The organism is Streptomyces sp. NPDC051738 (assembly GCF_044453205.1).
Lineage (GTDB): Bacteria > Actinomycetota > Actinomycetes > Streptomycetales > Streptomycetaceae > Streptomyces.
The window spans coordinates 111,768-169,438 of sequence record NZ_JBITCM010000023.1; the positions used below are offsets into that span (position 1 = coordinate 111,768).

The 57,671-nt window shown below is 69.5% G+C and carries 36 protein-coding genes and 5 pseudogenes (2 of these 41 cut by a window edge); 20 read left to right on the forward strand and 21 right to left on the reverse strand.

The window, feature by feature from the left end:
• Both ACIA8X_RS38965 and ACIA8X_RS38970 read left to right on the forward strand, forming a co-directional pair.
• A protein-coding gene (locus tag ACIA8X_RS38965) for a cytochrome ubiquinol oxidase subunit I (protein ID WP_399460288.1) crosses the window boundary here: on the forward strand, window positions 1-1,431 show its 3' portion. The gene continues 66 nt to the left of window position 1, outside the view; the window shows 1,431 of its 1,497 coding nt (coding positions 67-1,497); its start codon lies off the left edge, out of view; the stop codon is at window positions 1,429-1,431.
• Window positions 1,428-2,462, forward strand: coding sequence for a cytochrome d ubiquinol oxidase subunit II (locus ACIA8X_RS38970; RefSeq protein ID WP_399460289.1), 1,035 nt, complete (start codon window positions 1,428-1,430; stop codon window positions 2,460-2,462). Before ACIA8X_RS38965 ends, ACIA8X_RS38970 begins: the two co-directional genes overlap by 4 nt.
• A 35-nt stretch (window positions 2,463-2,497) precedes the next feature.
• Here ACIA8X_RS38970 and ACIA8X_RS38975 read toward each other — a convergent pair whose 3' ends face one another.
• The gene (locus ACIA8X_RS38975; protein ID WP_399460290.1) at window positions 2,498-4,336 is read right to left on the reverse strand and encodes a glycoside hydrolase family 15 protein; all 1,839 of its coding nucleotides are present in this window, start codon (window positions 4,334-4,336) and stop codon (window positions 2,498-2,500) included.
• Window positions 4,337-4,600: 264 nt separating this feature from the next.
• Here ACIA8X_RS38975 and ACIA8X_RS38980 point away from each other — a divergent pair, with 264 nt between their 5' ends.
• Entirely contained in the window at window positions 4,601-5,452 is an 852-nt protein-coding gene (locus tag ACIA8X_RS38980; RefSeq protein ID WP_393460029.1) for a YhjD/YihY/BrkB family envelope integrity protein, read from the forward strand.
• A gap of 645 nt (window positions 5,453-6,097) precedes the next feature.
• Window positions 6,098-7,849 (forward strand): cellulase family glycosylhydrolase, encoded by a 1,752-nt coding sequence (locus tag ACIA8X_RS38985; protein WP_399460291.1) that lies wholly within the window; start codon window positions 6,098-6,100, stop codon window positions 7,847-7,849.
• Between the two features lie 77 nt (window positions 7,850-7,926).
• Here ACIA8X_RS38985 and ACIA8X_RS38990 read toward each other — a convergent pair whose 3' ends face one another.
• Window positions 7,927-8,022, reverse strand: a complete 96-nt coding sequence (locus ACIA8X_RS38990) for a hypothetical protein (protein WP_393460035.1) — start codon at window positions 8,020-8,022, stop codon at window positions 7,927-7,929.
• Window positions 8,023-8,039: 17 nt separating this feature from the next.
• On the opposite strand from ACIA8X_RS38990, the pseudogene ACIA8X_RS38995 reads away from it, so the two are divergent.
• Window positions 8,040-8,252, forward strand: a pseudogene (locus tag ACIA8X_RS38995) (DUF418 domain-containing protein); the annotation flags it as partial.
• Window positions 8,253-8,320: 68 nt separating this feature from the next.
• Here the strand turns inward: ACIA8X_RS38995 and ACIA8X_RS39000 are convergent.
• The 3 genes and pseudogenes from ACIA8X_RS39000 to ACIA8X_RS39010 all read right to left on the reverse strand — a co-directional run bounded on the left by ACIA8X_RS39000 (window position 8,321) and on the right by ACIA8X_RS39010 (window position 9,946).
• Window positions 8,321-9,043 (reverse strand): FadR/GntR family transcriptional regulator, encoded by a 723-nt coding sequence (locus tag ACIA8X_RS39000; RefSeq protein ID WP_393460038.1) that lies wholly within the window; start codon window positions 9,041-9,043, stop codon window positions 8,321-8,323.
• Window positions 9,034-9,671: pseudogene (locus ACIA8X_RS39005) on the reverse strand (aldo/keto reductase); the annotation flags it as partial. The pseudogene ACIA8X_RS39005 and the gene ACIA8X_RS39000, both read right to left, overlap by 10 nt.
• Before the next feature lie 74 nt (window positions 9,672-9,745).
• Complete coding sequence (locus ACIA8X_RS39010; protein WP_393460041.1) at window positions 9,746-9,946, reverse strand: hypothetical protein; 201 nt, start codon at window positions 9,944-9,946, stop codon at window positions 9,746-9,748.
• Between the two features lie 269 nt (window positions 9,947-10,215).
• On the opposite strand from ACIA8X_RS39010, the gene ACIA8X_RS39015 reads away from it, so the two are divergent.
• Together ACIA8X_RS39015 and ACIA8X_RS39020 are read left to right on the forward strand one after the other, a co-directional pair.
• A complete protein-coding gene (locus ACIA8X_RS39015; RefSeq protein WP_399460292.1) occupies window positions 10,216-12,447 on the forward strand; it encodes an alpha-L-fucosidase in 2,232 nt (743 codons plus the stop codon).
• Window positions 12,426-12,656 (forward strand): RICIN domain-containing protein, encoded by a 231-nt coding sequence (locus ACIA8X_RS39020; protein WP_399460293.1) that lies wholly within the window; start codon window positions 12,426-12,428, stop codon window positions 12,654-12,656. The genes ACIA8X_RS39015 and ACIA8X_RS39020 overlap by 22 nt, the downstream gene beginning before the upstream one ends.
• Window positions 12,657-12,868: 212 nt before the next feature.
• On the opposite strand, the gene ACIA8X_RS39025 is transcribed toward ACIA8X_RS39020, so the two are convergent.
• Window positions 12,869-14,296, reverse strand: a complete 1,428-nt coding sequence (locus tag ACIA8X_RS39025) for a protein-arginine deiminase family protein (RefSeq protein ID WP_399460294.1) — start codon at window positions 14,294-14,296, stop codon at window positions 12,869-12,871.
• A 267-nt stretch (window positions 14,297-14,563) separates the two neighbouring features.
• Here ACIA8X_RS39025 and ACIA8X_RS39030 point away from each other — a divergent pair, with 267 nt between their 5' ends.
• Window positions 14,564-15,517, forward strand: coding sequence for an expansin EXLX1 family cellulose-binding protein (locus ACIA8X_RS39030; RefSeq protein ID WP_399460295.1), 954 nt, complete (start codon window positions 14,564-14,566; stop codon window positions 15,515-15,517).
• On the opposite strand, the pseudogene ACIA8X_RS39035 reads toward ACIA8X_RS39030, so the two are convergent.
• From ACIA8X_RS39035 to ACIA8X_RS39055, 5 genes and pseudogenes are all read right to left on the reverse strand, one after another.
• A pseudogene (locus ACIA8X_RS39035) lies at window positions 15,453-17,230 on the reverse strand (ABC transporter permease subunit). The gene ACIA8X_RS39030 and the pseudogene ACIA8X_RS39035 overlap by 65 nt on opposite strands.
• Before the next feature lie 292 nt (window positions 17,231-17,522).
• Window positions 17,523-18,977 carry a GH1 family beta-glucosidase gene (locus ACIA8X_RS39040; RefSeq protein WP_393460056.1) on the reverse strand — a complete coding sequence of 485 codons (1,455 nt, stop codon included), beginning with the start codon at window positions 18,975-18,977 and terminating at the stop codon, window positions 17,523-17,525.
• Window positions 18,978-19,029: 52 nt separating this feature from the next.
• Entirely contained in the window at window positions 19,030-20,004 is a 975-nt protein-coding gene (locus tag ACIA8X_RS39045; protein ID WP_399460296.1) for a carbohydrate ABC transporter permease, read from the reverse strand.
• A 16-nt stretch (window positions 20,005-20,020) separates the two neighbouring features.
• Window positions 20,021-20,989 (reverse strand): carbohydrate ABC transporter permease, encoded by a 969-nt coding sequence (locus ACIA8X_RS39050; protein ID WP_393460062.1) that lies wholly within the window; start codon window positions 20,987-20,989, stop codon window positions 20,021-20,023.
• A gap of 183 nt (window positions 20,990-21,172) precedes the next feature.
• Entirely contained in the window at window positions 21,173-22,486 is a 1,314-nt protein-coding gene (locus ACIA8X_RS39055) for an ABC transporter substrate-binding protein (RefSeq protein WP_393460067.1), read from the reverse strand.
• Window positions 22,487-22,768: 282 nt separating this feature from the next.
• Here ACIA8X_RS39055 and ACIA8X_RS39060 point away from each other — a divergent pair, with 282 nt between their 5' ends.
• From ACIA8X_RS39060 to ACIA8X_RS39085, 6 genes and pseudogenes are all read left to right on the forward strand, one after another.
• Window positions 22,769-23,785, forward strand: a complete 1,017-nt coding sequence (locus tag ACIA8X_RS39060; protein WP_393460074.1) for a LacI family DNA-binding transcriptional regulator — start codon at window positions 22,769-22,771, stop codon at window positions 23,783-23,785.
• A 607-nt stretch (window positions 23,786-24,392) separates the two neighbouring features.
• Window positions 24,393-24,806, forward strand: coding sequence for a hypothetical protein (locus ACIA8X_RS39065; protein ID WP_393460077.1), 414 nt, complete (start codon window positions 24,393-24,395; stop codon window positions 24,804-24,806).
• Window positions 24,803-26,788: a beta-galactosidase gene (locus ACIA8X_RS39070; RefSeq protein ID WP_399460297.1), complete on the forward strand. Its 1,986-nt coding sequence runs from the start codon at window positions 24,803-24,805 to the stop codon at window positions 26,786-26,788. Before ACIA8X_RS39065 ends, ACIA8X_RS39070 begins: the two co-directional genes overlap by 4 nt.
• Before the next feature lie 16 nt (window positions 26,789-26,804).
• Window positions 26,805-28,940 carry an alpha-galactosidase gene (locus ACIA8X_RS39075; protein WP_399460298.1) on the forward strand — a complete coding sequence of 712 codons (2,136 nt, stop codon included), beginning with the start codon at window positions 26,805-26,807 and terminating at the stop codon, window positions 28,938-28,940.
• Window positions 28,941-28,982: 42 nt separating this feature from the next.
• Window positions 28,983-30,494, forward strand: coding sequence for a glycoside hydrolase family 43 protein (locus ACIA8X_RS39080; RefSeq protein WP_399460299.1), 1,512 nt, complete (start codon window positions 28,983-28,985; stop codon window positions 30,492-30,494).
• A gap of 40 nt (window positions 30,495-30,534) precedes the next feature.
• Window positions 30,535-32,312, forward strand: a pseudogene (locus tag ACIA8X_RS39085) (cellulase family glycosylhydrolase).
• Window positions 32,313-32,391: 79 nt separating this feature from the next.
• Here ACIA8X_RS39085 and ACIA8X_RS39090 read toward each other — a convergent pair.
• Together ACIA8X_RS39090 and ACIA8X_RS39095 are read right to left on the reverse strand one after the other, a co-directional pair.
• Window positions 32,392-33,507 carry an alpha/beta hydrolase family esterase gene (locus ACIA8X_RS39090; RefSeq protein ID WP_393460092.1) on the reverse strand — a complete coding sequence of 372 codons (1,116 nt, stop codon included), beginning with the start codon at window positions 33,505-33,507 and terminating at the stop codon, window positions 32,392-32,394.
• 30 nt (window positions 33,508-33,537) lie between these two features.
• Window positions 33,538-35,184: a glycoside hydrolase family 27 protein gene (locus ACIA8X_RS39095; RefSeq protein WP_393460095.1), complete on the reverse strand. Its 1,647-nt coding sequence runs from the start codon at window positions 35,182-35,184 to the stop codon at window positions 33,538-33,540.
• 409 nt (window positions 35,185-35,593) lie between these two features.
• Here ACIA8X_RS39095 and ACIA8X_RS39100 point away from each other — a divergent pair, with 409 nt between their 5' ends.
• From ACIA8X_RS39100 to ACIA8X_RS39110, 3 genes are all read left to right on the forward strand, one after another.
• Window positions 35,594-37,210, forward strand: coding sequence for a glycoside hydrolase 43 family protein (locus tag ACIA8X_RS39100; RefSeq protein WP_399460308.1), 1,617 nt, complete (start codon window positions 35,594-35,596; stop codon window positions 37,208-37,210).
• A gap of 52 nt (window positions 37,211-37,262) precedes the next feature.
• On the forward strand, window positions 37,263-39,332 hold the full coding sequence (locus tag ACIA8X_RS39105; protein ID WP_399460300.1) for a non-reducing end alpha-L-arabinofuranosidase family hydrolase: 2,070 nt from the start codon (window positions 37,263-37,265) through the stop codon (window positions 39,330-39,332).
• A 102-nt stretch (window positions 39,333-39,434) separates the two neighbouring features.
• Complete coding sequence (locus tag ACIA8X_RS39110) at window positions 39,435-40,400, forward strand: glycoside hydrolase family 6 protein (protein WP_399460301.1); 966 nt, start codon at window positions 39,435-39,437, stop codon at window positions 40,398-40,400.
• A gap of 98 nt (window positions 40,401-40,498) precedes the next feature.
• Here ACIA8X_RS39110 and ACIA8X_RS39115 read toward each other — a convergent pair whose 3' ends face one another.
• From ACIA8X_RS39115 to ACIA8X_RS39145, 7 genes and pseudogenes are all read right to left on the reverse strand, one after another.
• Complete coding sequence (locus tag ACIA8X_RS39115) at window positions 40,499-41,215, reverse strand: hypothetical protein (RefSeq protein ID WP_399460302.1); 717 nt, start codon at window positions 41,213-41,215, stop codon at window positions 40,499-40,501.
• Between the two features lie 38 nt (window positions 41,216-41,253).
• Window positions 41,254-41,442, reverse strand: a complete 189-nt coding sequence (locus tag ACIA8X_RS39120) for a hypothetical protein (protein WP_399460303.1) — start codon at window positions 41,440-41,442, stop codon at window positions 41,254-41,256.
• A pseudogene (locus tag ACIA8X_RS39125) lies at window positions 41,442-43,656 on the reverse strand (1,4-beta-glucanase). The gene ACIA8X_RS39120 and the pseudogene ACIA8X_RS39125 overlap by 1 nt, the downstream one beginning before the upstream one ends.
• 157 nt (window positions 43,657-43,813) lie before the next feature.
• Window positions 43,814-44,740: a carbohydrate ABC transporter permease gene (locus tag ACIA8X_RS39130; protein ID WP_399460304.1), complete on the reverse strand. Its 927-nt coding sequence runs from the start codon at window positions 44,738-44,740 to the stop codon at window positions 43,814-43,816.
• The gene (locus ACIA8X_RS39135) at window positions 44,737-45,792 is read right to left on the reverse strand and encodes an ABC transporter permease (RefSeq protein WP_393460113.1); all 1,056 of its coding nucleotides are present in this window, start codon (window positions 45,790-45,792) and stop codon (window positions 44,737-44,739) included. The genes ACIA8X_RS39130 and ACIA8X_RS39135 overlap by 4 nt, the downstream gene beginning before the upstream one ends.
• Window positions 45,792-47,456, reverse strand: a complete 1,665-nt coding sequence (locus tag ACIA8X_RS39140; protein ID WP_399460305.1) for an extracellular solute-binding protein — start codon at window positions 47,454-47,456, stop codon at window positions 45,792-45,794. Before ACIA8X_RS39140 ends, ACIA8X_RS39135 begins: the two co-directional genes overlap by 1 nt.
• Before the next feature lie 602 nt (window positions 47,457-48,058).
• Complete coding sequence (locus ACIA8X_RS39145; protein WP_393460119.1) at window positions 48,059-50,200, reverse strand: beta-galactosidase; 2,142 nt, start codon at window positions 50,198-50,200, stop codon at window positions 48,059-48,061.
• A gap of 220 nt (window positions 50,201-50,420) precedes the next feature.
• On the opposite strand from ACIA8X_RS39145, the gene ACIA8X_RS39150 reads away from it, so the two are divergent.
• From ACIA8X_RS39150 to ACIA8X_RS39160, 3 genes are all read left to right on the forward strand, one after another.
• Window positions 50,421-51,812 carry a GH1 family beta-glucosidase gene (locus ACIA8X_RS39150; protein WP_393460121.1) on the forward strand — a complete coding sequence of 464 codons (1,392 nt, stop codon included), beginning with the start codon at window positions 50,421-50,423 and terminating at the stop codon, window positions 51,810-51,812.
• On the forward strand, window positions 51,809-54,091 hold the full coding sequence (yicI, locus tag ACIA8X_RS39155) for an alpha-xylosidase (RefSeq protein WP_393460124.1): 2,283 nt from the start codon (window positions 51,809-51,811) through the stop codon (window positions 54,089-54,091). The genes ACIA8X_RS39150 and yicI overlap by 4 nt, the downstream gene beginning before the upstream one ends.
• Window positions 54,092-54,910: 819 nt before the next feature.
• Window positions 54,911-57,349, forward strand: coding sequence for a SpoIIE family protein phosphatase (locus tag ACIA8X_RS39160; RefSeq protein ID WP_393460150.1), 2,439 nt, complete (start codon window positions 54,911-54,913; stop codon window positions 57,347-57,349).
• Window position 57,350: 1 nt separating this feature from the next.
• On the opposite strand, the gene ACIA8X_RS39165 is transcribed toward ACIA8X_RS39160, so the two are convergent.
• On the reverse strand, window positions 57,351-57,671 hold part of the coding region annotated (locus tag ACIA8X_RS39165) for a beta-L-arabinofuranosidase domain-containing protein (protein WP_393460127.1) (this coding region is incomplete at its 5' end). Its footprint extends 1,398 nt past the window's final position; 321 of 1,719 annotated nt are visible.

Here is a 57,671-nt window from a genome sequence, read left to right on the forward strand (position 1 = left end):
GCCTTCACCCTGGCGTCCCACATCATCCTGGTGCCCCTGGGTGTGGCGCTGCCGCTGATCACGCTCATCCTGCACGGCTACGGGCTGCGCCGCGGGGACCGTACGGCTCTGCTGCTGGCGCGCCGCTGGTCGGCGGTCATGGCGGTCCAGTTCGCGATCGGGGTGGTCACCGGCACCGTGCTGTCCTTCGAGTTCGGGCTGCTCTGGCCGGGGCTGATGGGCAGGTGGGGCGATGTCTTCGGAATCGGGTTCGGCGTCGAGGCATGGGCCTTCTTCCTGGAGGCCGTCCTGATCGCCATCTACCTGTACGGCTGGCGACGGCTGCCCGCCCGTACCCATTTCCTGCTCGGACTGCCCCTGCCCGTCACGGCACTGCTCGGCGCCTTCGGGATCCTGGCGGCCAACTCCTGGATGAACACCCCGCGCGGCTTCAGCCTCGACTCCGCGGGCAATCCCGTCGACGTGAACATCTGGAAGGCGATCTTCACACCGATGTTCGGCCCGCAGTACTGGCACTTCGTGGTGGCGATGCTCGTGACGGCTGGCTATGTGGTGGCCGGCGTCTACGCCGTCGGTTGGCTGCGCGGCCGCCGGGACCGCTACCACCGGCTCGGTTTCACGATCCCCTTCACGGTCGCCGCGGTGTTCACGCCGGTGCAGTTCGTGCTGGGCGACTCCATCGCCCGGCGGGTCTTCCACGAGCAGCCGGTGAAGTTCGCCGCCATGGAGATCGTCTGGAAGACCGACACCCATGTGCCGGAGTACCTGTTCGGCCGGCTGCATACGGACGGGAGCGTCTCCGGCGGTATCAAGATCCCGCAACTCGACTCCATCCTCGCGGGTTTCAGCCCGGACACCAGGGTGACCGGGCTGACCTCGGTCCCCGCGGACCAGCGTCCGAACGCCGCCCAGGCGACCATCGCCCACTGGGCCTTCGACATCATGGTCGGCATCGGCAGCCTGCTCGGGGTGCTCGCCCTGTGGTACGGCCTGGTCTGGCTGCGACGGCGCCGGCTGCCCGCCTCCCCGTGGTTCTACCGGTGCGCCGCCGTGGCCGGGGTCGCCTCCGTCGTCGCGGTGGAATGCGGCTGGATCACCACCGAGGTGGGCCGCCAGCCGTGGATCGTCTACGAGAACATGCGGGTCGCCGAAGCCGTCACCTCGACCCGGGCCGCCAGTCTGTGGATCATGTTCGGCCTGGTCGTCGCGGTCTACGTGTTCGTCTTCGGTTCGTTCCTCGCGATCCTGCTGCGGATGCGCACCCGTTGGCGGCTCGCCGACGAGGAGGACGGACGGGCGGCCGGGGCCGGGACAGCGGTGGAGCCACCCGAGACGGACACACCCTACGGACCGCGCCCCACGGTGCCGTCCGGCGCGGCGCGGCGGTCCGGCGGCGACGCACCGTCCACGTCCGCCGAGGACCGGCCGTGATCGCCGACGTCATCGCCGTCGTCCTGCTGCTCGCGATCGCCGCCTACGCCTGCGCCGGCGGCACCGACTACGGCGCCGGCTTCTGGGATCTGACCGCAGGCGGGGCGGAGCGCGGCAAGCGGCCCCGGTGGCTGATCGACCACGCGATGGCTCCCGTGTGGGAGGTCAACAACGTCTGGCTGATCTTCGTACTCGTCATCATGTGGACGGGCTTTCCCGTCCTCTTCCAGCAGCTGTTCCAGTCGATGTGGCTTCCGCTCACGCTGGCCGCCGTGGGCACCATGCTGCGCGGCGCGGGCTTCGCGCTGCGCAAGCCCGCCCGTCGGCTGGCCGGACGGCGCCTGTACGGCGCGGTGTTCGCCGTCTCCTCCCTGCTGACGCCGTTCTTCCTCGGCGCCGCGGCCGGCGGAGTGGCGTCGGGCCGTGTGACCGCTGACACGAAGCCCTCGGACCACGCCTGGGCGCACCCCACCCCCGTGCTGTTCGGTCTGCTCGCCGTGGCGACCACCGCCCTGCTGGGCGCGGTGTTCCTCGCCGCGGACGCCCGGCGCTTCGGGGCACCGGATCTGGACGGCTACTTCCGGCGGCGGGCACTGGCCGCCCTGGGCACCGTCGCCGCTCTCGCCGTGATCACGCTGGTCGTCGCCCACGACGACGCGGCGCACGTGTGGCACGGGCTCACGCACGGAGTGGGACTCGTCTTCGTGGTCGTGGCGGCCGCGAGCACCCTCGCCACCGCCTGGCTGCTGCTACGTCCCTCCGGCTGGTCCCGGGTCACGGCGGTCGGCGTGGTCGCGTCCGCCGTCATCGCCTGGGGCATGGCACAGCGCCCGTATCTCGTCCCGACCTCGCTGACCGTCGCCGAGGGTGCGGGCGCCGACACCACCCTGCGTTGGCTGGGCCTGGTCACCCTCGTCGCCGTCGTGCTCGTCCTGCCCGCGGTCGTCCTGCTCTACTGGTTGGACACGCACGGTGAGCTGGAGGGCCTCACCGACGCCGATCTGCGGCGGGGTGCCGGTGACGAGGGCTGAGTCCCGCGGCGGGCGGCCGATCGGGCCCGGGTGCCTCAGGTTCGGTCGAGGGCCTCGTTCAGGGTGACGGCCGCGTCGATGAGGGCGAGATGGGTGAAGGCCTGCGGGAAATTGCCCAGCTGACGGCCTGTCGGGGCGATCTCCTCCGAGTACAGGCCCAGATGGTTGGCGTACCCCATCATCTTCTCGAACACCAGCCGCGCCCTGTCGGTGCGTCCCGCGCGCGCCAGGGCGTCGACGTACATGAAGGTGCACAGGGAGAAGGTGCCTTCCGAGCCGAGCAGGCCGTCGGGGGACGCCTCGGGGTTGTAGCGGTAGACCAGGCTGTCACTGACCAGTTCCTGTTCCATGCCGGCGAGAGTCGCCTGCCACATCGGGTCCTCGGGGGTGATGAACCCGACCGTCGACATGCGCAGCAGCGAGGAGTCGAGGACATCGCTGCCGTAGTGCTGGACGAAGGCCTGCCGTCCCTCGCTCCAGCCCTCGGCCATGACCTGCGCGTAGCAGTCGTCGCGGGCCTTGCGCCAGCGTTCGGCGGCAGCGGGCCTGCCGTTCGCTTCGGAGAGTCGCAGGGCGCGGTCGAAGGCCACCCAGGACATGACGCGGCCGTAGGTGAAGTCCTGGCGTCCGCCTCGGGTCTCCCACAGGCCCTCCTCCGCCTGGTCCCAGTGGTCGACCAGCCAGTCGAGGTTGGTCAGCAGCGCGTTCCAGCCGTGGTGCCCCATCTGGAGCCCGTGCCGGTGCGCGAAGTAGATGCTGTCGAGCGCCTCGCCGTAGATGTCCAGCTGGAGTTGCGAGGCCGCGCCGTTGCCGATGCGTACCGGGGCGGAACCCGCATAGCCCGCCCAGTGGTCGAGGGTCTCCTCGTCCAGGTCGGAGGAGCCGTCCACCTTGTACATGATGTTCAGCGGGCCTGTGTCGCCGTGTCGTCCGGCCCGCTCCTTGACCCGGTCGGCGAGCCACTGGATGAACGCCCTGGCTTCGTCGGTGAAGCCCAGCCCCACCAGGGCGTACACCGAGAAGGACGCGTCGCGTATCCAGGTGTACCGGTAGTCCCAGTTGCGCTCACCGCCCAGTTGTTCCGGGAGCGCGGCCGTCGGAGCGGCCACCACGGCGCCGGTGGGCGCGAAGGTCATGAGTTTCAGCGTGATCGCGGAGCGCTCCACGGTTTCGCGCCAGCGGCCCGTGTACCGCGACTGGTGCAGCCAGGTACGCCAGAACTGCACCGTCCCGTCGAAGAGTTGCTGGTACTCGGCCAGTCGCAGCTCCCTTGGCGGCCCGTTTGCCGCCCACTCCAGGGCCAGCCCGCGCTCCTGGCCCGCCTCCAGCGTCAGCGTGAAGTGCAGGTCGTCGCGGCGGTCGGTCAGCAGGTCGAGCAACCGCTCGTCCTGCGGTTCACGGATGGCGTGGACGGTGAGCTCCGAGCCGTCCTGCGCGGCGAACACCGCCCCGTGCTGGGTGATGTGCAACCGGTGCGCCTGCCGCCCGTAGTCGAACCGCGGCGCTATGTCCCCCTCGAACGTCATCCTGCCGCGCACGCAGCGGACCATGCGCACCAGGCGGTGGCTCTCGGCGACGTTCTTGCCGGTCACCGGCATGAAGTCGATCACCTCTCCGGCGCCCGCCTCGGTCATGAAGCGGGTGACGAGGATCGCCGTGTCGGGGAGGTACAACTGCTTGGTCGCGTAGGCATGGTGTCGCGGGCGGACCGTGCAGTGTCCGCCCTTGTCCTTGTCGAGCAGCGCGCCGAACACACTGGGCGAATCGAATCTCGGGACGCAGAGCCAGTCAACGCAGCCATCGGACGTCACCAGCGCCGCCGTCTGCAGATCGCCCAGGAGGCCGTGGTTCTCGATCAGTGGGTAGTCGTCCATCGGGGCCGCCCTTTCGGTGTGCGATTCACCCGAATGCCCCACGCATCACCCTAAGCCGAGGGCCCGGGATCGGCGCGCGGAGACGAGGGCCACGCCCGGCCGCGGCCGCGCAGCGGAGTGCCGTAGCCCGTTTCGTCGCGCACTCTGGAGGTGGGAAGGAGCGTCGATGGGGACTTGCTCAGGGGTACCGTCGAGCGGCCGAGTCGGCCCGGCGGGGTGAGGCGCGAAGCCGGCGGCCGGCGGCGGATCCGTGCCCTGCTGCGCGTGTCATGGTGGCGTGGCCGGATCAGGGAACTGACTGCCTGGCTGAAAGGCTTCCACGCGCGGGTGGAGACCCGCTTCCCGGTGGTCACAGGGCTCGTGGACCGCATGGTGTCGGTGAACATCTTCGACTCCGCCACCCGCATCGCGGCGCAGTGCTTCCTGACCGCCGTTCCGTTGCTGTTCGTGGTGGCTGCGTACGCGCCGACCGCGGTACGGGACCAGGTCTCCGCATCGGTCGGTGCCGTCTTCGGTCTGACCGGGCAGGCGAAGGACGAGATGAAGCAGGCGTTCGAGCCCCCCACCGACGATCTGCGCCAGGCGACCGGCCTGGTCGGCCTGCTCATGGTGCTGCTGTCGGCCACCGCGGTGAGTCGCGCCGTGCAACGGCTGTGCAGACGGGCCTGGCTCCTGCCCCGGACGGGGTCGAGAGTCGCTCCGTGGAGGTGGCTGGCGTGGATCGTCCTGTGGTTCGGCGCACTGGTCGTGCAAGGGCTGCTGCACAACGGGTTCGGTCAAGGGGTGGCGCTGGGAGTTCCGGTCATCCTGGTCATGCAGGCGGCCATGTGGTGGTGGACCCAGCACCTCCTGCTGGCCGGCGCCGTCCGCTGGGGGCCCCTCCTGCCCGGCGCCGTCATCACGGCGATCGCGGTCAGCGCCCTGTCCGTGACCGCGCACTTCTACATGCCCCGGGCACTCAACCGGGCCCTGGCCGACTACGGTTCCGCGGGCTCGGTCTTCGTCCTGCTGTCCTGGCTGATCATCGTGTGCGTGGCCGTCGCCGTCGGCCTCAGCGCGGGCGCGGTACTGTCCCAGGAGCCCTTTTTGAAGCGCCGCCTGGGATCCCCTGGGTGACCGCGCGCCGGCCCAGTGCACATCTGGTGCGTACTGGGCCGGGAACTGCGGGTCAGGCCAAGGAGGTCACCGGCACGAACGAACTGTCCTGCCGGGAACGTCTCTCTACCTCCACACACGCCCCCTGACCTGCGCGGCGATACCGCCTTACAGGACCGCGTGCACATCGCGTGCACGCTGACGACGACCGACCTCGATGCGGTGGCCTCGTGCGAGGTGACTTCGTGGATCACGACTTCCTCCGTCACTTCTGAGCAATGACGGCTGAGCCCGGCACACGCTCAAGAGTCTCGGCTCCTCGGTCCCCGCCGCACTGAAGCTGAGGAAGCGGCTCAAGCGCTTCGCACTGGACAACGAACTCGACCACCTGCCCGTCGGCGCCATCGTCTCGGTCGCGCTGGACGAGTGGCTCACCGCCCGCGGGTTCTGACCCGGACCGCAGGGCGCGGGGCGCCCACCCCCACACACGCAGGGGGCGGCCGCCCCTCCAGCCGACTATTCCATCGGTCCCGTGAGGCGAGCAGCCGGTTCTCCTGCAGAGGGCGACGGCCGTGTCTGTGCATTGCCTGTGAATGACGGCAACCTCCTGCCCGTCGGCGGCCACTAAGGGGCGACACCGGCTCGATCTTCCAGAACGGATGAGCAATGAAGAAGCAGCAGGCCCCACAGCACCGCCGACGCCGGCTTCGGCTCGCAGTGGGTACACCGCTGGCACTGATCGCTGCGGGCGTCCTCGCCTACGGCACGGTCTTCGGGACGTTCGGCGACGATGCCAAGCCCGAGGCGTCCGCTGCGACGGCCCCGGTTCCCGGCAACGCGATGGCAGCCGTGGCCGCGATGCAGCCGGGATGGAACCTGGGCAACAGCCTGGACGCCATCCCCAACGAGACCAACTGGGGCCAACCCCGCACCACCAAGGCGCTGCTGAACTCGGTCCGCGCCCAGGGCTTCAAGAGCATCCGCATCCCCGTGACCTGGAGCGACCACCAGGGAGCTGCTCCGAACCACACCATCGACCCGGCGTACCTGAGCCGGGTCAAAGAGGTCGTCGACTGGGCGATCGCCGACGGCTTCTACGTGATCCTCGACGTCCATCACGACTCCTGGCAGTGGACCAGCAAGATGGCCACCGACCACGACAAGGTCCTGACCCGCTTCAGCGCGACCTGGGCCCAGATCGCCACCGCGTTCCGGAACGAGCCCGCCAAGCTGGTCTTCGAGAGCATCAACGAGCCCCAGTTCGACAACGCCGACAACGCTCGCAAGGCCGACCTGCTCAACGAGCTGAACGCGTCCTTCCACAAGGTCGTGCGCGCATCGGGAGGCAACAACGCCAAGCGCCTGCTCATGCTGCCCACCCAGGTCTGCACCCCCGATCAGCGGCTGATGGACAACCTGGCCACCACGATCAAGTCGCTGCACGACCCCCGGTTGATCGCCACCGTGCACTACTACGGCTACTACCCGTTCAGCGTGAACGTCGCCGGCTCCACCCGCTTCGACGCGCAGGCCCGGGGAGACCTGGACAAGACGTTCGAACGGATGCGCGACACCTTCGTCGCCCAGGGCATCCCCGTCGTCCTCGGCGAATACGGCCTGCTCGGCTACGACCACGGTCCCGGCGCCGTGGAACGCGGCGAGATGCTGAAGTACTTCGAGGCGCTCGGCCACGCCGCCCGCACCAACAAGGTCACCACCGTGCTGTGGGACAACGGCTCCTTCTACGACCGCAGCAGGCTCCAGTGGAAGGATGCGGGGCTCTTCCGCCAGATCAAGTCGAGTTGGACGACGCGCTCGGCAACCGCCTCCTCGGACAACGTCTTTGTGCCGAAGTCCGGTCCCGTCAAGGACCGTACGCTCACGCTGAACCTGAACGGAACCACCCTCAAGGCTCTCAAGCAGGGCCCCACCAAGCTGGTCAACGGCAGGGACTACACCCTCTCCGGCAACCGGCTCACCCTGAAGGCGGCCACACTCTCCCGGCTCGTCGGCGACCGTTCCTACGGGGTCAACGCGACGCTCCAAGCCGAGTTCTCCCGAGGAGTCCCCTGGCGGATCCAGGTGATCACCCGCGACACCCCCGTGCAGTCGAACATGACAGGAACAACTGGTTCGTTCCGCATCCCCACGCAGTTCCGGGGTGACGTGCTGGCGACGATGAAGGCCGAGTACGCCGACGGCGGCAACGCCGGCCCGACCAGCTGGACCCCGTACCAGCAGTTCAACACCGCCTTCGCGCCGGACTACGCCAAGAAGGCCATCCGCCTCACGCCTGCCTTCCTCGACGCGGTCAAGGACAACGCGCGCGTGAAGCTCACCTTCCATTTCTGGAGCGGCGCCACCGTGACGTATTACGTGACCAAGTCGGGAAGCACGGTGACCGGCACGACGTCCTGAACTGAGGCCGGTGCCCGCCCGGGGAGGCTCCGGGCGGGCACCGGCCTCAGCCGCGGGCGAAGTCGCCGGCGCCCCGTTCACCGGACGTGGCGCGCGATGCCGGTCGCCTTCGCCATCAGCCACTCCAGAGGGCCGCGTGCGACATACCGCGACCAGAGCATCGCGAACGCCATGACACCCACCATGAAGCACCATGTCCCTGACGGCCTACGTCGGCCACTTCGTCGCCCAGTCCGTGCTCTCCGTGCCCGCCGGGACCGGCACCCAGCAGTCCTGGGTGCCGCTGCTCATGTTCATCCTCGGCGCGATCATGTTCGCCGCGATCTGGTCCCGCTTCTTCCGCCGCGGACCCTGGGAGTATCTGCTCAACGCCGCCGCCAAGCCGGCGAAGCACATCCGATGAGACCAGGTCGGGGTGGCTCGCCGCCCCGCCCACCCCTCGAGGGTGTCAGGCCAGGCGGCGCCCGCCCGTCACTTCCCCGCTGCTGTCGCGAAGGTGAGGGGTTCGCCGGAGCGCAGGTGTTCCCTCAGCCACTGCTCGGTGTTGCTCACGTGGAGCAGCGCGGCGGCCTGGCTGAGGGCGGCGTCACGGGTGGACAGGGCGTTGAAGATCGCCTCGTGCTCGGCGAGTGTGCGGCCCCCGGCCTTGTCGTCGACCAGACCGCGCCAGATGCGGGCGCGCAGGGTGCGGCCGGAGATCCCTTCCAGGAGGGTGAGGAGGGTCTCGTTGCCTGTGGCCGAGACGACGGCGCGGTGGAAGGCGGCGTCGTGGGCGTTGAGCCGTTCGACGTCGTCGCGGGCCTCGCGCATGGCGTCCAGATGCCGCTTGACCTCGGCCAGTTGGGCGTCGGAGATGCGGGTGGCGGCAAGAGCCGTGGCCATCGGTTCGAGGAGCCGCCGTACCTCCATGAGGTCCTGCAGGGCGACCGAGTCGCCTTGCAGCAGCTCCACCGCACCACCGAGCCCCTCCAGGAGCAGACTCGGCTGCAGGCTGGTCACATACGTACCGTCACCTCGCCGGACCTCCAGGACCCGCGCGACGGCCAGCGCCTTGACCGCTTCCCGGGCGAGGTTGCGGGACAGACCCAGCTGGGCGGCCAGGTCCTGCTCCGGTGGGAGCTTCGCCCCCGGAGGCAGCGCACCGGTCCGGATCAGCTCACGGATCTGCTCGATGGCCTTGTCCGTCAGAGACACCGCGTATCCCTCCCCCCACCGTGCCCCGTGAGCACGTCCGACCTGGTCAGCCCCTGAGTGCGGAGATCGTCCCAGAGACCGTCCGGGACGCGCTGATCATGGAGTTCCACGTTTCGTCCGACTGTTCCGGAGCCCGCATGCCGAGGGTGACGTTGATGATACTGGGATGCATGTGCGGGAGGGCGATCGCGGCGGCGGGCAGGGTGGTCCCGTGCGCCTCGCAGACCTCGGCGATCGCCCGAGCCCGGACGGCCAGAGCCGGCGGGGCGCCCCGGTAGTCGTACCTTCATGCCCTCGGCGGGCCGGTCACGGGAGAGCAGTCCCGAGGTGAACACGGATACCGCCACGACGCCCCTGCCGAGTTCCCGCGCGGCGGGCAGGACCTCGTCCAGCGCCGACTGGTCCAGGAGCGTGTAGCGCCCGGCCGGCATCACCGCCTCGATGGAGCGGAGCACGCCGTCCCGGCTGAAGTCCACCACAGCCGGCGCGGGCCGTCCCGTACGACGAAGCCCTCGGTGTCGACGCCGTGTGGCTCCTCGTTGGGCACGAGCAGCTTGCCCACCTTGGAGGAGGCGACGTACTCGGCACGCGGGCGGCCTCGCAGGGCGGTGCCCAGGCGGCGCTCGGAGAAGCAGACGGACGTGTTCTGGATCTTCCGCTGGTGCAAGACCTGCTCCTGGGATACGGCGATGGGGGCGCCGCTCAGCGTCTGCCGTGGGCCGACCCACCCGCGGTCACGGTCTTCAGGTCCAGGCCCAGCTCCTTGGCGTACTGGTGCGTGTTCCCGATGTAGGAGTTACAGAAGTCGGTGTCGGAGCGCGGGTAGTCGACGCCGGCCAGCGGCGGGTCCCTCGACGACGCAGCGGTGGTGGAGCCGCTGCCGCATTCACTGAGCAACGCCAATGCGGACAGGGCACCAGACGGCTGAACAGAGGGCGGTTCTGACCGCACAGTCGGCCATGAGACCCTGACAGACATACCATGTTTGGGCAGCCGCAAATCGCATCAAACATGACGCAAACGGCCCCAGTTGGCTAACCGTACGGCGATTTCATCCCTGCACATCAGTTGACATCCCAGGGAGACGTGACGGACCGTCATGCGTAACAAGCGCCGCCCGAGGCACAGCAGCCACGCAGACTCGCGTCCCCTTCTGCATCAGGGATGTCTCCATGTCGAGTTCGATCAACAGACGCCACTTCCTGGCCAGTGCCACCTCCGTGGCCGCGGCTGCCGTTTCCGGAGGTGTGTTCGGCGGCGACGTCGCCCAGGCGGCGCCCAGCACGTACACACCGGACTGGAACTCGCTCGACCAGCACCCGCCGGCTCCGGAGTGGTTCCAGGACGCGAAGTTCGGGATCTACTTCCACTGGGGCGCCTTCAGCGTCCCCGCCTACGACAACGAGTGGTACCCGCGCAGCATGTACCAGGCGGGCAGCAACGCCAACCAGCACCACATCGCGACCTACGGCCAGCCGTCGGCGTGGCCGTACCACAGCTTCATCAACGGTGCTCAGGACCTGGCGGGCAACTTCGTGAAGTTCGCGCCGAAGCTGAAGTCGGCCGGCGGGAAGTTCGACCCCGACGAGTGGGTGCAGTTGTTCGTCGACGCCGGCGCCAGGTTCGCCGGCCCGGTCGCCGAGCACCACGACGGCTTCTCCATGTGGGACAGCCAGGTCAACGAGTGGAACTCGGTGAACAAGGGCCCCGGTCTTGACCTGCTGACGCTCTTCTCCACGGCCATCCGCGCCAAGGGACTGAAGCTGCTGGTGGCCATGCATCACGCGTACAACTTCACCGGCTTCTACGAGCACGTCCCCGCCCAGACGGACAGCAGCCTCAAGAAGCTCTACGGACAGCTGGACTCGACCGCGGCGAACCAGCTCTGGTTCGACAAGCTCAAGGAGGTCATCGACCGCGCCCAGCCCGACATCCTGTGGCAGGACTTCAACCTGGACGCCGTCGAGGAGCAACAGCGCCTGAACTTCCTGGCGTACTACTACAACCAGGCGGGCAGCTGGGGCCGTGAGGTCGTCGCCACGTACAAGGACGGCATGAACGGCAAGGGCGAGGTCTTCGACTACGAGCGCGGCGGTCCGGGTGACCTGACCTCCCCGTACTGGCTGACCGACGACAGCATCTCCAGCAGCAGCTGGTGCTACACCCAGGGCATCGGCTACTACACCATCCAGCAGATGCTGCACTCGTTCATCGACCGGGTCAGCAAGAACGGCAACGTGCTGCTGAACATCGCGCCGATGGCCGACGGCACCATCCCCCAGGCGCAGAAGGACATCCTGCTCGGCATCGGAGACCATCTGAAGCGCTTCGGCGAGTCGGTGTACTCGACCCGCGCCTGGACGGCATACGGCGAGGGCCCGACGAAGATGGGCGGCGGCTCGTTCACCCGGCCGACGGCCGGCACGGCGCAGGACATCCGCTTCACCCGGAGCAAGGCGAACAACGTCCTGTACGCCACCGTCCTGGGCTGGCCGGGCAGCTCGCTGACGATCAAGACCCTCAGCTCGGACCGGATCAACCTCTCCTCGCTGACCTCGGTCAAGCTCCTCGGCTCCACCACCGGCACCTACATCGACCTGCCCGCACCGACCCAGACCTCCTCCGGCCTCACGGTCACCCTGCCCTCCTCGGCGCCCTACAGCGCGACCGCCTACGTCCTGAAGCTGGCATTCTCCGGCACGATCCCGGGCCTGCGGCCGCTCACCGGCGCCGTCGCCTTCGCGGACGTCAACTACACCGGCAGCACCGGCGTGTTCACCGTCGGCGACTACACCGCGGCCGACCTGACCGCGGCCGGACTGGGCCCGGGCACGCTCTCCTCTCTCCGGCCGGCCCCCGGTTACCAGGTGATCGGCTACTCCGGAGACAACTTCACCGGCACCTCCTGGACGTTCACCGCTGAGAACCCCGACCTGCGGATCACCGGCAACAACGACCAGATCACCTCGCTGAGGGTCCAGTTCAACCCGGCGACGTACTTCCGGATCACCAACGCCACCAACGGACTTGCCCTGGACAGCGGCGGCAACGTGGCCTCCGGGTCGAACCTCAAGCAGTGGACGTGGAACGGCAGTTCCCACCTGCAGTGGCAGGCGGAGGCGGTCGGGGGCGGCTACTACCGGCTGGTCAACCGCACCAACGGCATGGTCGCCGACGGCTGGGGCGCCACCGCCGACGGCTCTCCGGCGAGACAGGCCCCCTGGAACGGCGGCACCAACCAGCAATGGAAGATCACCCACCGAGGCGGCGACCGCTACTCGATCGCCAACCGCACCACCGGCCTGGTCCTCGACGGCGGCGGCAAAGTCGACTCGGGCTCCGTCACCAAGCAGTGGACGTACGGCAGCAGCTCCAACCTGCTGTGGACCTTCACGGCCCTCTGATCCTCGGGACGCGCGAGGCTGCGACGGCGTACTTCTACAACCAGCGCTGGAAGCTCGTCGACGCGGGCAGCGGATACGTCCGGCTCGTCAACGTACGCAACGGCTGGTGCGAAGACGTGGAGGGCGGATCGGCGGCCGACGGCGCCCGCGTCATCCAGTGGCCCGTCGGTGACGGAACCAACCAGCAGTGGCGCCTGGTCGCCCTCTGACCGTCACCGCGCTACTTCAACCGTGTGCCGGCCACGGCGATGCCCACGAGCAGCCCCCAGCACACCAACACCTCGATGCTGAATCGGCCGGAAAAACGTATGCGATGCCTTCTTGGAGCGCCGCACGGTGGGCCCGTTCGTCGGCCTGGGACCTGGGTACGCCAGTCGTCCAGGTAGCGCACCCGCATGCACGACCTTGGCGTACGCCTTGGTCACCGCCTCGGCGAGGATGTCCTTGCCGCCCACGCCGGGCCCCACTGCTTGGGGGCGAGGTAGGTGGTGGGGGTCAGTACGACTCCGTTGACGGCACCGGGGTGGTAGGCGCCGACCGGACGGTTGGCCGTCGGCGTAGGAGCGCGGGATGGAGAACACCTGTGGCCGCCATGCCCGTCGCGCTGTGCCCTGCGCAGGAGGGCGAGCCCTCCCTCGGGATCGGCGATACCGATCTTCCAGCCGCGCGGAGTGTTGGCGGGCAGGAACTGCACGAACTCGTAAACGTGGCCGATGCCGAGCCAGCCGGTATCCAGCACCAGCGGGTCCTGGGCCTGTTGGGCCTTGAGGAAGGCCGTGTGCGCGGGCAGCCGGGAGCCGTGCCGGCCGGTGATCCGGCCCGCCGGGTAGGACGTGCCGTGGTGGGTGTACGGCGGGATGGTCTCCAGGTTGCCGGTGGAGTTGATCTGGTCGTACCTCCCCGTGTTGAGCTGCGCGACGCCGACACTGGGCCCGCGCAGTTCGAAGACCTGCTTGCCGGCGTCACGGTCCATCTGTGCCGAGCGGATCATCGTCCGCAGGACGCGCGGTTTGCCGCCGGGGCCGGGCATGCTGACGTAGCCGGGCTTGATGAAGTCCTGCGCCCAGATGTCCGAGCCGTCCTTGAACTTGTACGTCGGCTTGGTGATACCGGGCTTGCGCACTTCCTTGGCGAACTGCTCGGCGAACCTGCCCTGATCGGGGTCCTGGCGGCTTCCGATCACGACCAACGCCTGCTCGGCCCTTTGAAGATGGTGCTGCGTCAGGACCGGGGCGGTGCGCAGCTTCACCTCGTCCATGGAGGTGCGATCGCCGTCGGCGACGGTGATCCGGCCGTCCCAGCCCTCCCGTATGACGTCCCGTCCGTCGAGGCCGAGTTGGAGCCCGGCGCGCAGTTCGGCGGCGGTGACGCGGGTGTTGTCGGTGACATGGGTCCAGGTGTCGCCGCGCTTGAGGAACAGCCGGACCTTGGACTTGCCCGCGCCGACCAGCTGGAGGCGGCCGATGGCGGCGTCGGAGGCGTTGTCGACCGGCACTGTGCGCAGCGGCGCCAGGTACCCGGATGCCCGTACGACATTGCCCTGGGCGTCGTTGCATGCCTGGAGCCGGGCGTTGGACAGCCAACGGCCGTCCGGCTTCCTCGTCTTGCAACGCCGGTGTTTGTCACCGATGTTGGGCAGGAGGATCGCGCCTCGCCGGCTGGTCCGCATCGTCTTGCCCGCGGCATCGGAATCCCCGGTGACATCGACAGCGCCGTCACGGTTCACGTCGGCGCGAAGGTCGGCCCGGACGTTCCCGGACTCAGCGCCTGTGGCGGTCGGCACGGTGCCGCAGGCGGCTGCCAGGGCGATCGCCAACGCTGTCGCGGCCCTGGGCATGACTCTGCTCATTCAGGTGCTCCTCGTGGTCTTGACCTGCACCTCCATCTCATCGAGGCTCTCCGAGCCATTCACTCCGCCGACCAGCAGGAGCACCCCCGCCGACAGGCCGGACTCCGGCCATCCGAAAGTGGTACCTGCGCCACAGGTCGGATCCGCCTCCCCCCCCCCCCCCCCGAATGCGACCACACCCCGGTGAGAATTCGCCGGCAACCTTTTCGCCTCGTGCGGTCACTGAACAGGTGCACCATCGGCTCGATCTTTCCGAACGGACGGGTAATGAAGACAGCGAGGCAGGCCGCGAGGCAGCGCAGGCGCAGACGCAGGCTCATACTGGGCAGCACGGTGGCGGTGACCGCCGCGGGCGTTCTCGCCTACCTGGTCATGGGGTTGCTCCCCGACCGGAAGGAAGAAGCAGGACCTGCCGCCGCAACGCCCGCCGCCACCACCCAGGTGAGGGCCACGACCCCGCCCGAGACGAGCACCCCGACCGCGTCGCCGACGCCGACCGCGACCGGCAGCTCCAGTCCGACGGCCACCGCGACCACCGCCTCGGCACGACCGTCGGCCACAGGCACCCCACAATCCCGGCGAACGGCCCCCACCACGGCATCGTCGGCAGGGCGGATTCGACCCGGCGCCACCTACTCCGGGGTCGCCACCGCCTACGAGGCCAAGGACGGAAACGGCGCCTGTCTGTTCGGCCCGAGCCCCGACCTCATGATCGCGGCCATGAACACCACGGACTACGAGACGTCCAGGGCATGCGGCGCGTACGTGCTCGTCCGCGCGGCCAACGGCAAGTCGATCACGGTACGGATCACCAACGAATGCCCCTTGCCCTGTGCACCCGGGCAACTCGACCTCAGCCAAGAGGCCTTCGCCAAGCTCGCCGACCTCAAGGTCGGCCGGATCCCGATCACCTGGCAGCTGTTGAGCCCCAGCACGTCCGACACGATCTCCATCAGATACAAAACCGGGTCCAGCCCCTACTGGTGCGGCATCCAGGCGATCGGCCACCGGAACCCGGTCGCGCGCCTGGAGGTCAGGACCGGCGACGGCTGGCGGCAGTTGCCCCGCACCGAATACAACTACTTCCTTTCCGCCGAAGGCAGCGGGTGCGGCAACTCGATCAGGATCACGGACATCTACGGAGAGCGACTGACGGTCACTGGGATCCCGTTGCGGCCGAACGTCGTGCAGCCGACCGAGGTTCAGTTCGCCCGGCACTGACCCCGCCCTTCGCCTGCACGCCTTTCCCACGGGACCGACGGGACGTCCGGACGGACGCCGGGCTGCGCACAGCCAGGGCGTCCGTGCCGGATACGGCGAGAACGGAGAGCAGGACGAGTGCGCAGGCCGGGCCGAGGACGGTCCAGGGCGCCAGTTCCACGTACGGCTGGTTCTCCGACAGCAGACGGCCCCACTCCGCGGTGGGCGGCTGCTCACCCAGACCTAGGAAGCCGAGAGAGGCCAGCACGAGGACCGTGGTGGGCAGGCGCAGGAGGGCGTTGCGCAGGACGGGGGGCAGTACGGCGGGCACCAGGTGGTAGCGGAGGAGATAGCCCGGGCCGGCGCCGAAGGAGACGGACGCGAGCATGTGGCCGCTGGCCCGCTCCTGTTCGAGCAGCGCCGCGGCCTGGGCGGCGTAAGGGGTCCAGCCGACCAGACAGACCGCGAGGGCGGCACCCCAGGCCGACGGGCCGGTCACCGCGGTGGTCAGCAGTCCCGCGAGGACCGCAGGCATCGTCGACACCACTTCCGTGAGCCCCGCGCCGACCTGTGCCGCCATGCCGAGCACCAGCCCGGCGAGCGTGCACACCGCGGTCACCACGAGGGCCACGCCCACCGTGCGCAGCGCCCCGTGGCCCAGCCGGGCCAGCAGATCGCGGCCGAGCGCGTCCGTGCCCAACGGGTGTGCGGCCGAGGGCGGGAGCAGTCGGGCCGCCGTGTCCACATGGAGGGGGTCGCGCAGCAGTCCGGCGACGACCAGAGCGAGCAGGGCGAGGGCGCAGGCCGCGGCGGCCCAGCGGGTGAAGCGCCCTCGGGAAGGGGCCGGTGCGTGCAGGGCGGGCAGGGCCCCGTCCCGCAGGGCCGGGCCGAGCAGCGCGCGACGCAGGGCCTGGACGAGGAGGCCTGCGGCGATGCCGAGCAGGATGAGGGTCAGTGTCGTGGTCTGCAGGGGCGGCAGGTCCTGGGCGATGGCGGCGTCCAGGGCGAGCCGGCCGAGCCCGGGAATGTTGAAGATCTTCTCCACCGCGACGGCGCCACCGACCAGGGCCACGACGGTCGGCAGGAGTTGGGGGAGCACACCGGCCAGTGCGCGCCGCAAGGCATGCCGGGCGACGTGCCCGGGCGCGAATCCGTAGGCCTGCCAGGTCCGGGCCCACGGCTCGTTGAAAGCGGCGGGCAGCGACTGGTCGAGCAGACCGCCGATCATCGCCCCGGACGGGACACCAAGGGCGAGCGCGGGCAGCACCATCGACGCCGGTCCCTCCCACCCACTGGACGGGAACCAGCCCAGCCACACCCCGCACACGGTGGCGAGGAGCGAGGCGAGCAGGAACTTGGGCAGCGCGGCCAGGACCGCGACCCCGATGGCCCCTCTCCCCCGGTGCAGCCGTCGCCGGGAGCCGAGATACAGAGTGCGGGCACTGACCAACGCGGCGACCGCGATCGTGACCACGAGCGCCCCGAGCATCAGCGTGAAGGAGACCGCGAAGGCGCCCGTCACCTGGGGCAGGACCGCCTCACCCGACACCCAGGATGTGCCCGCGTCGCCCCGCGGCAGCCCGTCCAGCCAGTGCGCGAGATGCGCGAAAGGCCCCTCGTCCAGCCCCAGTTGCTCCCGAACAGCGGCCAGTGCTCCGGAGTCGGATCCTGGTCGGCGGAACGGGCCCGCAGGACGGTCAGCGCGGGGTCGTTGCCGGACAGCCAGGGCAGCATGGCCACGGCCCCCTCACGGCACTCGATGTGGTGCGAACCCACTGACGAAGGACGACCTGCGGTCGGTCCGCGAGCGCAGAGACCGCCGGCACATGGCCTGAGCCTCGCCCACCGGCCTGTCGGCCGATGTGGACCAGGCCGAAACGCTGGCCACAGCCGCGCGGTTATGGATCCCCGTCATCCCTGGCCAGGCCAAGGCCGGCCGTCGGCCAGGGATGCGGAGTGGGAGCGGACCCGCCGGGATCCGCCCCCCGGTCGGCACCGGACTTCGCCGGAGGCGCTCCGCGGCCGTTCAGCCGTCGAGCGTGCCCGTGCGCGCGACCTTCGCGTACCAGTGCGCGCTGGCCTTCGGGATGCGCTTTCCGGTCGGGTAGTCGACGTAGACCGTGCCGAAGCGCTTGCTGTAGCCGTATCCCCATTCGAAGTTGTCGAGCAGGGACCACAGGAAGTAGCCGCGGACGTCGATGCCCGCCTCGATCGCGCGGTGCACGGCGGTGAGGTGGCCGTGCAGATACGCGATCCGGTCCGGGTCGCGCACCTCGCCCTCCGGGTTGACGTAGTCGTCGAACGCCGCGCCGTTCTCCGTGATCACCAGCGGCAGGTCGGGGAAGTCGCGCCCCAGCCGGAGCAGCAGGTCGTACAGGCCGCTCGGGTCCACCGCCCAGCCCATGGCCGTGGTGTCGCCCGGGGGCTGGTGGAAGGCCACGTTGTCGGCGCCCGGCCAGGGGCTGTGCGCACTGTTGCCGTGGCCGTCGGCGTTGTGGCCGGCGTCGTCGGTGGCGGCCGAGACCACGGTGGGCGCGTAGTAGTTGACGCCCAGGAAGTCCAGCGGCTGCCGGATCACCTCGGTGTCGCCGTCGCGTACGAAGGACCAGTCGGTCAGGCGCGCGGTGTCCCGCAGGAGGTCGGCCGGGTACTCGCCGTGCAGTAGGGGGCCGGTGAAGACCTGGTTGGCAATGGCGTCGATCCGGCGCGCCGCGTCCGCGTCCTGCGCGCTGCCGGTGAGGGGCCGTACGTGGTGGACGTTGAGCGTGATGGAGACCTGGGCGTCGGAGGGCAGCGCGGAGCGCAGGGCCTGGACGGCCTTGCCGTGGCCGAGGTTGAGGTGGTGCGCGGCACGCAGGGCCGCGACCGGGTCGGTGCGGCCGGGGGCGTGGACGCCGGACGCGTAGCCGAGGAAGGCGCTGCACCAGGGCTCGTTGAGCGTGGTCCAGGTACGCACCCGGTCGCCCAGCGCCTCGGCGGCCAGGCCCGCGTACTCGGCGAAGCGCTCGGCGGTGTCGCGCTCGGGCCAGCCTCCCGCGTCCTCCAGCTCCTGGGGGAGGTCCCAGTGGTAGAGCGTGACCAGGGGCTGGATGTTCCTGTCCAGCAGCTCGTCCGTGAGCCGGCGGTAGAAGTCCAGTCCCTTCTGGAGGGAGGGGCCACGGCCGGTCGGCTGGACGCGCGGCCAGGCCAGGGAGAACCGGTAGGCGCTCACACCGAGGTCGGCCATGATGGCGACGTCCTCGCGCCAGCGGTGGTAGTGGTCGGTGGCGATGTCGCCGGTGTCGCCGTTGCGGACCTTGCCGGGGGTACGGGAGTAGGTGTCCCAGATGGAGGGGGTGCGGCCGTCCAGGGCGGCGGCGCCTTCGATCTGGTACGCGGCGGTCGCGGTTCCCCAGGTGAAACCCGGCGGGAAGGTGCGGGCGGCAGCGGTAGCGGCTTCGGGGTCGGGGTCGGGCGCGACACGTCCGGTTGCGGTGGCCACGTAGGTCCTTCCAGGAAGAGGGGGTTGGGCGGGGAGAGGGAAGAGGGCGCGTTCAGCCCTTGACCGCTCCCTGCATGATGCCGCCGACGATCTGGCGGCCGAAGACGATGAACATCGCCAGCAGCGGGAGCGTGCCGAGCAGGGCGCCCGCCATGATCAGCGACTGGTCGCGGACATAGCCCGCACTGAGCTGTGTGAGCGCGACGGGGACCGTCGGGTTGGTCATGTCGAGCACGATGAAGGGCCAGAAGAAGTCGTTCCAGGCGTGCACGAACGTGATCATGAACAGCACCGCCATCGCGGGCCTGGCGACCGGCAGCACGATGCTCCAGAAGATCCGGAGCGAGTGCGCACCGTCCACCCGGCCCGCCTCGACGAGTTCGTCGGGCAGCGCCTCGGACAGGTACTGCCGCATGAAGAACACGCCGACCGCGCTGACGAGGGTGGGGAAGATGACGGCGGGCAGCTTCTGGCCCCAGCCCAGGTCCGTCATCATCATGAACAGCGGTACGACCGCGAGTTGCGGCGGCACCATCATCGTCCCGATGACCAGCACGAGAAGAGCGTTGCGTCCTTTGAAGCGCAGCTTGGCGAAGGCGAAGCCGGCCAGGGTGGCGAACAGCACGGTGGACAGGGCGATGACACCGGCCACGATCAGGCTGTTGGCCATGGCCTTGCCGAGCGCCGCGTCCTGCCACGCCTTCCCGAGGTTCTCGAAGAGATGCGGGCCGGGCAGGAAGGGCGGCGGTGTCTGGGTGACGCGGGTGTTGTCGCTCGACGCCGCCACCATCGTCCAGTAGAGGGGGAAGAGCGACAGCACCGCGGCGACGATGAGCATGATGTAGGTGAAGGGGCCCGCATGGTGCTGACGTCCGGCCCGGGGCCGCAGCGTCCGCAGCGGCAGCCGGAAGCGGGGCCGCCCGCCAGGGGCGCGGCCGCGGTCGCGGTGGTGGCCGGGGGCGCCGTCGTGGTCGTGTGAGGTCCGGCGGGGGGAGTCCGCCGGGACCGGGAGGCTGTCGGTGGTCATGGCTGGCTGCTCCTGGTCAGGACGGCTTGCGGGATCCCAGGCGCTTGACGACGCGCTGGAGGACGAAGACGAGGATCAGCAGCAGGAACATCACCCATGCGACGGTGGCCGCGCGCCCCATCTGGTAGTTCTTCCAGCCCTCCTCGTACAGCAGCAGACCGAGCGTCTGGTACTGGTTGCCCGCTCCGCCGGTGATGCCGTTCGGGCCCTGACCGAAGATCAGCGGCTCGCCGAAGAGCTGGGTGGCGCCGATCGTGGACAGCACGATGGTGAAGACGATCGTCGAGCGGATGCCGGGGATGGTCACCGTGCGGAACTGCTGCCAGCGCGAGGCGCCGTCGATGGCGGCCGCCTCGTACCGGTCGCGCGGAATGGCCTGCATGGCCGCCAGGTAGAGCAGGGCGTTGTAGCCGGTCCAGCGCCAGATCACGATGGTGGAGATGGCCGTCTGCGCGGCCCACTTGTTGTTCTCCCAGTCGATGTTGTCGACGCCCACGACGCTCAGCAGCCAGTTGATCATGCCGAAGTCACGCTCGAAGAGCATGGTGAAAACGAGCGCCGCGGCGCCGACCGAGGTCGCGTACGGCGTGAGGGCGGCGACCCGGAAGAACGTCGAGCCGCGCAGGTGGTAGTTGAGGAGATGGGCCAGGCCGAGCGCCATCAGCAGCTGCGGAACGGTGGAGATCACACCGACGGTGAAGGTGTTGGCCAGCGCGTTCCAGAAGCGCTCGTCCTCCCACAGGGCCGTGTAGTTGTCGAGCGCCACCCACTCCATCAGGTTCATGGAGGCCAGCTCGACGTGGTGGAGGGAGATCCAGGCCGTGTAGATCAGCGGGTAGAAGCTGAAGGCCGCGAAGACGACGAAGAACGGCGCGATGAAGGCGTAGGGCGCGCCGCGCAGGTCCATGCGGTGCAGCAGCGCACTGCGCTGCCGCCGGGGCCGGGGCCCCTGGGACGGCTCGGACGTCAAGGTGGAAGTGGCCACCGGAATGGGATCCTTCTCGAGACATGGATGGGGCTGCGGACCCGGCGACCGGCCCCGGCGACCGAGGGGGCCGACCACCGCACGAGTCGCGCGGTGGTCGGCCGGTCGCCGGGGCACCGGAGATCAACCGGGAGCTGCTGAATCAACCGGGAACCGGTGAATCGACCGGAGGTCGGCCGGGAGTCAGCCGACGGCCTTCTCGATGCGCTCGTCCGTGGTCTTCCACGCCTTGTCCGGGCTCTGGTTCTGCGACTCGATCAGCGTCAGTCCCTGGGAGAAGATGTCCTTGATCGTGCCGTCCTTGCGGCCGAGAACCTGCTCGTCGGGGATGTCCTGGGCCGCGGCGCCGAAGATCTCGCCGATGGGCGCGCCGCTGAAGTACTCGGACTTCGCGTTGACCACCTCGGGCGCCTTCAGGGCCTCCTGCGAGGACGGGAAGTTCCCGAGCTCCTGGAAGAGGTAGGCCTGCTGCTCCGGCGCGGTCAGCCACGCGATCAGCTTCTTCGCTTCTTCCTTGACCGGGCTCTGTTCCGTGACGCCGAGGAAGGATCCGCCCCAGTTGGCGCCCTTCGGGGCCTTGGCGACGTCCCACTTGCCCTTGTTCTCCGGACCCGCCTTCTCGCTGATGTGGGCGAGCATCCAGGCGGGGCAGACCGTCGTGGCGAAGGTGCTGTTGGCCAGGCCCGGGTCCCAGCCGGGCTGGAACTGCCGCAGCTTGGCGGTCAGCCCGCTCGTGGCGGTCTTCGAGGCCAGGGCCCAGGCTTCGGTGACGACGGGGTTGTCCTTGTAGATCAGCTCCCCGCTCTTGTCGTAGAACTGCTGGGAGTTGCCGTAGATCATCGCGTTGAACAGGCCGCTGGCGCTGTCCAGGTAGGCGACCTTGCCGTCCTTGTTAGCGGACTTGAACTTCTCGCCGGTCTTCACGTACTTCGCCCAGTCGCCGTCCCACAGTTTGGCGACCTCGTCGCGGTCGGTGGGCAGGCCGGCCTTCTTGAAGAGGTCCTTGCGGTAGCAGACGGCCATGGGGCCGATGTCCGTGCCGAGACCGAGGACCTTGTCGTCCGGGGTGGTGACCTGGCTGAGCTTCCAGGGGAGGAAATGGTCGATACCGGAAATATCAGACAGATCGACGAACTTGTCGGCCTGGGTGTCCACGATCTCCTTGGCGCGTCCGAGTTCGATGCCCTGGATGTCCTTCAGGCCACTGCCGGCCGCCAGATGGGTCTGCAGGGCGGTGTAGTACGTCTGCTCGTCCCCCGCCACCTCCGCCTTGATGGTGACGTTCGGGTTCTCCTTCATGTACCGGTCGAGCAGTTCGGTCTCCTTGAAGCCCATGACGCCGAAGAGGCCCATGGTGATGGTGACCTTCCCGTCCTCGACGCCTCCGCCGGTCCCCCCGGCACCGCCACCACCGCATCCGGCGAGGAGGCCGAGCGCGGCGACGGCCGATATCGCCCCTACGGCTCTTGTACGCAACTGCCTGCGAACCCTGCTCATTTCGCCCTCCCAGCGGCGGCGCTGACGCACCGGAGTACGAGCCTCTTGGACCACTCCACGGCTCCGAATCGTCGGTGGGTACGTTCCCAAACCGCATTGGGAACGTACCCACCAAAGTGTCCGAAGGTTGACGGGCCCTCGATACGTCTGTCAAGAACTTGAATCCAGTTCGTTGCGGGAAGATGTCATGTCCGCAGCACTCGGGCCCGTTGGCATCGCGGAGGCCTCTGGCACAATGCGCTGGTGAGCGGCGCGTGGACGCCGATCGACGAGGAGGGACCCATGGGGGGCAGACAGCGGCCGACCATCAAAACCGTGGCCGCACATGCCGGTGTCGGACGCACGACGGTGTCCCGCGTCATCAACGGCTCGGAACTCGTCAGCGACAAGGCCCGGGACGCCGTCCTGGCCGCCATCGCCGAGCTCAACTACATACCGAACTCCGTGGCCCGCGGGCTCGTCACCAGCAGGACCGACTCCATCGCGCTGGTGATCCCCGAGTCGGAGAGCCGGCTGGGTTCCGAGCCGTACTTCTCGGCCGTCATCCGCGGCGTGAGCACGGGCCTGGCCGACACCAGGACACAGCTCCAGCTCGTGCTCGTACGCGACCAGGGCGAGCAGGACCAGCTCACCGACTCCGTCGCGGAGCGGCGGGTGGACGGTGTCCTCCTGGTCTCCGTGCACGAGCACGACCCGCTGCCCGGTCTGCTGGAGGACATGGGCCTTCCCACCGTGCTCGCCGGACGCCGCTCCCCCGACGAGTCACTGAGTCATGTGCAGTCCGACAACCTGGGTGGCGCCGCCGCGGCGGTCCGGCACCTCGTGGAGCGGGGCAGGACGACGATCGCCACGATCACCGGCCCGCTCGACATGGACGTCGGCCGCACCCGGCTGGAGGGCTGGCGCAACGCCCTGCTGGAGGCGGACCGCGAGCCCGACCCGCGCCAGGTGGCCACGGCGGACTTCACCGAGGAAGGCGGCCGACTCGCCATGCGTTCGCTTCTTGAACAAGTGCCGTACCTGGACGCCGTCTTCGTGGCGTCGGACGTGATGGCGGTGGGCGCGATGACGGAGCTGCGCGATCAGGGCCGCCGGATCCCGGAAGACGTGGCGGTGGTCGGCTTCGACGACTCGTTCATCGCCCGGCACACCAACCCGCCGCTGACGAGCGTGCGTCAGCCCGTCGAGGAGATCGGCAGCACGATCGCGCGGATCCTCCTCGAGGAGATCAGCGATCCCAAGGCTCCGCGGCAGAACGTCGTGCTGCCCACCCGGCTCGTGGTCAGGGCCTCTTCGTGACGTGACGTGACGTCAAGTCCTTTGCCCGCCCGCCCCCCTGCCGGGGCGGGTGGGCGTGTGGACGGGTCCCGCTTGCCGGGGGGGTGAGCAGTGACGGCCGCCGGAACCGCCTACGGGCAGTGCGCGTGATGGTCGAGGCCGACAGCGGGAAGGTTGACGGGGAGGGTGCGCGGGCTCTCCTTGGCGGGACCAGGCGGTCAGCAGCGCCTGTCCGGTGTTCCCCTCGTCCAGCAGTTGGTTACGCGGTTCCCCACCTCGGATCGCGCAGCAGGTTCACCACGGGCGACGGCACGCACCAGATCCTCGTCCCATGCGGCCCCCAGCCCGACGGCCTGGGGAAAGACGGTCGCCACCCCCAGCTCGGCCACGCCGTTCAACACCTGCGTTCCGGTGCCGGGCGGCCTGGGGATGTCGGGTTGAGAGTGAATTGTCGAAGCGCATCGACGCTGCCAGTGCCCCCTGACGGACTGTCAATGACCAGGTGAAAGAAACTTTCTTTGCGCCGGCCCTCTTGTTTCGCACGAAATAAGTCCGTTACCTTCCCGTCGCGTGTGAAGCGCTTCGACAACCTCAATCTCAATCTCGCAGGAAGGGCCGGGCCGCCTCCATGACGCACGAGCTGAACCGCAGAGGTTTGGCCGGCGCAGCAGCGTCGGTCGCCGGAGCGACCGCTCCGGCACCGTTGGTGTCCGCCTGCGGAGGCCGGGTCGCACAGGTCGACCACGTCCCGTTCGCCGACCGCCCCGGCACCACCGGGTTCGTGGTGCAGAACGAGGCGGCGTTCGGCCGCTGCCCCGCCCATCGCCGGCTGCGCAGCCGGGGGCGGTCCGTGCCCGAGAACGCCTCGCTGCTGGCCCTGTGCCCGGATCAGCTCGCCGAGCAGCGCGCGCCCGCCCTCACCGCCGCGTTGCGCGGCGAGCGGCCGAGGAACGAACAGGCATTGCTCACATCGACTCTGATGATCCGTCAGAACGCGGGCACCGTGTGCACCCGACTCTCCGTACCCGAGGAATCGTCATGACGGCACGCAGCATCACCGACCGCTTGGGCGGCCTCGCCTTCGGCGGCGACTACAACCCCGAGCAGTGGGACGAGCCGGTCTGGAAGGAGGACGACGAACTCATGCGCCGGGCCAGGGTCAACCTGGCCACTCTCGGCGTCTTTTCCTGGGCCCTCCTCGAACCGGAGGAGGGGCGCTACGACTTCTCCTGGCTCGATGCCCACATCGACCGCCTCCACGCGAACGGCGTGGCCGTCGACCTCGCCACGCCGACCGCCTCCCCGCCGCCCTGGTTCACCTTCGCCCACCCGGACGCACTGATGGTCCACCCCGACGGCACCCGGCTCGTACACGGCAGCCGGGACACGTACTGCCTCACCGCACCCGCGTACCGGAACGCATCCCGTCGCATCGCCTCGGTGCTCGCCGAACGCTACGGCGACCACCCCGCCCTCGCGCTGTGGCACGTGCACAACGAGTACGCCACCCTCTGCTATTGCGACCACACCGCTGCCTCCTTCAGGGTGTGGCTGCGCGCCCGCCACGGCTCACTGGACGCCCTCAACGAGGCGTGGGGGACGGCCTTCTGGAGTCAGCGCTACACCTCCTGGGAACAGGTGCTGCCGCCGCGTACGACGAACTGGCACCACAACCCCGGCCAGGATCTGGACTTCCGGCGCTTCTGGGCCGACGAGGTCACCGCCGCCTACTGCGAGCAGCGCGACGCGATCCGCGCGCACAGCGACCGGCCGGTGACGACCAACCTGATGCTGCCCGCGTACCAGAACACCAACGTGTGGTCCCTCGCCCGGGAACTCGACGTGGTCACCATCGACCAGTACCCCGGCGCGCCCGGCGTGGCCGCCGCGGCCGACGTCGCCTTCCACGCGGATCGCGCCCGCTCCCTGGGCGGCGGCCGTCCCTGGCTGCTGATGGAGCAGGGCACCAATACCGTCTACGACGCAGGCCGGGTCCTCGCCAAGGACCCCGGCGACATCCTGCGCCACACCCTCGGTCACATCGCCCGCGGCTCGGAGGGCGCCCTCTTCTTCCAGTGGCGGCAGTCCCGTGCGGGCGCCGAGACCTGGCACTCGGCGATGGTCCCTCATGCAGGACCCGACAGCCGGATCTTCCGTGAGGTCACACAGACCGGGGAGGCGGTCGCCCGCCTCGGTGAGCTGGCGGGGTCGACGGTGTCCGCGCAGGTGGCCGTCCTGCACGACCCGGACGCCTGGTGGGCACTCGGCACCGACGGCCTGCCCTCCCCGGAGCTCGACTACCACGCGGCACTCGGCCGGGCCCACCGCACGCTGTGGGACGCCGGCGTCACGGTCGACTTCGCCCACCCCGAACACGAGTTGAGCCGCTACCCGCTCGTCGTCGCACCTGCCCTGTTCCTCCTCTCCGACCGGATGGCCGAGAAGCTGCGCCGTTACGTCGCCGACGGCGGGACGCTCCTCGTCCAGCACGCCAGCGGCTACACCGACGAGCGCCTCCACGCCCGCCTCGGCGGCTACCCGGCTACCCCCCTGCGCGAGGCGCTGGGCATCCGCGTCGAGGAGTACCGGCCACTGCGGCACAGCGAGCGGATCACGCTGTCCGACGGGACACAGGGCACCGCCTGGAGCGAGTGCCTGCGCACCGAGGGCGCCGAGACGCTCGCCGCCTACACCCACGGGATGCTCACCGGGAGCCCGGCGCTGACCCGTCACCGCTTCGGCACCGGGCACGGGTGGTATCTCTCGACCCAGCTCGACGACGCCGGCTACGGCGCCCTGGTCGCCCGGCTGCTCGACGAGGCCGGAGTGGGGCCCGAGATGCCGGGCCTGCCGCCGCAGGTCGAGGCCGTCACGCGACGTACCCCGGACGGCCGCAGCTGGCGCTTCCTGATCAATCACAGCGCTGAGCCCGTGTCCTTGCCGGAGCCCGCCCACGACCTGCTCACCGATTCCCTCGCGCACGAACTGCCGCCCGGCGGTTGCGCGGTTCTGCGGGGGAACTGACCTCGAAATGGCCGATATGACCAAGGACCAAGGCACCTTCAGTTGGGGGCACGAGGCCCTCCACGTCGAGATCGTCCTCGATGACGACGGCAGCCCGCGCCTCACGTACCTCGGACTGCCAGGCGAGGCGCTGAGCATCCCCGGCGCATCCCTCCCCTTGGTGGAGGTGACAGCCGCGGGTCACGGCCGCAGCTGGTCGGGCGACCGCCTGATCGGGACCGACCTCGGCAGGCGTCTGCGCCACCGGAGCCACCTCGCGGCGCGCGACGGCGACTGGCACACGCTGACCGTCCAACTCACCGACCCCGACACCGGGTTGGCCGCGGAGGTGACCTACCGGTCACCGGACGGCATCCCCGTGCTCCGCAGCGAAGTGACCCTACGCAACGAGGGGCAGACCACGCTGCACCTGGAGTCGGTCAGCTCGCTCGCGGTGGGCTGCCTCACCCCCCAGGACCCGGCGGCCATCGACGCAGCGGACCTGCTGTGGGCGGAGAACGACTGGCTCTCCGAATGCCGCTGGCAGCGACAGCCGATGCGCCTGACCACACCGGCCCACGGCGGACGGGTGAGCAACGGGCATGGCAGAGCCGGCTTCGCCCTCAATGGACAGCGCACCTGGTCCAGTTGCGGACACCTGCCCATGGGCGGCCTGACGGACCGCCGCTCCGGCCGCACCTGGGTGTGGCAGATCGAGCACAACGGCGGGGGCTGGCGCTGGGAATGCGAAGAGCACGACAAGGCGGCCTACGCGGCATTGTTCGGCCCCACCGACGCCCACCACGGCTGGCGTCATCCCCTGGAACCCGGCGCCGCCTTCCGCACCGTACCCGCCGCACTGTCCTTCAGCGCGGACGGCGGCCCCGACGCCTCGTTCGCCGCGCTGACCCTCTACCGCCGCGCCCAGCGCCGCCCGCACGCCGACCACCAGCGCCTTCCCGTCATCTTCAACGACTACATGAACTGCCTGATGGGCGACCCCACGACCGAGAAGCTGCTGCCGCACATCGACGCGGCGGCCGACGCGGGCGCGGAGTACTTCGTGATCGACGCCGGCTGGTACGACGGCGACAATGGCGGCTGGTGGACCACCGTCGGCGCCTGGGAACCGGCCGCCTCACGTTTCCCCGGGGAGAAGGGGATCCACGAGGTGCTGGACCGCATCCGGGAACGCGGCATGGTTCCCGGCCTGTGGCTGGAACCGGAGGTGATCGGCGTAAGCAGTCCCATGGCCACGTCCCTGCCCGACGAGGCGTTCTTCCGCCGCGACGGCGTCCGCGTCACGGAGAACGGCCGGCACCACCTGGACCTGCGCCACCCGGCCGCCCGTGCCCACCTGGACCAGGTCGTGGACCGCCTGGTCGGCGAGTGGGGCGTCGGCTATCTCAAGCTCGACCACAACATCGACCCCGGCTCCGGCACGAGCGCCCACCCCGGCGAGACCCCGGGCGCCGGTCTGCTCGGCCACAACCGGGCGCACCTCGACTGGATCGACGGCATCCTGGACCGCTACCCGCACCTGGTGGTGGAGAACTGCGCCTCCGGCGGCATGCGATGGGACCACGCCCTGCTGTCCCGGATGCAGCTGCAGTCCACCAGCGACCAGCAGAACCTCCAGCACTACGCGCCCATCGCGGCCTCCGCACCCACCGCCGCCACCCCCGAACAGGGCGCCGTCTGGGCGTACCCCCAGCCGGAGGACTCCCTCGACGAGGTCGCCTTCACCATGGCCAACGCGCTCCTCGGCCGGATCCATCTCTCCGGCCGCATTCCCGAACTCGAGCCTGAAGCCCGCGCCCTGGTCCACGAGGCGGTAGCCGTGTACAAGGCCATCCGCGCCGACCTGCCGCAAGCCGTGCCGTCCTGGCCACTGGGCCTTCCTGCCTGGGACGACCCCTGGATCGCCCTGGCCCTGCGCACTCCCGCCACCACGTACCTCACCGTCTGGCGCCGCCCCGGAGCCGACGCCACGGCGACGCTTCACCTGCCCCATCTGCGGGACACCGCCGCTGGTGTCGACCTGCTCTACCCCTCGGTCAGCCGGGCCGATTCCGCCTGGACGCCCGGCACGGCCGAGCTGAGCCTGACGCTGCCCACCGCGCCGTCCGCCGTCCTGCTGCGCATCACCCCCACGGGGCCGGGCGCTCCCTGAACCACCCACGCCAGAGCCACGTCTCGACGAGAGGACCCTTCGGTGCCCCCGCTGCACCAGCCGGACGGACGCTTCACCAACCCCGTGATCCCCGGCATGCACCCCGACCCCAGCGTCTGCCGCGTCGGCGACGACTACTACGTGGCGTGCTCCAGCTTCGAGTACTTCCCCGGCGTACCCGTCTTCCACAGCCGCGACCTGGTGCACTGGACACAGATCGGCAACGCCCTGGACCGGCCGGAGCAGCTGCGTCTGTCGGAGGCGTGGTCCTCCGGCGGGATCTACGCCCCCACCCTGCGCCACCACGACGGCCGCTTCTGGCTGATCGTCACCAACTGCAGCGAGGGCGGCGGCAACCTGATCGTCACCGCCACCGACCCCGCCGGACCGTGGTCGGATCCCATCTGGGCCCCGGGCGTGCCCGGCATCGATCCCGACCTGGCCTGGGACGAGGACGGCACCGGCTGGTGCACGGTCGCGGGGGTGTCGCAGGTCCGTATCGACCCCACCACCGGGGAGACCTTCGGGACACCGCACGAACTCTGGTCGGGCGGGCCCGGCGCCAAGGCCCCGGAGGCGCCGCACCTGTACCGGATCGGCGACTACTGGTACCTGCTCATCGCCGAAGGCGGCACCGAGCGCGGCCACGGTGTCTCGATCGCCCGCGGACGTACGCCCCAAGGCCCGTTCGAGCCGTGCCCGGCCAACCCGATCCTCACCCACCGCGGCACCGACCACCCCGTGCAGAACACCGGGCACGCCGACCTGGTCCAAGGCCCCGACGGCTCCTGGTGGATGGTGCTGCTCGGCGTCCGACCGGGCGGCGGCACCCCCGGCTGGCATGTGCTGGGCCGTGAGACCTTCCTGGCCCCCGTGACCTGGGTGGACGACTGGCCGGTCGTCGGCGAGGTCGCCCTGGACCTGCCCGAGCTCCCGTGGCCGCTCTCCCCCGGCCCTGTCGAGGAGCACCGGGACGATTTCGAGCTCGCCGAACTACGGCCGTACTGGATCTCCCTGCGCGACCGGCCCGCCGAGCACTGCACCACCAAGGAGCGCCCCGGATGGCTGACGCTCCGCGCGCGGGGCGGCTCCCTCGACGAGCCCGACGTGGTGTTCACCGGCCGGCGCCAGCAGCATCTGTCGTGCCGGGCGCGCACGCTGGTCGATGCCGCGGAGGGAAGCGGTGGCCTTGCCGTCCGGCTCGACGAGCGGCACCACTACGCGGTCGAGGTGTCCGGCACGCAGGTACAGGTGGTCGCGCGCGTCGGCTCCCTGCGCACGGTCGTGGCCTCAACGTCCGTGCCCGCCGGGCCGGTTGTCCTCGCCGTCACGAGCACGGAACCGCCGTCTCCGCACGGACCGTGCACCGGACCCGACGTCGTCTCCCTCGGCGTCGAGCAGCCCGACGGCACGTTCACCGAGCTCGCGACCCTCGACGGCCGCTACCTGTCGACCGAGGTCGCCGGCGGCTTCACCGGCCGGGTCATCGGCATGTACGCCACCGCGGGCACCGTCCGCTTCGACTGGTTCGACTACGAGCCCCTCGACGGCTGAACCAGACCCCTCCCGCTCGACCGACCGAAGGGAACGACACGTGAAGGACATACGGCAACCCGCACACCACCGCAGACGAGGCACCGGCCGCCTGGCCGGCCTGCTGATGGCGCTGCTCGTCGTCCTGGGACTGTCCGGCAGCACCGCGATCGCCACGCCCGACGGCACGGCGCAGCAGGCAGGCTCCACGGTCAAGGTTCCGGCCCGCGCCATGGACGCCGTCGCGGCGATGCAGCCCAGCTGGAACCTGGGCAACACCCTGGACGCGATTCCGGACGAGACGTCCTGGGGCAATCCCAAGGCCACCAGAGAGCTGTTCAGGAGCATCCGGGCGGAGGGCTTCCGCAGCGTCCGCATCCCGGTGACCTGGAGCGCACACCAGTCCGTCACCGCGCCCTACACCGTCGACGCCGCGTACATGAGCCGCGTCAAGCAGGTGGTCGACTGGGCGCTCGCCGAGGACCTGTACGTCGTGCTCAACATTCACCACGACTCGTGGCAGTGGATCTCGAAGATGCCCACCGACCACGACACGGTGCTCGCCCGCTTCAACTCGCTGTGGACCCAGATAGCCGAGAGATTCCGGGACGCTCAGCGCGCCCTGCTCTTCGAGAGTGTCAACGAGCCTCAGTTCGCCGACGCCACGGACGCCCAGAAGACCAAGCTCCTCAACGAGCTCAACGTCTCCTTCCACAAGATCGTCCGTTCCTCCGGCGGCGGCAACGCGAACCGACTGCTCGTCCTCCCCACGGTTTACTGCACACCTGACCAGCGCCTCATGGACGACCTGTCCGCCACGATCCGGAAGCTGAACGACCGCAATCTGGTCGCCACCGTGCACTTCTACAGCTGGTACCCGTTCAGCGTGAACATCGCGGGCGGCACCCACTACGACGAGGTCGCCCAGAGCGACCTCAACGACGCCTTCGCCCGCATGCGCGACACCTTCGTCGCCAGGGGCATCCCCGTCTACGTCGGTGAGTTGGGCCTGCTCGGCTTTCCCGACATCAACCATCCTTCCCGCGTCGAGCGGGGCGAGGCACTGAGTACTACGAGCACCTCGGACACGCGACGCGCCTCGCCGGAGTCACCACCGCGCTGTGGGACCCCGGAACTTTCGCCTACCTGAACCGGGAGACCCTGAAGTGGACGGACCCCGCCCTGATGGCGTGGATCAAGTCCAGCTGGACCACCCGTTCGGCGACGGCCTCCTTCGACAAGGTCTTCTTGAAGAAGAAGGAGCCGATCACCGCCAAGGGGGTCACCCTGAATCTGAACGGGACCACGTTCCGGGGCCTGTGGCACGGTGAGACCAAGCTCGTCGAGGGACGGGACTACACCCTCTTCGACAAGACGCGGCTCGTCCTCACGGCCGGCGCGCTGACCCGGCTGTCGGGCGACCGCGACTACGGGGTGAACGCCACGCTCCAGGCCCGGTTCTCCCGCGGGCTGCCCTGGCAGATCGAGGTGGTCACCTACGACGAGGCGGTGCTGTCGGACGCCACGGGCAAGACCGACGCGTTCACGATCCCCACGCAGTACAAGGGCGACGTGCTGGCGACCATGGAGGCCAGGTACGGCGACGGCAGCTACGCCGGCCCGAAGAACTGGACTGTGTACCAGGAGTTCAACGCGACCTTCTCGCCGGACTACCCGAACGACACGATCATCCTGACGCCCGAGTTCCTGGACTCGCTGCGCGACGGCGAACTGGTGACACTGACCTTCAACTTCTACAGCGGCGAAAAGAAGGTCATGTACCACGTCAAGAAGTCCGGAGACTCGGTCACCGGCACTCACGTCCCACCCATCCCCTGACCGACCCGCACCTCGCCCTGGTTGCCACCTCCCCGGCAACCAGGGCACTGGCGTTGTGCGCTCCGGAGTGCCTTGCCGGTCAGGTGACGGCGCAGGTGGTTCCGTTGAGCGTGAAGGAGAGCGGGGTGGCGGTGTCGCCGGTGTGGGCGGCCTGGAATCCGATGGTGATGTTCGACGTCAGGCCGGTGTTCCACGCGTTGACGGTGCTGGTGACCCGGCAGGCCGCCGTCCCCGGCGACGGGTTGGAGGTCTGGAACTGGGTGAAGAACTTCCACACCTCTTGCGGCACCCAGGTCCGGGAGCCGCTGTCACCGGCGGCCCCGTCCTGCGGAGCGGGAATGTGCCCTTCGTCGAACGCGGCCCAGGCGACCGGATGCCCGGCCGAGCACCCCGAGTAGGTGGTGACCCGGTGCGTCAGGCTGCCCTGCGCCGGCTCCGGCGGGTTTTGCGGGGTGCAGCCGTTGTTCCTGACGAACCTGTCCCGCAACCCCCGTCCGCCGGAGATGCCGAGCACGTTGTCCCTGAGACCGTGCACCCCCAGGTAGGCGATGGGCTGAGTGCCGCCGCTGCATCCGCTGAGCTGTCCGCCGCCCAGGACCGCGACCGCGCGGAAGACCGTCGCGCGGGAACACGCGAGGGAGTACGACATGGCGCCGCCGTAGCTGAAGCCCGTGGCGAAGCGCTGTGTCGTGTCGACGCACAGGTCCGCCTCGATCCGCCTGATCATGTCGTCGACGAAGGTGATGTCCTCCCCGCCGGCGTTGGCCCAGCCGTTGTTGAGGCCTTGGGGCGCGACGAAGATGGCGCTGTTGTTCGCCAGTCGCTGGAGCCCGTAGTAGGACCAGGTGCCGGTTTCCACGGTGCGGCCCGTGGCGACGTCAGTGGAGGTGCCGCCCAGCCAGTGGAAGCCGAAGACCAGCCGGTAGGCGCGGTTCCGGTCGTAGCCGTCCGGGATCCGCAGGATGAAGCTCCGGTTCTTGCCGCCGCTCTGGATCGTGTGCGTACCACTCGTCAGGGTGGGGGCCTTGCCGCATCCGGGGGTCGCGGCAGCGGTGCCGACGGTTGCGGTAGCCGTGTCGGAGGCCGTGAGCGGCGCGTTCTCGCGGTGGGCACTGCCCAGCGCCGTGCCTCCCAGGGTCAGGACGAGCAGCACCGCGAGCACGGCGGTCCATAAGAAGGATCTTGTCCTCGCCATCGTGAAACTCCTCTTCTCAAGCTGCGCCTATCACGCGCGGGTCCACTTCTGGTTGGCCTGGCCGTTGCAGGTCCACAGAACCAGCGGGGTCCCGTTGGCGGTGCCGGCCCCGTTGACGTCGAGGCACAGCCCGGCATGGACGTTACGGATCGATCCGTCGGAGCCGACGGTCCATTTCTGGTTGTTCTGGCCGTTGCAGGGCCAGGTGATGACACGGGTGCCGTTGGTGGTGCCCTGGTTGTAGGCGTCCAGGCACTTGTCGCCGAAGACGCGGATCTCGCCGCCGGCCCACGTGGTCCACAGCTGGTTGGCGGCCGTGTGGCAGTCCCAGAGCAGTACCGTTGCCCCGGCCGCGGTGGAGGCGTTGTCCACGTCCAGGCAGCGGCCTGATGCGTTGCCGCGCAGCCGTGAGGTGGTGGCGTCCAGCGGGCTGCCCCCGGTCACCCGGAACACGGCCACGCCGTGAGCGGGGACGCTCGCCGAGATCTGCCCGGACGTGCTGGACGTGCCGCCGGTCCACAGGTCGGTGAGGGAGAACGGCCCTCCGGACAGGCCGACTTGCGCGGCCGTGGTGGTGATCGTTGCCGTACCGCCTCCCCGGTTGAGCAGGCCCACCGCGACCGAGCCGTCGGACAGGGGCTTGGCGAACACCTCGGTGCCGCCGTCGTCGCGCACCCTGCGCCCGCCCGCGCCCAGGGGGTCCTGGTTCACCGCCAGCAGACGCGGGTTGCGCAGGATCGCGCTCACGTCGGCGGACATGGTGCGGATATCGTTGCCTGCCATGAGCGGGGCACCCAGCAGCGCCCACAGGGCGAAGTGGGAGCGGGACTCGGTCAGTGACAGGCCGGGACGGCCGACGACCAGCATGTCGGGGTCGTTCCAGTGCCCCGGGCCCGACTGCGCCGCCAGCGGCGCGGTGACGTCCAGGACGTTGCCGACGCCCATCGGATAGCTGTTGGTGTTGCCGTTCTGCCAGATGTCGAGCAGGTCCTCGGTCGTCCGCCACAGGTCGGCGACCTGGCCCCAGTCGTACTTGTCGCCGGTGGGGGCGTGGAAGCTGTTGGGGTTGATGCTGTAGACGATCGGCCGCCCCGTGGCGCGCAGGGCGTCACGCATCAGGGTGAACTGCGCGACCTGCTCGCCCAGTGTGCCGTTGCCGGAGCACCAGTCGTACTTGAGGTAGTCCACGCCCCACGAGGCGAACGTGTTGGCGTCCTGGACCTCGTGGCCCTTGCTGCCGGTGGAGCCGGGGTAGGTACCCACGCCCTGCGCGCAGGTGCGCTCGTTGGGCGCCTGGTAGATGCCGAACTTCAGGCCCTTGCCATGGATGTAGTCCCCGAGCGCCTTCATCCCGCTCGGGAACTTGGCCGGATTGGCCCGCAGGTTGCCCGCCGCATCACGCTGCGGGTCGAACCAGCAGTCGTCGACCACCACGTACCGGTAGCCGGCGTCCCGCATACCGGAGGACGCCATCGCGTCGGCGGCCTGGCGGACCTGCGCTTCGGTGATCCCGCACCCGAAGCTGTTCCAGCTGTTCCAGCCCAGCGGTGGGGTCAGCGCGGGGCTGCCCGGCGCGGCCGAGGCGGTGGGTGGGGAGGAAGCCGTCACGGACGCGGTGACCGTCAGCACAGCGGCCGCGAGGAGACGGAGCAATCGTCCGCCTGATCGTCTGAGCACCTAGGGCTCCTTTTCCCGGGGGCACACAAGGGGGTCCGAAATTTCGGATGTCATTCGGAAACTGAGAGCGTCACGGATATTAGAGAGGCGAGCTGACATGTCAACACGTTCGGCAAACCAGCCACGCCTTGCACGCCAAGAACTCGGGCTGCGGCACATGCAGGCTCAGGGGACTTGACTGACCTGCGGTGATTCACACCCAGGCGCTTCGAATGTTTCGATGACACTGGCGAATCATGCGAGAACTCTTGACGGCGTTCACCGGCCGCCTATCATCCAGGTTGCTCGACAACTCGACTTTTGTTCGTCATTCCGAACACGCCAGAGCCGCTCCACTCGAACCCGGCAGGGCACCTCCGGGTTGCGCCACCGCAACGGCCGAGCCGCAAGGAGCACGTCACCCATGGATATGTCATGGCCTCATCAACCTCTTTCCCGTCGCCGCGCGCTGGCGACCGCCACCAGCCTGACCGCCGGCGTGGTCCTCCCTCCGGCCGCAGCCCAGGGGCCCGCCCGCGCAGCCGCCGCGGCGTACACGAACCCGGTGATCTGGCAGGACTTCGCGGACATCGACGTCATCCGCGTCGGCGACACCTTCTACGCCTCGGCCTCGACGATGCACTACTCGCCGGGCGCGCCCGTCCTGCGCTCGTACGACCTGGTGAACTGGGAGATCGCCGGTCACTCGGTGCCCGTCCTCGACTTCGGCGCCAAGTACGACCTGAACGGCGCCCGTGGCTATGTCAGAGGGATCTGGGCGTCGTCGCTGGCCTACCGACCGAGCAACAGGACGTTCTACTGGCTGGGCCAGATCGACTTCGCCCGGACGTACGTCTACACCGCCACCGCCGTCGAGGGGCCGTGGAGCAGGCTGACGACGATCAGCACGCCGTACTACGACGCGGGTCTGCTCGTGGACAGCGACGACACCCTGTATGTGGCCTACGGGAACACCACCATCAGCGTGGCCCAGCTCTCGCCCGACGGTCGCAGCCAGGTCCGCACGCAGCAGGTGTTCACGACACCGTCGAGTGTCGGCACCCTCGAGGGTGCCCGCTTCTACAAGATCAACGGGCAGTACTACATCTTCCTGACCCGCCCGGCCAACGGCCAGTACATCCTCAAGTCGTCGAGCGGCCCCTTCGGTCCGTACACGATGCGGCAGGTCCTTCTCGACCTGCGCGGGCCGATCCCCGGCGGTGGCGTCCCGCACCAGGGCGGGCTGGTGCAGACGCAGAGCGGCGCCTGGTACTACATGGCCTTCGTCGACGCGTATCCCGGCGGCCGGATGCCCGCCCTGGCACCCGTCACCTGGACCTCGGACGGCTGGCCCGTCGTGCAACTCGTCAACGGCGCATGGGGCACCTCGTATCCCAGCCCGGCCGTGCCCACGCCACCCCGCCAGGTCACCCCCATGACCGGCGTCGACACCTTCGACGGCACGACTTTCAAACCGAGGTGGGAGTGGAACCATAACCCGGACAACACCAAGTGGTCGGTCGACAACGGCCTGACCCTGCGGACCGCGACCGTCACCAACGACCTCTACTGGGCCCGCAACACCCTCACACACCGCATCCAGGGACCCACCTCCACCGCCACCGTCCAGCTCGACCACTCCGCGATGCGGGACGGCGACCGGGCCGGACTCGCGCTGCTGCGTGACTCCTCCGCCTGGATCGGCCTCAAACGCGACGGCGGCACGACGCGGGTGGTGATGGTCAACGGGCTGACCATGGACGGCAGTTGGAACACCACCGGCACCGGCACCGAGGTCGCGAGCGCGCCCGTCTCAGGCGGCCGCATCTGGCTGCGCGCTGGCGCGGACATCCGCCCCGGCACGGCACGCCCCGGCACCTTCTCCTACAGCACCGACGGCACCACGTTCACCCGCCTCGGGCCCGCCTTCTCCATGGGCAACGACTGGCGGTTCTTCATGGGCTATCGATTCGCCCTCTTCAACCACGCCACGCAGGCACTCGGCGGCGCGGTCCGCGTCACGCGGTTCGAGCTGTCCACGCCCTGAACGATCGGAGGTTCGCACCCCCAACCCCCCACCCAGCCGTACGAGGAGAACCATGAACCCGCTGAAACGACTCGGCCGTCGCCGAGCCTCGGTTTTAGCCCTCCTGGTCGCGGTCGCCCTGGCGACACCCGGGACGGCGACCGGCGCACCCGACGCCGTCAGAGCCTCCACTCTGGGCGCCCAAGCCGCCCAGTCCGGACGGTACTTCGGAACCGCCGTGGCCGCCGGAAGGCTCGGCGACGGCACGTACACCGGGATCCTGGACCGGGAGTTCAACTCGGTCACACCCGAGAACGAGATGAAGTGGGACGCGACCGAGCCGTCCCGCGGCTCGTTCAACTTCGGCCCCGCCGACCAGATCGCCAATCGCGCGGCGGCCCGCGGTCAGCGCCTGCGTGGCCACACGCTGGTGTGGCACTCCCAACTGCCCGGCTGGGTCAGCTCCATCAGGGACGCGAACACGCTGCGCAGCGTGATGAACAACCACATCACCACCGTGATGAACCGCTACAAGGGTCGGATCCACTCCTGGGACGTAGTCAACGAGGCCTTCGCCGACGGCCCCAGCGGCCAGCTCCGCAGCTCGGTCTTCCGGGACGTGCTGGGCAACGGCTTCCTCGAGCAGGCCTTCCGCACCGCGCGCTCCGCCGACCCGGCGGCCAAGCTCTGCTACAACGACTACAACATCGAGAACTGGAGCGACGCCAAGACCCAGGGTGTCTACCGCCTGGTCCGCGACTTCAAGGCGCGCGGCGTGCCCATCGACTGCGTCGGCCTCCAGGCCCACTTCGGCACCGGCGGCCCGCCCGCCAGTTTCCAGACCACGCTGTCGAACTTCGCCGCCCTCGGCGTGGACGTCCAGATCACCGAACTGGACATCGCGCAGGCGTCGCCGACCGCGTACGCGAACACGGTCAGGGCCTGCATGAACGTCGCGCGCTGCACCGGCATCACGGTCTGGGGCATCCGCGACAGCGACTCCTGGCGGGCCTCGGAGAATCCGCTGCTGTTCGACCGGGGCGGCAACAAGAAGTCTGCGTACAACGCGGTGCTGACGACGCTGGGCGGCACGCCCGCCGCCACCCGCAGCACGCCCACCGCCACCCGCGGCACGCCCACCGCCACCGGCGGCAAGCCCGCCGCCACGCGCAACGCAGCCAACGCCGCTGCTCTGCCCAGCCGTTACTCGTGGAGCTCCAGCGGCCCTCTGATCTCGCCGAAGCCGGACTCGGCCCACAACATCGCCGGGATCAAGGACCCGACGGTCGTGCAGTACAACGGCAAGTACCACGTGTTCGCGAGCGTCGCCAGCTCCTCCGGCTACAACCTGGTGTACCTGAACTTCAGTGACTGGTCCCAGGCCGGCTCGGCCACGCACCACTATCTGGACCGCAGCGCCATCGGACGCGGGTACCGCGCCGCACCGCAGGTCTTCTACTACGCGCCGCAGCGCCTGTGGTACCTCGTGTACCAGACCGGCAACGCCTCGTACTCCACCAACCCCGACATCAGCAACCCGAACGGGTGGAGCGCGCCGCGCAACTTCTACTCGTCGATGCCCGACATCATCAAGCAGAACATCGGCAACGGCCATTGGGTCGACATGTGGGTGATCTGCGACAGCGCCAACTGCTACCTGTTCTCCTCCGATGACAACGGGCACCTGTACCGCTCGCAGACGACCGTCGGCCAGTTCCCGAACGGGTTCACCAACACGGTCATCGCGGCGCAGGACTCCAAGTACGCCCTGTTCGAAGCGAGCAACGTGTACAAGGTGCAGGACAGCAACCAGTACCTGCTCCTCGTCGAGGCCATCGGCTCGGACGGCCGGCGCTACTTCCGCTCCTGGACCACGAGCAGCCTCGCCGGCTCCTGGACACCCCTGGCCGCGTCCGAGAGCAACCCGTTCGCTCGGTCCAACAACGTCTCCTTCCCCTCGGGCGCCTGGACCCGGGACATCAGTCACGGCGAGATGATCCGTGCCGGCTACGACCAGACACTGACCATTCCCGCCTGCCGGCTCCAGTACGTCTACCAGGGCATGAACCCCAACGCGGGCGGCGACTACAACCTCCTCCCGTGGCGGCTCGGCCTCCTGACCCAGACCAACTCGACCTGCTGATCGACCGTGCCGTGGGGAGCGCTTCCGGTGGGAGCGCTCCCCATGCTCACCGCCGACCTTCGGATACCCCCAGTCAGATGTCAGAAAGCCGAGGTACCCGTCATGCGCCGCAGACTCCTCGCCCTGGTGGCAGCGCTCTCCTCGCTGCCGCTGGCGCTCGCCACCGCCCCGTCCGCCCATGCGGCCGACCCGACGACCATGACCAACGGGTTCTACGTGGACCCCGACTCCAGCTCGAAGCGATGGGTCGCCGCCAACCCCGGTGACGGCCGGGCACCCGCGATCAACGCCTCCATCGCCAACACACCGACGGCCCGCTGGTTCGGGTCCTGGAGCGGCACCATCGGCACGGCCACCGGCGCGTACGTGGGCGCCGCGGACGCCCGGGACAAGCTGCCCCTCCTCGTCGCCTACAACATCTACAACCGCGACTACTGCGGCGGGCACTCCGCGGGCGGAGCCTCCTCGCCGTCCGCCTACGCGAACTGGATCGCCCAGTTCGCGGGCGGAATCGCCGGCCGCCCGGCCGTCGTGGTCCTCGAACCGGACTCCCTCGGGGACTACGGCTGTATGACCCAGGCGCAGATCGACGAACGCGAGAGCATGCTGACCGGGGCGCTCGCGGAGTTCAACCGTCAGGCCCCCAACACCTGGGTCTACCTCGACGCCGGCAACCCGGCCTGGGCGAGCGCGGCGACCATGGCCCGGCGCCTTCACGAAGCGGGCCTCCGGCAGGCCCACGGTTTCTCGCTCAACATCTCCAACTACCTGACCACGGCCGAGAACACAGCGTACGGCAACGCCGTCAACAGGGAACTCGGCGCCCGGTACGGCTACACCAAGCCGTTCGTCGTGGACACCAGTCGCAACGGCAACGGCTCCAACGGCCAGTGGTGCAACCCTTCGGGCCGCCGTATCGGCACCCCCACCCAGCTGGGCGGAGGCGCCGAGATGCTCTTGTGGATCAAGGTCCCGGGCGAGTCCGACGGCAACTGCGGCGTGGGAACCGGCTCCACGGCCGGACAGTTCCTCCCGGAGGTCGCCTACAAGATGATCTACGGCTACTGATCCGGGGCCGCCCGCGATTCGCGAAACACAACGCGCTGCGGGCCGAGGTCGACCGCGCCTGAGGAAGTACGCGGACCGACCTCGGCCCTGATGTCGGGTCAGCCGCCGCTGACGGTCAGGTTGTTGGTGTTGAAGTTGAGTCCGCCGGACGACGAGGTGATCTCATAGCCGAACTGCACGTCGCCGATGGTCTCGTTGCCGGGCATCCAGCCCTTGGTGTAGGCGATCCACTGAAGGATCGGCTTGACGTCCACGGTGCCGGAGTTGGCGTCGGACGTCCGCAGGAACGAGAACACCTGGTTCGCCCCGTTGGTGCCCTTGTAGACGTTCCAGTTGTGGCCGCCGAGGTTGACGTTGCCCTCGTAGCCGCCGATCGGGCCGACGGCTCCGTTGTAGTTGACCCAGAGCATGATCTCGTACTGGTGGTCGGTGTCCCAGATGTCGTACGACGTGTTGTACGCGCCGGACGACGGGACGCTGACGTTGTAGTTGCTGGTGAGCCAGCCGAGGGAGTCGATCGTCTTGTTGATCGTCTTCGTCGAGTTGGGGTAGGACTTGATGCCGCCGGTGTTGGGGTGATCGGCCCAGACACCCCAGTTGGTGCCGGAGTTGGCCCAGGTGCACTGGCCGCCCGCGCCGGAGCCCCAGATGTTGTTGTAGAGCTTGTAGCCGTCGAGGCTGGTGCTGGCCCACTGGTCGCAGGAGTTCCAGACTGCTGCCGAAGCCGGGGCGGAGGCGAGACCGACGGTGGCACCGAGAGCCATCGCCGGCGCGAGCACCGCCATGGTGATCTTGCGTATCTTGCTTTTAACCATGGTGTCCCTTCCACGGGTGGGGGGAAATGTGGGGGTTGCTACCACGCCCCAAGGCTGAGGACGTGGTCCTCTCCGGCGACGAGGTCGATCGGCTCCGCGTCACCGGAAGAAGTCCTGAATTCGATACGGACGGTGCGAGTCGGCTTCAGGACCGCCCTCGCCCCGTCGGGCGCCCAGGTCAGGTCGACCTCGGCGCCGCCTCGTATCGCGCTACTCGTGTCGGGCATCAGACGGGCTCCCCGTACTGCACGCCACGCCCGTTGGTGGCGAGGTAGACGCGGCCGTAGACGCGCGGATCGCCGGTATGGCCGCTCCGGTCCAGCCCCACCGGTGCCGGTCGTCGTTGATCCGCGTCCAGGTCCTGGCCTCGTCGTCGGAACGGTAGATGGCGTTGAAGTCCTCGATCCCGCCGGCCATGTAGATCGCCGGGTACGAGGCGCCCTTGGCGGCCTTGCCGAAGCCCAGGGTGTGCGAGGACCGGCAGCTGCCGACCTTGGTGAAGGTCGCGCCGCCGTCGGTGGAGCGGTAGAGCCCGTTCGCCTTGGCGCTGAGCCACAGGTCACCGGAGCGTCCCGGGGCCGCGGCCAGCTGGAACCCGGCGTCGCCCGAGCTCAGGCCGGTGGCCCGGGCGGTGAAGGTCAGGCCGCTGTCGGTGCTTGCGTAGAGCGTGCCGACGGTCGTGTCGTAGGCGTAGAAGCAGGTCGGGTCCACGGGGTCCGCGACCAGGACGGCGCCCTTCGGGAGGGAGGTGGCCTCGGACCAGGTGGCGCCGTTGTCCGCCGAGCGGTGCGCCGGGTACACGGTGCCGTCCCAGTGCGCGAGGGACCACAGCAGCACACTGCCGTCGGCGTTGGTGACGATCGGGCCGGGCGCCTCCTTGGCGACGGCCGGCTGCGACGCGGAGGGCGTCCAGGTCTTTCCGCCGTCGTTCGACCAGGCGCCGTTCTCCTGGTCGCCCGAGCCGGTGCGCACGACGTACGAGGGCTTGGCCGCGGCCTGGGCGAGTGCGATGGCGGACCCGAACACGGGTTCGTGGCCATGCCCCGCGACGGGGAGGCGGTCAGCCGCTCGTGGTAGAGCACGCCGATGTCCCGCGATCCGCTGATCAAGTGGGCCTCTCCCGTCGGAGGCGACAGGAGCGCCACCACGGACGCCTCCTCAAGACCGCGGATCTGCGGTGCCCAGCGCTTGAGGTCGCGCGTGCCGTACAGGGTCGCGCCGGTGCCGTAGACGACGTGCTCGGAGTCGAAGCGGTCGAGGCCGACGGCCTGGATCCACCAGCCGAACTTGGGCTTGTCCTTGCCCCAGTTGAGGAAGGGAGTCTCGGAGACGTCGAGGACGGCCTCGTCCTTCAGGGACTTCCAGGTGCGGCCGCCGTCGGTGGAACGGAAGACGGTGTCGATCTCGGCCCAGCGGTTGTTGGTGGACACGACGAGCGTCCCGGGCCTGCGGGCGTCGACGGCGACACCGCCGTAGCCGAAGGAATCGGTCCCGCCATCGCTCGACGCCCCACCGGGCTTCACCGGGGTGACCTCGGTCCACTTCCCGTTCGCCGTACGCAGTTTGTGCACACTGCCGTCCGACTGCCCGTTGGGGCCGGGGGCGTTGGCGTACGTCACGTACAGCTCGCGGGTGAGGCGGTCGTACGCGGCGCGGACGGGCACCTTGGCGGCGATGCCGGTGGGCTGCCCGGGGACGGGCTCCCAGGTCTTTCCGTCGGACGTGCGGTACAGGTTGGGGTGGTCGGCGGTGCCGTCGGAGTCGCCCCAGCCGGCGTAGACGCTGCGGCCCGCGGCGACGAGGAGGGTGATGCCCTGGCCGACGGTGCTCGGGGTGGCCGGGAAGCTCACGGGCTTCCAAGTGGCGCCCCGGTCGGTCGACTTGAGCAGCCCGTCGTGCCGGGTGCCGAGCCACAGGGTGTCGCAGTCGCGGGGGTCGACCAGCAGCCGTTCACCGCACCCACGCCCGTCCTCGTTGCCGCCGAACTTCACGGTGAGGTCGGTGCGCTTGCAGGTGGCACCCCGGTCCTCGGAGCGCAGCACGGCCCCATTGCCGGCCCAGGGCTGGGTGTACGTGCCGAGGGCCAGGTACACCCGGTTCGGGTGGGCGGGGTCGACGGCCATGGCCTCGACGCCGAGGAGGTTCCGGTCGTCCCAGCCGAGGTGGTCGGTCAGCGGGATCCAGCGGTCGGTCCGGGCGTCCCAGCGGTAGGCGCCCCCGATGTCGGTCCGGGCGTAGGCGAGCCCTCGCACCGACGGGTGGAACAGCACCCCGGTGATGAACCCGGTGCCGCCCATGACGGCGTTGCGCCAGCGGTATGCCTGGCCGGCGGCGGGGGCGGCGGCGTATGCGCGTCCTGCGAGGGAGGGGACGGTGGTGAGCGCGGCGGCGGCCGCGGTCCCGGCGAGAACGGCTCGTCTGCTCAGGCGGGACGTAGGCATGGACGTACCTCGTTCTGGAAGTTGGGGGGGGGAGCGCCCCGAAAGGGGCGCGGGGCTGTATCGATATGCGGCTCCGCCGCCTGGGCGCGACCAGCCACAGCGCAGCCGCAGACAACACGCGGCCGAGAGCCCTACGGCGGGGTTTCCGGTTCGGGCGTCAGCCCTTGATCGCTCCGGTCAGCATGCCCTTCTTGAAGTGCCGCTGGACGAAGGGGGAGGCAACCGCGACGGGGATCAGCGCGAGGACCATGACGGCCGTCTGCAGCCCCAGGCTGGAGAGTTCGCCGGTGTGGACCGCCTGCTGGAGGCCGGTCGGCGCTTCGGTCCCCTTCTGGACCAGCTGGATGAGCACGTTCTGCAGCGGCAGCATCTCCTGGTCGGAGAGGTAGATGGAGGCGTTGAACCAGGCGCTCCAGTAACCGACCGCGTAGAACAGGGAGATGACCGCGATCACCGCCCGCGACAGCGGCATGATGATGGTCAGCAGGATCCGCGGCTCGCTGGCCCCGTCGATGCGGGCGGACTCGGTGAGTTCGGGGGAGATCCCCATGAAGAAGGCCCGCAGGACGAGAACGTTGAAGACACTGACCGCGCTCGGAAGGATCAGCGACAGATAGGTGTCGGTGAGGCCGAGCGCCTGCACCAGGAGGTACGTCGGGATGAGGCCGGCCCCGAAGAACATGGTGGCCATGATGGTCATCAGGAAGTACCGGTGACCGAGGCTCCCCGGCCGGGACAGGCCGTAGGCGCCGAGGACCGAGACCGCCATGGAGAACAGGGTGCCGAAGAAGGTGACCCCGACCGAGACCATGATCGCCCGGCTGACCTGTCCGCCGCTCAGCAGTTCCGTGTAGTTGATGAAGGTGATGCCGCGGGGGATCACGACCAGGCCGCCGACCTGGTCGATCATCGGTTTCGGGGAGAGGCTGGTGACGACGACGATCCACAGCGGACCGAGTACGCCGAGGCAGCACAGGAGCAGCAGGCCGCCCTTCGCGGTGAGTCCGGCCTTGCTGGGCGGCTCCTCCCACACCGGCCGGGGCGGCGCCTTGAGGCTGCGGATGAGCGTGGTGTTGAGACTCACTTCTTGTACACCCCCTGCTCGCCCAGCAGGTGCGCGAACCTGTTCGCGCCCAGGACGAGAGCGACGCCGATGAGACCCTTGACGAGGCCGACCGCAGCCGCGTAACTGAAGTCGCCGTTCTGGATTCCCATGTTCCATACGTAGGTGTCGAGGACCTCGGCGGCTCCCGCGCCCACCGCGTCCCGCTGGAGCAGGAACTGCTCGAAGCCGACGCTCAGCGCGTCACCCACCCGCAGGACCAGCAGGAGCGCGATCACTGGGCGCAGTGCGGGCAGCGTCACGTGCCACATGCGCCGCCAGCGGCCGGCGCCGTCCATGGCGGCGGCCTCGTACAGATCCGTGCTGACGGCGGAAAGCGCGGCGAGGAAGACGATGATCCCCCAGCCGGCGTCCTTCCACACGGCCTCCGCGGTGACCAGCCACTTGAACAGGTCCGCATCGGTCATCAGGTCGAAGCCGCTGACGCCGTGGTTCTCCAGGGTCTGGGCGATGATGCCCGCGCCGCCGAAGATCTGCTGGAAGACAGTGATCACAAGGACCCAGGAGAAGAAGTGCGGCAGATACATGATCGCCTGCGCCACGGCCCGCACCCTCGGCCGGATCACGCTGTTGATGAGCAGCGCGAGGGCGATGGGAACGGGGAAGAACAGCACGAGCTGGATCACGAACAGGACGAGGGTGTTCTGCGTGGCATCCCAGAACAGCGGGTCCTCGACCATCCGCTCGACCTGCTCCAGGCCGACCCACGGGCTGTGGAAGATCGCCGTGATTCCGTTGCCTGCGATGTACGGGTCGTACTCCTGGAAGGCGATGACGTTGCCGAGCAGCGGGACGTAGTGGAAGACCAGCAGCAGCGCGATGAGGGGCAGCGTCATCAGGATGAGCGCGCGATCGCGGTGCCATCGGACCCGGAACGGGACCTTGCCGGCCTTGCCCATCCCGCGCGGCGCCCGCCCCTTCGTCGCCTTGGCGGCGGCGACCGCGGCCGCCGGCTCCTCGACGGCCGCGGGGGGACGGGTCCCGTCCGGCCTGCTCCCGGTGGTGAGCGACATCAGTTGCCACTGCCGTTCTTGTCGATGAGCTCCTTGTACCAGTCGCGTAGCTTGTCACCGCCGGAGGACTTCCAGTTGGCGATGAACGCCTGGACGTCGGACATCTTCTTGTTGCCGCGCACATAGTCGATCTGCAACTGCTCGAGCTGGCTGGAGAGGTTGGCGTAGCGGGCCGGCTCGATGATGGTCATGCCGTAGATGGAGGTCTTCTTCATGAAGGCACCCATCCGCTGCTGCCACTCGACCTGCGCGCGGGCGACGTCGGGGAGGTCGGGGTGCGCGAGGTAGGGCGCCGGGGCCGCCAGCATCGACCAGGCGTTGATCACCTCGCTGTTGCCCTGGTCGGTCTTGACCGGGGTGCCGTCCTTGACCGTGTAGTGGCTGCCCTCGACGCCGTAGTCGACGAGCATCCGCTCCTTGGTGCCGTAAGGCGCTGCCGCGAAGCTCGCGGCGGCCAGGGCGTTCTCGACCGTTTCCTTGGAGGCGCCCTTGCGGATCATCGACCAGATGTTGGCGGGCGCGGACGCGTACGGCGTCGGGTTGCCGCCGTCGGCGCCGAAGATGTCCATGCCGTCGATCTGGAACTCCGGGTTGGCCCGGGCCTGTTCGGCCGCCTTGACGTACCAGAAGGTCATGTCGCCTTTGCAGACCAGGATCTGTCCGGAGGTGAACCGCTGGCCCTCGTCGCCGGTGCGCGCCCGGTCGTCGGGGTGGACCACGCCGGCGTCGAACAGCTTGCGGAGCCACGCCAGGGATTCGAGATACTCGGGACGCTCGATGCTGTACCGCAGCTTGCCGTCGTCGTCGATGTTCCAGTTGGGCGCGACGCTGAAGACGGCGCCCGCGATCCAGGAGATGTCACCGCAGGCGTACACCTTGGCCTTGGCGCTGGTGGCGTCCTTGGCCCAGCTGAGGAACTCGTCGGCCGACTTGGGTACGGAGTACCCGTTCTTCTCGAAGATGTCCTTGCGGTAGTAGGGCACGATCATGCTGGCCGGGGCGGTGGGCATCGGGATGCCGCGCAGCGCGCCGCCGAAGATGCCCATGCGCCAGGCGTCGGACGGTATCGCGGCCAGGTTCGGGTACTTCTTGACCTTGTCGCCCGCCAGGTAGGGGCCGAGGTCCATGCACTTCGCGGCGACCGCACTCCCGATCTTGCTGTTGTTCAGTTCCCAGCTGGGCACGACCACCATGTCGGGCAGGGAGGTCGAGGCGAGGACGGCGCCGAGCTTCTGGCCGTAGGTCATGCCGTTCTGGTTCTGCCAGGTGACCTTGGTACCCGCCGCCGCGTCGAGCTCCTGGTAGTAGGCGCAACCGGGCTTCGGCGGGGTGCCCCAGAACGGGGACATGATCTTGACGGGGGCGCCGGTGCCGAGCTTGTCCGGTACCGAGGTGGTGAGGGCCGCGAGGTCGACCTTGCTGGTGTAGCCGGCCGCCGCACCGTTCTTCGAGGGAATGTCCGGATCGGCCACCTTGCTGGCGACGTAGGTCGGGAGCAGCTTGTCCGCGGCCTTGCCCGACGTGGTGCCCTCTCGCGACCCGCTGTCCGAACCGCCGCAGGCGGTGAGCAGCGGCATTCCCCCGGCCACCGCTGCGGTGGCGATCGCTGAGGAGGCGAGGAAGCTTCTCCGGCTCGGTCCGGAGGAGGCGGCATTCGGCGTCATTGCGTCAACCCTTCATGGCTCACCTGGACACCCGGCGGTGGGCCGTCGGCTGCGGTGTCGTGACTGGAACTGGCTGAGCTGAAGCGGACATCCAACCACTGCAACGCGATTCACAGTCGAAGCGCTTCGAAGTTTCTGTGAGGTTAAGTGAACACCCATACGCACACAAGGGTCGCTTCCAAGATTCCTCCGAGGTGCTGGAGGGGGCACTCCGTATGCCCTGCTTGAGGGAACGGTGTTGCTCTCTTGACCTTCGCCCTGGTGCCTGACGAGCATCGAAGCGCTTCGAAACTACTTGCCGCTCCATCTACAGGGATCCCACGTGTCCGCGCATACGCCGCGCACACATCACCCTTTCCGCGATCCGCAGCTGCCTTTCGCGAAGCGCATCGACGATCTGCCGGCGCGGCTCACGCTCGACGGAAAGATGGGATGGCTACGACCGCGTGACCCGGCCTGCGCAGCGACCATCCGACGTACTGGCCGGACCCCGGGGACGACTCAGGCTTGCCGGCCGATGAATTCGGCCAGGGCGTGCCGAAGACCGACGCCGGGCTCGTTGTCGGCCTGTCGGCCTGTTTCCGGTGCCGCGGTGGCGGATGTCACCGGTCCTGCGCGGCAGACCCCGGTGCGGCGGCGAGGACGCGGACGTCCCAGGCACCGAGTCGCACGGGCGTACCGGCCGGGACCACGCTGCCGTCCAGGGCGTCGGTCAGGTCCACCGGGGCCTGGGCGGTGGCCGGCTGCCAGCTCCAGTTGTGGACGACATGGACGCGCCGGCCGTCGGGGGCGGTGCCGGTGGCGACGGTGACCGAGTCCGGCAGGCCCTGCCAGCCGCCGCACGGGGAGGGCGCGAGCCACGCGGCGAGCGCGCGCGCCAGATCGCGGCCGGGCACGGTGCCCACGCACGTGACGCGGCCCACGCCGTGGCGGCGGGTGGTGACGGCGGGCCAGCTCCCGAAGTGCGGGTGGTCGTACTCGGCCAGGACGTCGGCGTCCTCGACGGCCAGGCCCTCCACCCAACGGGTGGCCACCGCGCCGCCCGGCAGTTGGAGCGGGCTGTCCGGTGCGGTGCGCAGCGGCAGGTCGGCGTGCAGGTTGCTGAACTCGTCGTACCGGACGCCCGCGGCCCGCACCAGTCGCGCCGGTGTCACCTCGTGGCGTGCCCGCGCCTCATGGTCGCCGTAGCCGGTGAGGGGGCCGAGGACGAGGTGGCCGCCCGCCTCCGCGTAGGCGCCGAGCCAGTCGAGCATCCCGTCGTCCGCCACGTACAGCGCGGGGGCGATGAGCACGGGGTGCAGCTCGGCCGCCGACTCCGGTGCCAGTCCCGGGCGTTCGCCGCGCGGGTCGTGCAACTGACGGGCGTGCAGGATCCGTACCTGGCGCCCCGCCTCGAAGGCGCCCCGGTAGAACGGATCGAAGATGCCCTCGTACGCACCCGCGTCCGGACCGCCGTCGGGGCCGGCGAGCGGCGGGTACTTGTTCATCAGCCACTTGCTCGGCGCCGAGTACACCATCGCGATGTCGGCGTCCGGTGTGATCCCGGCGACCAGGTCTCCTGCCCGCTCGAACTCGGCGCCCAGTCGGGCGAGTTCGCGGTAGGCGCGCCCCGGTCGGCCGCTGTGCGGGAGGATCCCGCCCCAGTACGTCTCGGTGCCGAAGTGCAGGGTGTGCCAGTGCCAGTACTCGATCATGCGGGCCCCGCGCGCGACCAACGCCCACGCGGCCTGCCGCCACTGCCCGTCGAAGGCGGGCCGGTTGTCCGAAGTGCCTCCGATGGCTTGGGCGTTGGTCTCCGTGATCAGGAACGGCTCCTGGCGCGAGGAGTAGATCCGGTCGGCGCTGTGGTGCAGCGCCCACGCCCCGTACGCCATCCATTGCCCCGGCAGCTTCTCGTGCGGCGGCTCGGGCATCGTGAGGCTGTCCTGCATGTCGTAGTACGGGTTGCCCGCGGTGACGTCCAGGCTGTCGGTGAGTTCGTCGTCCTCCAGGCCGGGAGACCAGTAGGCCAGGCACGTGGTGACGAACTGGCCCGGCCTCGCGTACTCACGCACGATGCCGGCCTGCCAGGCGATGAACTCGGTGGTCTGCCGGGCCTGGAACGCCCGCCAGGCCAGGTCGTACTGCGGCTGTGCGTTGCCCTCCGGCTTCCACATGTCGGCCCAGGTGGACAGTCGGTGCGACCAGTACACAAGACCCCACTCGCGGTTGAGGGTCTCCACATCGCCGTACCGCTGCCGCAGGTCGTCCACGAACCGCTGGAAGACACCGTGGTTGTGCGGCAGCCGCGGGCCCGGCTCGTTGTCGACCTGGAAACCGATGACCGCGGGATGGTCGGCGTAACGGGCCGCGACCGCGCGGATCACCCGCTCCGCGTGGAAACGGAAGGCCGGGTGCGTGATGTCGACCTCCTGCCGGCCACCCCACGCGGCGGGCCGCCCGGTGGCGTCCTCGGCGGCGATCTCCGGGTACTGGCGGGCCAGCCACGGCGGCACCGCGTAGGTGGGGGTTCCGAGGACGACGGAGATGCCGCGCTCGTGGGCGCCGTCGAGGACGGGTTGCAGCCAGTCCAGTTCGAACCGGCCGTTCTCCGGTTCCCAGGTGGACCAGACCGACTCGCCGACGCGGATGACGGTGAACTTCGCCTCCGCCATGAGATCGAGGTCGGTCTTGAGCCGCTCGTACGGCTGGTACTCGTGGTAGTAGGCGGCGCCGAACAGGACGCGCGCGGGCAAATCAGTCATGCGAAGCCCTTGAGAGACGTGGGGATCCCGGCGGCCGGGACGGGGAGGTGGGGCAGTCGAAGCGCTTCACTTGATGACGCAAGTTAATGAGGAATTTCTGGCGAAACAAGGGCTGCAGACAAGGGAACCCTCTTTCTTGCCCGGCAGTGACATGGCATCTTGGGCGGGGCAGCGTCGAAGCGCTTCACCAACCAGTCTCTCCCACTCGTTGAGGTACCTCGTGGGTTCTGCTTTCCTGCCCGCCGGCTTCCGCTTCGGAGCCGCGACCGCCGCCTACCAGATCGAGGGCGCCCACGACCAGGACGGCCGCGGCCCGTCCATCTGGGACACCTTCAGCCACACCCCTGGCCACACCCTCGGCGGCGCCACCGGCGACACCGCCTGCGACCACTACCACCGCTACCGCGAGGACATCGGCCTGCTGCGCGAACTCGGCGTCGACGGCTACCGGTTCTCGATCGCCTGGCCCCGCCTGCTGCCCGAGGGCACCGGGCCGGTCAACGCCAAGGGCCTGGACTTCTACGACCGGCTGATCGACGATCTGCTGGCCGCCGGTGTCGCACCCGCCGTCACGCTCTACCACTGGGATCTCCCCCAGGCCCTGGAGGACCGCGGTGGCTGGCGCGTCAGGGAGACCGCCGAGGCGTTCGCGCAGTACGCGGCCCTCGCGGCCGAGCGCTACGGGGACCGGGTGGAGCACTGGATCACGCTCAACGAGCCGTACTGCTCCGCCTTCGTCGGCTACGCCGAGGGGCGGCACGCACCCGGCGCCCAAGAGGGCCGCGGCGCGCTGGCCGCCGCTCACCACCTGCTGGTCGCCCACGGCCTGGCCGTACGCGCGCTGCGCGCCGCGGGCGCCCCGGAGATCGGCATCACCCTCAACCTCGACCGCATCCACGCCGCCTCCGACCGACCCGAGGACCGCGCCGCCCTGCGTCGTGCCGAGACCCTGCACAACGACATCTGGACGGAACCGCTCTTCGCCAACCGCTACCCCTGGCACGAGGCCGAGACCTGGGCCGGTCTCGCCGACGGCCCCTGGCGGCTGCCCGGCGACTTGGACCTGATCGGCGCCCCGCTGGACTTCCTGGGCATCAACTTCTACCGGCCCCTCACCGTGGCCGACGCGCCCCATCAGGTGGCCGACCCCGAGCAGCGCACCGCCGTGGACGTCGGCGTGACCGAACTGGACCCGTACGGCACCCGGCACACCACCATGGGCTGGCCGGTCGTCCCATCCGCATTCACCGAACTGCTCCGTGACCTCCACGCCCGCTACCCGCACCTGCCCCCGATCTGGATCACCGAGAACGGCTCCGCGGAGGCCGACACGGTCTCATCCAACGGCCGCGTCCACGACCCCGACCGCATCGGCTACCTGGCCGACCACCTCACCGCCGTGGCCGACGCCGTCGCCGCCGGCGTCGACGTACGCGGCTACTACGCCTGGTCGCTGCTGGACAACTTCGAGTGGGCGCGCGGCTACGACCAGCGCTTCGGTCTCGTCCACGTCGACTACGACACGCTGACCCGAACGCCCAAGGACAGCTACCACTGGTACCGGGGCCTGATCACCGCGCACCGCGCGCGGACGGAGGAACCTGCCCGATGAAGTTCACGGACGGCTACTGGCTGATGCGTCCGGGCTGCACCGCCCGCTACGCGACCGAGGTCGCCGACATCCGCGCCGACGACCACCGGATGACCCTCTACGCACCCGTGAAGCACGTGAGTCGGCGCGGACAGACCCTCAACAGCCCGCTGCTGACCGTGGAGTGCTGGTCCCCGGCCGAGGGGATCATCGGCGTGCGGACCACCCACCACGCCGGATCGGTGCGCCGAGGACCGGAGTTCGCGTTGCCTGGCGCCGGTGCGGACGCCGGCAAGGTGCGCCGGGACGGAGCGGTGCTGGAGCTGGCCTCCGGCGAACTGACGCTGCGGGTGGACACGGAACAGCCGTGGCGGCTGGAGTTCACCGCCGGCGGACGCGTGCTGACCTCCGCCGGCGAACGCGGCACCGGTTTCGTCACCGACGCCGAGGGCCGTCACCACATGGTCGGCCAACTCGCCCTGGGAGTGGGGGAACTGGTCTACGGACTGGGTGAGCGGTTCACCCCGTTCGTCAAGAACGGGCAAGTGGTGGACATCTGGCAGGCAGACGGCGGCACCAGCAGCGAACAGGCGTACAAGAACATCCCGTTCCACCTGACCAACCGCGGCTACGGCGTCTTCGTGAACCACCCCGGCAAGGTCAGCTACGAGGTCGGCTCGGAGAGCGTCGGACAGGTCCAGTTCAGCGTCGAGGACCAGTCGCTGGAGTACTTCGTCGTGTACGGCCCGAACCTGAAGCAGATCCTGGAGCGCTACACCGGGCTCACCGGCCGCCCCGCCCTGCCGCCCGCCTGGGCGCTGGGCCTATGGCTGAGCACGTCCTTCACGACCGACTACGACGAGGCCACGGTGGGCCGCTTCATCGACGGCATGGACGAGCGCGGCATCCCGCTGAGCGTCTTCCACTTCGACTGCTTCTGGATGCGCGCCTACCAGTGGTCCGACTTCGCATGGGACTCCGAGACCTTCCCCGACCCGGCGGGCATGCTGGCCCGGCTCAAGGAGCGGGGACTGCGGGTGTGCGCCTGGATCAACCCCTATATCGCCCAGAAGTCCGAGCTGTTCGAGGAGGGCATGCGCGAGGGCCACCTTGTGCGTCGCCCGGACGGCAGTGTGTGGCAGTGGGACCTGTGGCAACCGGGCATGGCCCTGGTCGACTTCACCAACCCGGCGTCCCGTGACTGGTACACCGGCAAGCTTCGCACCCTGCTCGCCCAGGGCGTGGACTGCTTCAAGACCGACTTCGGCGAACGCATCCCCACCGACGTCGTCTGGCACGACGGCTCCGACCCGCAGCGGATGCACAACTACTACACCCACCTGTACAACCAGGCCGTCTTCGACCTGCTGCGCGAGGAGCGCGGCGAGGGCGAGGCGATGCTGTTCGCCCGCTCGGCCACCGCCGGCGGTCAGCAGTACCCCGTGCACTGGGGCGGCGACTGCGACTCCCACTTCGGCGCCATGTCCGAGTCACTGCGCGGCGGGCTCTCGCTCGGCCTGTCCGGGTTCGGCTTCTGGAGCCACGACATCGGCGGCTTCGAGGGCACCCCGACGCCGACCGTCTTCAAGCGCTGGGTGCAGTTCGGGCTGCTCTCCTCGCACAGCCGCCTGCACGGCAGCAAGTCGTACCGCGTGCCCTGGGACTACGGCGAGGAGGCCGTCGACGTCACCCGCGAATTCACCCTGCTCAAGCACCGCCTCGCCCCGTACCTCCAGCGCGCCGCGCAGCAGGCGCACACCACCGGTGTCCCGGTGATGCGTGCCATGGTGCTGGAGTTCCCCGACGACCCGGCCGCCGCCACCCTCGACCGGCAGTACATGCTGGGCGACGACCTGCTTGTCGCCCCGGTCTTCACCGACGACGGCACAGTCGAGTTCTACGTGCCGGAAGGCCCATGGACCAATGTGCTGACGGGCGCTCAGGTCACCGGTCCGCGCTGGGTACGCGAACAGCACGACTTCCACACCCTGCCGCTGCTGGCCCGCCCCGACTCGGTCATCCCCCTCGCGGCCGACGACCAACGCCCGGTCTCCGCCTGGGCGGACGGCGTCGAACTACGGGTGCACGCCTTCGCCGACGGCGCCGAGTGTACCGTGCTGATCCCCAGCGCCGACGGCCCCGGTGAAACGGCCCGCTTCCACCTGCGCCGCCGGGGCGACCGCCTGCACGTGACCACCGACAGCCCGCACCCGTGGCAGCTGCGCATCGGCGGCCCGAACGGGGCCGTGCACACCCGGCCCGCCGGCACCTCGGAGGCCGACCTGCCGTATCCGGGCTGAGCCCGACAGCCAGGGCGGGGGGTCGACTCCTGAACTGCTGTACGTGGGGAGGGAGTTCCTGGTCCTCGCGGTCGTCGGGGGCACCGCGTGGGACAAGGCCGCCGGCCGCCTGACCCACCCGACCGAGGCGGCGGCACGCCGCGGAACTGGGTGCGATCACCGCTCGACTGGACACCCAGGCTCGTCGCTGGAGGCGGCGACGCCCTCGAAGAGGTCACGGAACCCAGGCGACCTGGCGCCGCATGCTCGCCGGCGCCAGGACCCGCGACAACAGCCACGGCGAGATGATCCGAGCCGGCTACGACCAGACACTCAGGACTCCGCCGGACACATCGTTGGTGCTCTTGGGCAGGGTCACGGGACGTGGCCTTCTCGCCCGATGCGATGCCGACGGATTGCCGCCTGTGCCTGCCCGGGCCGATGGACTCGCCACTTTTGTGGACCAGGACCGTCCTCGCAGCCGACGGCGGCGGTCTCGCCCCTGGCCGCGGCCCGCCGTGCACGCCGGGGCGGTTCTTGTTGTGCTGGATGGGCGACGGTACTGCGGCCCGGCCGCCGTCCTGACGGGCGGCCGGGCGGGCCGGACCTCGTCGAGCGGCGCGCCGCCCGATCGCGGACGAGCCGGCCCCGCCCTTCGAGACGCGAGTGGGGGCGCGAAGGCCCCAGCCCCGGTCGCTCCGGCACCTGGCACCTGGCACCTGGCACCCCGAACGCACCGGCCGGAGCGCCGTGGAGCGGGGGCCGATCTAGGCTGGAAGCAGCCGCTGGAAACCAGCCCTGACGGGCACGGCTGTCCGGACGGAGGCGTGGCGCGTGGAGATGGCCGACAAGCAGGACGCGCCCACTGCCGTTGCCGTGGTGGACCCGGACGGCATGGTGAGCGGCTGGAGCGAGGGGTGCCGGCTGCTGCTGGGCTGGACGGCGGAGGACACCGTCGGCCGCCCCGTGACCGACCTGCTCGTCGATCCCCCGCCACCCGGCTTCCCCGAGGGCTACGGCGCCGGCCCCGACCCCACGGGGTTCATCCCCCTGCGCCACCGGGACGGTTCCACGGTGGACGCCGTGGTGGCGGCTCACCCGCTGTTCGGCCCCGACGGGCGGGCACTGGGTCACGTGGTGACCGTCCAGCGCTGGGGACGCCGCCCGGTGATCGCCGACCGGGCCTTCGAGCAGTCCCCCTTCGCTCTGGGCGTCTACGACCCTGAACTGCGGTTCCTGTGGATCAACGCCTCCTCGTGCCGGGTGATCGCGCACTCCGAGGAGCAGGTGCTCGGTAAGAAGTACCGCGAGGTGTTGCCCGAATTCGACCGCACGCTATTTCCCGAAAGGGACGACAAGCCCTACACCGACAAGCTCGCCGAAGTGGCGAGGACGGGCGAGCCCGCGCGTCTCATCACCGTCTTCCGCCCGCTCGGCAGCAACTACGCCAACGCCTGGGCCACCAGCATCTGGCCCGTCCGGGATGGGGAGGGCAGGGTCCTCGCGATCGCCAACTGGGGATTCGACATGAGCGCCGAGTACTGGGCTCGGCAGCGCCTGCTCCTGCTCAACGAGGCCACCCGTGGCATCGGCCGGACACTCGACGTGATCGGCACCGCCCAGGAACTGGCCAGGACCCCCGTGCCGGGATTCGTCGACCTCGTCACCGTAGATCTCTTCGACGAGGTGCTGCGCGGAGAGGAACCGCCCTCCGCGTCCGCGTTCACCCCCGGCGAGACCATCGCACTCGGCCGTGCCGCCCAGCACAGCGCGAGGGAGGACACCGACCGGGTTCCCGGGCCCACCATTCCGGTCAGCCACGCTCCCGGTTCCGTCGCCGCCCACTGCGTGGCCACCGGCAGGTCCACGGTCGAGCTCGCCGCTGAGCCCGGCCAGGGCGGCGAATGGGCCTTCGGGCCCGGGCTCGCCGCCGACCCGGCGCACTGGCCACCGGGCAACCCGTTGATCGACGGGTCCATCGCCGCGGAGGGGCTGACCGGCCGGATCACCGTGCCGCTCCGGGCGCGCGGCGCACTGCTCGGCGTCGTCGCCTTCTCCCGCCGCGACCGGCCCGAGGCCTTCACCGCCGACGACCTGATCCTCGCCGAAGAGCTGACCGCCAAGGCGGCCGTCGCCATCGACAACGCCCGCCGGTACTCGCGCGAGCGCACGACCGCGCTGACCCTGCAGCGCAGCCTGCTGCCGCAGGGGCTGCCGAACCAGGAGGCGGTCGACGTGGCATCCCGCTACCTGCCCGGCGGGACCGGCGCGGAAGTGGGCGGTGACTGGTTCGACGTCATTCCGCTGTCCGGCGCCAGGGTCGCCCTGGTCGTCGGCGATGTCGTCGGCCACGGCCTGCACGCCTCGGCCGGCATGGGCCGACTGCGCACGGCGGTCCGCACCCTCGCCGACGTCGACCTGCCGCCGGACGAGCTGCTGACCCACCTGGACGACCTGGTCCTCCACCTCGCCAACGACCTCCAGTCCGCCGGCCACTTCCAGCCGACCGGCGAGTCCGGGGCCACCTGCCTGTACACCGTCTACGACCCTGTCTCCCGGCGCTTCACGCTGGCGAGCGCCGGCCATCCCCTGCCGCTGATCATCTCCCCGGACGGCACAAGGACACCTGTACCCGCACAGCCGGGACCGCCGCTCGGCATCGGTGGGCTGCCTTTCGAGGCCACCGAGCTCGAACTGCCCGAGGGCAGCCTGCTCGCCCTCTACACCGACGGAGTGGTGCAGAGCCGCGAGCGCGACGTCGACGAGGGGATCGCCGAACTGCAGCGGGTCCTGAACCACTCGGCCACCTCACTGGAGTCCCTGTGCGACACGGTGATGGACGCCATGCTCCCCGAACGCCGCACCGACGACGCCGCCCTGCTGCTCGCTCGTACTCACGCGCTGGATCCCCACCACGTCGCCGACTGGGACGTCGAGCCCGACCCCGCGCAGGTGCCGCGCGCCAGGAAGTTCGCCGTCGACCAGGTGGACACCTGGGGCCTGGAAGAGGCGGCGTTCGTCACCGAACTGGTCGTCAGCGAGCTGGTCACCAACGCCATCAGATACGGCGAGCCGCCGATCAGGCTGCGGCTGATTCGCGATACCTCCCTGATCTGCGAGGTCTCCGACGCCAGCAACACCGCTCCGCACCTGCGCCGGGCCCGGGCCTTCGACGAGGGCGGCCGGGGCCTGTTGCTCGTCGCCCAGCTCACCCAGGGGTGGGGCACCCGGCACACCACCAACGGCAAGACGATCTGGTGCGCGCAGGCCCTCCCCTAGGCTAGTTCCCCAAAATGCGCCACCGGTTGTCGGCAGTGCCATTGTCCGAGTCCTGGACTGCGAACGCGCCGACAGCGGTGGAGTTGTTCGCGATGGCGAGCAACTTGCCACTGTGCGCGTTGCGGATCTTGTAGGTCCCGTCTCCCTGGTCGAGCAGCGTCCATTTGTGGTCGGCGGTGCCGGTGTCCGACCACTGCAGGACGGTCGCATTGTCTGCCGTGGACATGTCCTGGACGCCGAGCACCTTGCCGCTGTGGGCATTGCGGAAGCGGACCGCGTTTCCGTCGGTGATCATCTGCCAGTTGTGATCGGCGGTGCCCGA

Bases quoted from the DNA above. Each gene is read 5' to 3' on its own strand.
- ACIA8X_RS38975 (WP_399460290.1), bottom strand. From the start codon at position 4,336: ATGGACGACTACCCACTGATCGAGAACCACGGCCTCCTGGGCGATCTG.
- ACIA8X_RS38985 (WP_399460291.1), top strand. From the start codon at position 6,098: ATGAAGAAGCAGCAGGCCCCACAGCACCGCCGACGCCGGCTTCGGCTC.
- ACIA8X_RS38990 (WP_393460035.1), bottom strand. From the start codon at position 8,022: ATGGCGTTCGCGATGCTCTGGTCGCGGTATGTCGCACGCGGCCCTCTG.
- ACIA8X_RS39015 (WP_399460292.1), top strand. From the start codon at position 10,216: ATGTCGAGTTCGATCAACAGACGCCACTTCCTGGCCAGTGCCACCTCC.
- ACIA8X_RS39025 (WP_399460294.1), bottom strand. From the start codon at position 14,296: ATGAGCAGAGTCATGCCCAGGGCCGCGACAGCGTTGGCGATCGCCCTG.
- ACIA8X_RS39030 (WP_399460295.1), top strand. From the start codon at position 14,564: ATGAAGACAGCGAGGCAGGCCGCGAGGCAGCGCAGGCGCAGACGCAGG.
- ACIA8X_RS39045 (WP_399460296.1), bottom strand. From the start codon at position 20,004: ATGACCACCGACAGCCTCCCGGTCCCGGCGGACTCCCCCCGCCGGACC.
- ACIA8X_RS39055 (WP_393460067.1), bottom strand. From the start codon at position 22,486: ATGAGCAGGGTTCGCAGGCAGTTGCGTACAAGAGCCGTAGGGGCGATA.
- ACIA8X_RS39060 (WP_393460074.1), top strand. From the start codon at position 22,769: ATGGGGGGCAGACAGCGGCCGACCATCAAAACCGTGGCCGCACATGCC.
- ACIA8X_RS39065 (WP_393460077.1), top strand. From the start codon at position 24,393: ATGACGCACGAGCTGAACCGCAGAGGTTTGGCCGGCGCAGCAGCGTCG.
- ACIA8X_RS39070 (WP_399460297.1), top strand. From the start codon at position 24,803: ATGACGGCACGCAGCATCACCGACCGCTTGGGCGGCCTCGCCTTCGGC.
- ACIA8X_RS39075 (WP_399460298.1), top strand. From the start codon at position 26,805: ATGACCAAGGACCAAGGCACCTTCAGTTGGGGGCACGAGGCCCTCCAC.
- ACIA8X_RS39090 (WP_393460092.1), bottom strand. From the start codon at position 33,507: ATGGCGAGGACAAGATCCTTCTTATGGACCGCCGTGCTCGCGGTGCTG.
- ACIA8X_RS39100 (WP_399460308.1), top strand. From the start codon at position 35,594: ATGTCATGGCCTCATCAACCTCTTTCCCGTCGCCGCGCGCTGGCGACC.
- ACIA8X_RS39105 (WP_399460300.1), top strand. From the start codon at position 37,263: ATGAACCCGCTGAAACGACTCGGCCGTCGCCGAGCCTCGGTTTTAGCC.
- ACIA8X_RS39110 (WP_399460301.1), top strand. From the start codon at position 39,435: ATGCGCCGCAGACTCCTCGCCCTGGTGGCAGCGCTCTCCTCGCTGCCG.
- ACIA8X_RS39115 (WP_399460302.1), bottom strand. From the start codon at position 41,215: ATGGTTAAAAGCAAGATACGCAAGATCACCATGGCGGTGCTCGCGCCG.
- ACIA8X_RS39120 (WP_399460303.1), bottom strand. From the start codon at position 41,442: ATGCCCGACACGAGTAGCGCGATACGAGGCGGCGCCGAGGTCGACCTG.
- ACIA8X_RS39135 (WP_393460113.1), bottom strand. From the start codon at position 45,792: ATGTCGCTCACCACCGGGAGCAGGCCGGACGGGACCCGTCCCCCCGCG.
- ACIA8X_RS39140 (WP_399460305.1), bottom strand. From the start codon at position 47,456: ATGACGCCGAATGCCGCCTCCTCCGGACCGAGCCGGAGAAGCTTCCTC.
- ACIA8X_RS39145 (WP_393460119.1), bottom strand. From the start codon at position 50,200: ATGACTGATTTGCCCGCGCGCGTCCTGTTCGGCGCCGCCTACTACCAC.
- yicI (WP_393460124.1), top strand. From the start codon at position 51,809: ATGAAGTTCACGGACGGCTACTGGCTGATGCGTCCGGGCTGCACCGCC.
- ACIA8X_RS39160 (WP_393460150.1), top strand. From the start codon at position 54,911: ATGGCCGACAAGCAGGACGCGCCCACTGCCGTTGCCGTGGTGGACCCG.